This window comes from Pseudomonas sp. AOB-7 (assembly GCF_003696305.1).
Classification (GTDB): Bacteria; Pseudomonadota; Gammaproteobacteria; order Pseudomonadales; family Pseudomonadaceae; genus Aquipseudomonas.
In genome coordinates this window covers 1-56,536 of the sequence record NZ_RFFK01000007.1, presented here as the reverse complement: position 1 = coordinate 56,536, position 56,536 = coordinate 1, and the positions used below count along the sequence as shown (strand labels likewise).

Below are 56,536 nucleotides of genomic sequence, written 5' to 3'. Positions count from 1 at the left end.
GCAGCAGGCGATCCAGCGGCGGCGGTTCGGACAGCACGATATTGGGCGCAAGCCCCGCCAGCATCTGCGCCAGCAGGGTGGAGCCGCAGCGCGAGGCATGGAAGATAAAGGCACTGGGCGCCAGCCCCGGGCTGATCGCCTGCCACGCCAGCAAGTCGTCCAGGCCTGTTTCGCGGCGTAGCGCCTGGTTGAAGGGCAGCCGCAGGGCCTGCTCGACATCGTCGCGAAAGAACGGACGGCTCAGCCGTTGCTCGCCGAACCAGCACCAGTCCACGCGCCACTGGCCGGCACTCAGCCAGGTGCGGATCGGCAGCCAGCCGGCGAAGTCCACGGCGCGATTCATGCTCGCCATTGATCGTTCCATGTCTGTTTGCCCTGGCGCATGGCGCGGCGCACCTCGGCCTCGGAGAACGGCAGACCGAGTTGCTCGCCCAGGCGCAGGGTGGCGTCGATGAAGTCCCGGGTATCGCTCAGGCTGCGCAGGTGTGCGGCCAGCTCCGGCTGCTGCGCCAGCCTCTCGCGCAAATCGGCGAAGGCCTGCTCCCCGCGGCTCGGGCGCAGCGCCGGGGTCTGCCCCAGGCCGCGCCCGATCGTCTCCAGCAGCCAGTCGCAGGGAGCGCAGTCGAGCACCAGGTGGATACGCGGCTGACGGCTGGGGTTGTCCACCCGATGCGGCCGCGACAGGTCGAGGAACCAGCATTCGCCGGGCTGCATCGGCACCTGCAGGCCGTCGAGGAGAAATTCCACCCCGGGCGGGCTGAGCAGCGGCACGTGCAGGCGCAGGTCGGCGTCGGGCTGGCCCAGGTCGGGGTCGCAGTGTTCGTGGATGCGCGCACCGGGGCCCAGGCGCAACAGGCGCACGCTGCGCAGCGGGGCGCGGAAGGCGGCGAGTAGCTGGTGCCAGGCCGTGTTTTCCTGCCACCAGGCGCTGGCTTGCGCGGCGCCGCGGCCGGGGGCCAGCGGCAGCGGTGCGTCCGCGGCGCCGATCAGCGTCACACCGCTCCAGTCGCCCTGGTAGTAGTCGCGGTTGAAGTGCTGCTGCCAGGCGTCGGGCTGCACCCGCGCGAGGGCGGCGAGCAGCGCTGCCAGTTCGATCTGCAGGGGCAGGCGCGAGCAGGCGGGGAGTGCGTGGTGGGCCATGGTGCTGTTCTCTATCCCTTTGAACAGGTGCTTAAAAACCGCTTTCGCGCACCCCCAGGGCGGCGACCCGGCGCCAGACGGCGGCGAGGATGGATTCGCGGCGGCCGTCGAGTATGGCCACGCCCAGTTGCGGTTGCGCCGGCGCCGCTAGCGCCTGTTGCGCGGTCAGGCGCACGCCGTACTGGGCCTGCAGCGGCTGTGCGCGTTGCTGCTCGTCGCGGCGCACGGCAATCGGCCCGCCGTGGTCAGAGGCCAGCGCGGGCTGGTCGAGGTAGGCGGCACCGGTGGCATCCACCTCGCCGAGCGTCACCGCCAGCGCCGGGCGCAGCGGGTCGGCGCTGGCGATAAAGCGGCCGCTGCTGCCGGGTTCGAGGCGCCACAACGACTCTTCGGCCAGGTAGCCGCGCAGGCGCACCTGCTGTTCGACCACGCGCAGCAACGGCTGCTGCGGCGACAGCCAGAGCCCGGGCGCCAGGTCTGCCGGCAGGTCGCGTATCAGGCCGTCGTGCGGCGCGCGCAGCTGCAGGCGCTGGCGCTGGGCGGCCAGGCCGCGGTATTCGGCGACGGCGGCGGCCAGGTTCCGTTCGAGGATGGCGCTGTCGGCGGCCGTCTCGCTACGCCCGGCCTGGCGTTTGAGCTGCAACTGGAGAATCGCGATTTCGCTGCGGACTATGGCCTGGCGCGAGTCCAGGTCGGGGGACTCCAGCTCCAGCAGCAGCTCGCCGCTGCGCACCGCCTGGCCGTTGCCGGCGTGCAGCTGCTTGAGGCGCGCCGCCAGTGGCGCATGCAGCGCGCTGACCCGGCTGGCTTCGAGCAGCGCCGGTACTTCCACGGCGCTGCGCCAGGGCACCAGCAGCACCGCCAGCAGGCCGAGCAGGACGGCGCCGACGCGCAGCGTCTTGCCCGGCTGCGCCTGCCCGCGGCGTTGCCACCACTCCTGCCACTCGCGCCAGATCGGCAGGCCGATGAACCAGGCCAGTTCCACCAGCATCAGGAAGATGCCCAGCAGCTTGAAGAACATGTGGTACACCGCCAGGGCGATGCCGAGGAACAGCGCCGCGCGCCACAGCCAGGCGCCATAGCCCCAGAACAGCAGCCGGCGCTGCATGGCCGGCGACCAGGGTTCCGGTGCGGGCTCGCCGTAGCCGAACAGCGCCTCGCGCAGACGCCAGCGGCACAGGGCGAAGGCGCGCCCCTGCAGGTTGTCCACGCCCCACAGGTCGCTGAGCAGGAAGTAGCCGTCGAAGCGCATGAAGGGGTTGAGGTTGATGATCAGCGTGGTGATCCAGGTGGCGCTGGCGAGCATGAAGGCGGCAGTGCGCAGCGGCCCGTCCGGCAGCAGCGACCAGGCCAGCAGGGCGAGTGCCGCCAGCAGCAGTTCGGCGAGCACGCCGCCGGCGCCGATCAGCAGGCGCGAGCGCCGCTGGTTGACCCGCCAGGCATCGCTGACATCGGTGTAGAACATCGGCAGCAGCACCATGAACGCCAGGCCCATGCTCTGCACCCGGCAGCCGGCGCGCTTGGCCATGTAGGCGTGGCCGAATTCGTGGCACAGCTTGGCGAAGGTCAGGGCGACGCCGAAGGCCAGCGCCCCGCCCAGGCTGAACAGGTGCGGGAAGGTGGCGATGAAACGATCCCAGTCGCGTGCCACCAGAAACAGGCCGAGGCCCAGCAGCAGCGGCAGGCCGATGCGCAGCAGGTTCGGACCATGGCGCTTCAGCCAGGGCCAGGTGCGGTCGAGGAAGGCGTCCGGGCGCCACAGCGGGATGCGGAAGAACAGGTACTGGTGCAGCAGGCTCTGCCACCAGCCCTGGCGCTGCTGCGCCGCCTTCTGTGCGTAGCTGCCGCGCTGCTGCGCGTCGGCGGCGCTGAGCAGGTCGTGGCCGGCGAGAAAGCGCAGCATCTCCTGCAGCTCGGCCTCGTCGAGCGGTGGGCCGGGTTCGGCGTTGGCCGCCGCGAGCACCCGTTCGGGATCGCCCAGCGGCCAGTGACGCAGCAGGCGAATGGCCGCGGCGCCGAGCTTGAAGTAGCGGCCGCGCAGCGGGTCGGCCAGGGTCCATTGCGGCGCGCCGTCCAGCGCCGGGGCGGCGCTGGACAGCTGCAGGTCGGGGCGCAGCGCCGGCAGGGCCATCTACAGGCCCAGGGTCTGGCGCAGCGCGGCCAGCGGCCGGCGCAGCAGGTAGAACGCCAGCGGCGCGCGTGCGCCATAGAGCTTGGCGGTGCCGCGCAGGCCGATGCGCGGCGGCGCTGCGCTGAATTCGGCGTCCAGGCGGTAGGCCAGCTGGCCGCCGGGCAGCGGCTGCGCCTCGTAGGCCTGGCGTTGCAGGCGCGCCTGGTGACGGTGCAGCGGGTCGCTGTCGAGGAACAGGGCGATGGCTGCGCCGGGCTGGAAGTCCAGCGCGTCGGCCACCGCCAGGTCGATGCGCAGTTCGGCCCGGGTCGGGTCGGCGATCTGCATCAGCCGCTCGCCGGTCTGCACCGGCTTGCCGGTCCAGCGCTGGGCGTCGGCGAACACCGCGATGCCGTCGCGTTCGGCGCGTACCTCGGTGCGCGCCAGCAGCTCCCGGGCGTAGTCGCGCTCGGCGCGTTTCTGTTCGACGCGGGCGGCAAACAGGTCGATGCGCGCGCTCGATTCGGCGTCGCTGAAGGCGCGCTGGGCGTTGGCCTTGAGCTCGGCCTCGGCCACCTGCAGGCTGCGCTCGGCGACGTCGGCCTGGGCGCGAATGGCAGTGGCGTCGAAGCGCAGCAGCACCTCGCCCATGCTCACCGCCTGGTTGGGCTTGACCAGAAACTCCGCAATCACGCCGTCCAGCGGCGCGGTTACCACCTGGCCGCCGAGCGGCACCACCTCGGCCGGCGCCAGCACCGACTGGCGCACCGGCAGCAGCAAGAGCAGCAGCACGGCGGCGGCCACGCCGAGCACCTTGCGCCGCGGCCAGCGCAGGCGCCACGGCTGACGCGGTTGCAGGGCCAGCCAGGCGTGGCCGTAGCAGTCGCCGAGCTGGCCGAGCAGGGCCTGTTCGGCCTCGCTCCAGGGCTGCTCGCGGGCGATCCACAGGCCGCCGAAGACCTGGCCCTGGCGATCCAGCAGCGGCAGCCAGAACACCGCGGCGGCCGACAGGCTCTGCCAGTCGGCGCGCAGCGCGGCGCTCAGCGAGTCCGTCGCGACCGCCTGGGCCTGGGTCGCGCGCCCCTGCTTGTGCAGCTGCGCGGCGGCGTTCTCGACGAAGGCGACGAAGGGCGCGTTGGCCTCCACCACGCTGATGGCGGTCAGCGCGCGCACCTTGCCGGCGATCAGCAGGGCGGCGTGGCGGTAACCGAACAGCGGCTGGGCATCGTTGACCAGGGCGTAGGCCAGTTGGTCGAGGGTGGCGGCGCCGCGGGCCTGGCGCTCCAGGCTGAGCAACTGGGCGACGATTCGCTCGGCCAGGCCCGGCGCCTGCGCGGTCATGGTGCCTCCGCGAAGCGCGCGCTGCCGCTCATGCCGGCCAGCAGACCCTGGGCATCCGCCGGCAGGCTGCCGATCAGCAGCAGGGTCTGGCTGCCTTCGTCGATGCGCGCGCCGAGGCGTTTGACGGCGGCCTGCAGCGGCTCGCCGGTCTCGTCCGGGACGAATGCGAAGGGCTGGCCGGGGGCGAGCCGGCCGAGCCAGGCCGAGGGCACCAGCAGGTGCACCTCCAGGGTGCGGTTGTCGACTATCTCCAGCAGCGGCGTGCCGCTGGCCACGCTCTCGTGCGGCTGGGCGCGGCGCTGCACCACGCGGCCGTTGAACGGGGCGACGACGCTGCAGCGCTTGACCTGCACCTGGTACACCTGGGCCTCGGCCAGCGCCTGCGCCTGGCGCGCCTCGGCCAGCGCCACCTCGAAGCGGCCGACCGAGTTGAGCGCGGCCAGCTGCTTCTTGTGGCTCAGTTCCTCGCGGGCGGCGCGGGCGGCGGCCTGGGCGGCATTGAGCTGGGCCTGGTAGGCGCTGCAATCGAAGCGCACCAGCACGTCGCCCTTGGTGAAGTCCTGGCCGTCGGCGAACGGCATCTCGACGATGCGCCCGGGCAGCTCGCTGGACAGCACGGCCTGATCGCGCGCGCGCAGCACGCCGCGCACCTGGCGTTCGCCGGCGTCCGGCGCAGCCGCGACGAAGGACTCCAGCAGCGGGTCTTCGGCCCAGAGCGGCGGGCTGAGCAGCAGGGCGAGCAGGCCGAGCAGGGGCAGGCGGGGTGAGTGGTGGCGCATTGGGCACGTCCTTGCGAAGAAGTGCTGGGAGTCTAAGGCAGAAGTCGTTTGCGGCAAATTGGCCGTGGCGGCGCGCCATTGTGGTGCGCGATGTCGGCGCTGGTGCGCGGGCGGGCCTGTCGTTGGTGCGCGAGCCCTGCGACACGGCCCGCGCGGGCGCGCGCCCCGTTCCCTGGCATAAGTCTTGCGCGGCTTGGCAGGTCGTCCAGGCTTGCAGGAGGCCGCCGTGTCGATCCATGTCGCGCTGCACCATGTCACCCACTACCGCTACGACCGTGCGGTGAACCTCGGCCCGCAGCTGGTGCGCCTGCGCCCGGCGCCGCACAGCCGCACGCGCATCCTTTCCTACGGGCTGAAGGTCGAGCCGGGCGAGCACTTCGTCAACTGGCAGCAGGACCCGCAGGGCAACTACCTGGCGCGCCTGGTGTTCCCCGAGAAGACCCGCGAGCTCAGGGTGGAGGTGGATCTGGTCGCCGAGATGGCGGTGTTCAACCCCTTCGACTTCTTTCTCGAGCCTTATGCCGAGCGCATTCCCTTCGCCTACACCGAGGGCGAGCAGCGCGAGCTGGCGCCCTACCTGGTCAAGCTGGCGGCCACGCCGAAGTTCGCCGAGTACCTGGCCAGCATCGACCGCGCGCCCACGGCCAGCGTGGATTTTCTGGTGGCGCTGAACCAGCGGCTGTCCGGCGATATCCGCTACCTGATCCGTCTGGAACCGGGCGTGCAGACGCCCGAGCAGAGCCTGGAGAAGGCCTCCGGCTCCTGCCGCGACTCGGCCTGGCTGCTGGTGCAGCTGCTGCGCCACCTGGGCCTGGCGGCGCGCTTCGTCTCCGGCTACCTGATCCAGCTGACCGCCGACGTCAAAGCCCTCGACGGCCCCTCCGGCACCGACCAGGACTTCACCGACCTGCACGCCTGGTGCGAGGTGTACCTGCCCGGCGCCGGCTGGATCGGCCTCGATCCCACCAGCGGGCTGTTCGCCGGCGAGGGCCATATCCCGCTGGCCTGCAGCCCCGAGCCGTCCTCGGCGGCGCCGATTTCCGGCGCGCTGGACGAGTGCGAATGCGAGTTCGAGCACCAGATGCAGGTGGAGCGCATCTGGGAGGCGCCGCGGGTCAGCAAGCCCTACAGCGCGGCGCAGTGGCAGGCGATCGATGCCCTCGGCCGGCAGATCGACGAGGACCTGCAGCGCCACGACGTGCGCCTGACCATGGGCGGCGAGCCGACCTTCGTCGCCCTCGACTACCCCGACGACGAGGAGTGGAACACCGCCGCGCTGGGGCCGAACAAGCGGCGCCTGGCCGCCGAGCTGTTCCACCGCCTGCGCGCGCACTATGCGCCCAAGGCCCTGGTGCACTTCGGCCAGGGCAAGTGGTACCCGGGCGAGCAGCTGCCGCGCTGGTCGCTGAACTGTTTCTGGCGCCAGGACGGCGAGCCGATCTGGCACGAACCCAGGCTGCTGGCTGACGAAACGCGCGGCTACGGCGCCGACGCCGACACCGCCGCGCACTTTCTCGCGGCCCTGGCGGCGCGCCTGGATGTGGATGTCGAGTGCGTCTTCCCAGCCTACGAGGACTGGTTCTATTACCTGTGGCGCGAGCGCAAGCTGCCGGACAACGTCACCCCGGACGATTCGCGGCTGAGCGATGCGCTGGAGCGCGAGCGCCTGCGCAAGGTGTTCGACCAGGGCCTGGACCGCGTGGTCGGCCAGGTGCTGCCGCTGGCGCGGCGGGTGGACGGTGCCGGCTGGCAGAGCGGCCGCTGGTTCCTGCGCGACGAGCACTGCCGCCTGCTGCCGGGCGACTCGCCCTTAGGCTACCGCCTGCCGCTGGACTCGCTGCCCTGGGTCAGCCAGGCCGACTACCCCTATATCAACCCGGCCGATCCGGGCCAGCGCTTCGCCCCGCTGCCGAACCCGGCGCAGATCCAGCGCCAGCTGCGCGGCGTCTGGCGCGGCGCCGGCGGCAACGGCCAGGCGCCGCGCCCGGCGGTCGGCCAGTCGGCGCCCGGTATCGTGCGCACCGCGCTGTGCGCCGAGCCGCGCGAGGGGCGGCTGTATCTGTTTATGCCGCCGCTGGCGCACCTGGAGGAATACCTGGAGCTGGTCGCGGCGATCGAGGCGGTGGCCGCCGAACTCAACTGCCCGGTGCTGCTGGAGGGCTACGAGCCGCCGCAGGACCCGCGCCTGCAGTATTTCCGCGTCACCCCCGACCCCGGGGTGATCGAGGTCAATATCCACCCGGCGGCCAGCTGGAGCGAGCTGGTCGAGCGCGGCGAGTTTCTCTACGAGGCGGCACGGCAGTCACGCCTGAGTAGCGAGAAATTCATGCTCGACGGCCGCCACACCGGCACCGGCGGCGGCAACCACTTCGTCCTCGGCGGCGCCACGCCGGCGGACTCGCCCTTCCTGCGCCGCCCCGATCTGCTGCGCAGCCTGATCGGCTACTGGCACAACCACCCGTCGCTGTCCTACCTGTTTTCCGGCCTGTTTATCGGCCCGACCTCGCAGGCGCCGCGTGTGGATGAGGCGCGCAACGACGCTCTGTATGAGCTGGAGATCGCCTTCGCGCAGATGCCCGAGCCGGGTCGCGACTGTCCGCCCTGGCTGGTCGACCGGCTGCTGCGCAACCTGCTGGTGGACGTCACCGGCAATACTCACCGCGCCGAGTTCTGCATCGACAAGCTGTACTCGCCGGATTCGGCCAGCGGCCGCCTCGGTCTGCTCGAGCTGCGCGCCTTCGAGATGCCGCCGCACGCGCAGATGAGCCTGGCCCAGCAACTGCTGCTGCGCGCGCTGATCGCCCGCTTCTGGCAGGAGCCCTACCGCCCGGCCAGGCTGGTGCGCTGGGGCACCGAGCTGCACGACCGTTTCCTCCTGCCGCACTTCGTCGAGCAGGACTTCGCCGACGTGCTGCAGGAGCTGGGCGCTTTCGGCTATCGCCTGCGCGGCGAGTGGTTCGCCCCGCATTTCGAGTTCCGTTTCCCCAAGGCCGGCGACTTCGCCGTCAAGGGCATCGAGCTGGAGCTGCGCCAGGCGCTGGAGCCCTGGCACGTGCTGGGTGAGGAGGGCGCCAGCGGCGGCACCGTGCGCTACGTCGACTCGTCGCTGGAGCGCATGCAGGTCAAGCTCGGCGGCATGGCGCCGGATCGCTACGTGCTGACCTGCAACGGCGTGCCGGTGCCGCTGCGGCCCACCGGCAAGGTCGGCGAGTTCGTCGGCGGCGTGCGCTTTCGCGCCTGGCAGCCGGCCAGCTGCCTGCAGCCGACCATCGGCGTGCACGCGCCGCTGGTGTTCGACCTGATCGACACCTGGATGCAGCGCTCGCTGGGCGGTTGCCAGTACCATGTGGCCCATCCCGGCGGGCGCAACTACGACAGCCTGCCGGTCAACGCCTACGAGGCCGAGAGCCGGCGCCTGGCGCGCTTCTTCCGCCTCGGCCACAGCCCGGGCAAGCGCCCGGCCCTGCAGCCGATCGACAATAATGAACTGCCGATGACCCTGGATTTGCGCCGCGCCTGACGCCCCTCTCCCATTCATAGGAGAGGGGCCGGGGGAGAGGGCGGCCACGGCAAAGCCCCTCTCCCCAACCCTCTCCCGCAAGCGGGAGAGGGGGCGCAAAGCCTTACTGCCCTGCCACTGCCGAGCCTGCCATGCCCGACCTGCTAGCCGACTACCCGCCGCCCGCCGGCGCCTACCACGAACTGCTCGACGCCCAGGGCAAGGTGCGCCCGTACTGGCGCCGGCTGTTCGAGCAGCTCTCGCGCAGCCGCCCGGAACAGCTGGCGCAGCGCGAGGCCATGCTGGCGCGGCAGATCCAGGAAAACGGCGTGACCTACAACGTCTACGCCGACCCCGACGGCGCCGACCGCCCCTGGGAGCTGGACCTGCTGCCCAACCTGATCCCGGCCGAGGAGTGGCAGCAGATCGCCGCCGGCGTGGCCCAGCGCGCGACGCTGCTCAACCGCGTGCTGGCCGATATCTACGGCCCGCAGAAGCTGATCGCCGACGGCCTGCTGCCGGCCGAACTGGTGTTCGGCCACAACAACTTCCTCTGGCCCTGCCAGGGCCTGCAGGTGCCCGGCGGCACCTGGCTGCACCTCTATGCGGTGGACCTGGCGCGTGCGCCGGACGGACGCTGGTGGGTCACCGCCGACCGCACCCAGGCGCCGTCGGGCGCCGGCTACGCGCTGGAGAACCGGCAGATCGTCTCGCGCGCCTTCCCCGAGCTGTACCGCGATCTGCGCGTGCAGTACCTGGCCGGCTTCTTCCGCACCCTGCAGGACAGCCTGGCGCGCCAGGCGCCGAGCGCCGGCGAGACGCCGCTGGTGGTGCTGCTGACCCCCGGGCGCTTCAACGAGAGCTATTTCGAGCACCTGTACCTGGCGCGCCAGCTCGGCTACCCGCTGGTCGAGGGCAGCGACCTGACCGTGCGCGACGCCACCCTCTACCTCAAGACCCTGGCCGGCCTGCGCCGGGTGCACGCGGTGCTGCGCCGCCTCGACGACGATTACTGCGACCCGCTGGAGCTGCGCACCGACTCGGCCCTCGGCGTGCCCGGCCTGCTCGAGGCGGTGCGCCGCGGCCGGGTGCTGGTGGCCAATGCCCTGGGCAGCGGCGTGCTGGAGTCGCCCGGCCTGCCGGGCTTTCTGCCCGCCATCAGCGAGCAGCTGCTGGGCGAGGAACTGCTGTTGCCGTCCATCGCCAGCTGGTGGTGCGGCGAGCCGCCGGTGCTGGACGAGGCGCTGGAAAAACTCGAGCAGCTGCTGGTGCGCCCGGCCTTCCCCTCGCAGAGCTTCGCCCCGCTGTTCGGCCGCGATCTGGACGCCGCGCAGCGCGCCGCCCTGGCCGAACGGCTCAAGGCGCGCCCCTACGCCTACGTCGCCCAGGCGCGCGCCCAGCTGTCGCAGGCGCCGGTCTGGGACGGCCGCGGCCTGCAGCCGCGCGCCATCGGCATGCGTGTGTTCGCCGTGGCCAGCGCCGACGGCTACCGGGTGATGCCCGGCGGCCTGACCCGGGTGGCCGCCGACGCCGACGCCGAGGTGGTGTCGATGCAGCGCGGCGGCGCGAGTAAGGACACCTGGGTGCTCGGCGCGCGGCAGAGCGGCGGCGAACCCTGGCAGTGGCTGCGCCCGCTGGGCAGCGCCGACCTGGTGCGCAGCGACCCCTTCCTGCCCTCGCGGGTGGTGGAGAACCTGTTCTGGTTCGGCCGTTACGGCGAGCGTTGCGAGGGCAGCGCGCGCCTGCTGCGCATCCTGCTGGCGCGCTACGTCGACGATGACGACGACCCGCAGGCGCTGCACAGCGCCCTGGCCCTGGCGCAGCAGCTGGGCCTGCTGGCCGAGGCACAGACCGGCGAACTGGAGGCGCGCCTGCTGCAGGCGCTGCTCGGCGCCGACTGGCCGGCCAGCCTGCGCGCCAACCTGCAGCGCCTGCAGTGGGCCGCCGGCAGCGTGCGCGGCAAGCTGTCCCAGGCCAACTGGCAGGCGCTGGTCGAGCTGCAGCGCGAGGCGCAGGCGCTGGAAGGCCAGCCGGCCGACTTCGGCGAGCTGCTGGATTTCCTCAACCGCCTGCTGATGTCGCTGGCGGCGCTGTCCGGCTTCGCCCTCGACGACATGACCCGCGACGACGGCTGGCGCTTTCTCATGCTCGGCCGCTGCATCGAGCGCCTGCAGTTTCTCTGCGACGCCTTCGCCGGCTTCCTGCGCAGCGGCGCCGCCACCGACCAGTCGGCGCTGGAATGGCTGCTGGAGCTGGGCAACAGCAGCATCACCTACCGCACCCGCTACCTGGCATCGGCGCAGCTGATCCCGGTGCTCGACCTGCTGCTGCTGGACGAACAGAACCCGCATGCGGTGATCTTCCAGCTGCGCACGCTGCTGCGTTCGCTGCAGCGCCTCGACGAGCGCTTCGAACTGCCGGCGCAGCTGCCGCTGCAGGAACTGGAGGCGCAGCTGGCCGGCTTCGACCTGGCCAGCCTGGAGAACTCCTTGTTCGGTCCCGGCAGCATTCGCGCCGTGCTCGAAGGCCTGGCCGATCTGCTCGCCGCCATCAGCCAGGCCGCCGGCACGGTCTCCGATCAGCTCGGCCTGCGCTTCTTCGTCCATGTCGACGCCAGCCAGCGGACGCAATCCTCATGAGCAGCGCGCTGTACCAGATTCTCCACGACACCCATTACCGCTACTCGGCGCCGGTCTCGCTGGCCCAGCAGCTGGCGCACCTGTGGCCGCGCGACTGCCCCTGGCAGCGCTGCCACGAGCGCGAGCTGCGCATCGCGCCGCAGCCCTGCCAGCGCCGCGACGGCCTGGATGTGTTCGGCAATCCGCTGACCCGCCTGGTGTTCGAGCGCCCGCATCAGGCACTCAGCGTCGGCGCGCGGCTGCGCGTCGAGGTGCTGGCGCGCGCGCCGCTGGAGCTGCACGACTCGCCCGCCTGGGAGGCCGCCTGCGCGGCGCTCAGCTACAGCGGCCAGGCGCTGGCGCCGGCGCTGCTGGAGGCGGCGCGCTACCGTTTCGAGTCGCCCTACGTGCGCCTCAAGCAGGCCTTCGTCGACTACGCCGCCGACTGCTTCGTCGCCGGCCGGCCGCTGCTGCAGGCCGGCCAGGCGCTGATGGAGAAGATCTTCCGCGAGTTCAGCTTCGATGCCGGCGCCACCCAGGTGACCACCCCGCTGCTGCAGGTGCTGGAGGAGCGCCGCGGCGTGTGCCAGGACTTCGCCCACCTGATGCTCGCCTGCCTGCGCTCGCGCGGCCTGGCGGCGCGCTATGTCAGCGGCTACCTGCTGACCCAGCCGCCGCCCGGCCAGCCGCGACTGATCGGCGCCGACGCCTCGCACGCCTGGGTGTCGCTGTACTGCCCGCGCCAGGGCTGGGTGGATTTCGATCCGACCAACAACCTGCGTCCGGCGCTGGAGCACATCACCCTGGCCTGGGGCCGCGATTTCGCCGACGTCTCGCCGCTGCGCGGGGTGATCCTGGGCGGCGGCAGCCACGATCCGGAGGTGCAGGTGACGGTACTGCCGCTGGACGCCTGAGAACGACGCGGGCGGCTCTGCCACGGTGCCGGCGCGCCGTTGGTCGGCTGCCTGGCGGCCGGCCGGGGCGCTGCTAGCGTTGAGGGGGTTACCCCTCATCTTGGAGCACCGCCATGGACGAAACCTCGCAACTGGTTAGCGCCGGCACGGAAAAACTCACCGCCCTCTACGACCTGGTCGTGCAATACGGCGCGGCCTTCGCCATCAAGATCCTCTCCGCCATCGCCTTCTGGGTCATCGGCCGCTGGCTGATCGGCGTCGCCGTCGGCCTGGTGCAGAAGGCCCTGAGCCAGCAGAAGGTCGACCCGACCGTGCTGCGCTACGTCGGCAACTTCATCTCGGTGACCCTCAACATCATCCTGGTGATCGGCATCCTCGGTTACTTCGGCGTGCAGACCACCAGCCTGGCGGCGCTGATCGCCGCGGTCGGCCTGGCCATCGGCATGGCCTGGTCGGGGCTGCTGGCCAACCTCGCCGCCGGCGGCTTCATCATCGTCCTGCGGCCGTTCAAGGTCGGCGACTTCATCAGCGCCGGCGGGGTGGTCGGTACGGTCACCGAGATCGGCCTGTTCGTCACCGCGATCAACACCCCGGACAACGTGCTGACCCTGGTCGGCAACAACAAGATCTTCTCCGACAACATCCAGAACTTCACCCACAACCCCTTCCGCCGCGTCGAGCTCAAGGCGCAGTTGTCCGGTGCCGCCGACTGGAAGGCCGCCGCCGCCTTGCTCAAGGAGCGGGTCGGCGCGATCGCCAACGTGCTCGCCGAGCCGGCGGTGGACGTGGAAATCCTCGAGTTCAATCTGGTCGGGCCGGTGCTGGCGGTGCGCCCTTACTGCCACAACGACCATTACTGGCAGGTGTATTTCGACACCAACAAGACCATCAAGGACGCCCTCGGCGAGGGCGGTTTCCCGGCGCCGATGCCGGCGCAGACGGTGATCATGCAGCAGGCCGGCTAGCCCGCGGGGCGCGGCGAGTTGTGCACGGAATCTGTGGGTAAGTCTGTACACAAGTTCTGCAGCAAAGCCGCCGCGCCAGGCGCCATCGGCCCTGCGCGGGGCTGTTCAGCTTTTCGCCAGGGCCGCCCTTGGCGGCTTCGCTCGGGGTAAAACTTCAACGAATCCGAAGACTTGCAAGCAGTGCCGGGAGGCGTGGGCGGACTCCGCCAGGCGGCTCGCGGTTATCCCCGGAAAGCGTGGAGCAAGCTGTGGATAAGCTTGGGGGAAGTCGGGCCAGACGGCGCCGGGCAAGGGCTGCCGGCGCCTGCTCGGCAAATGATCGGTCAGGCCGTTTTGGTCGGCCGTACGGCTTGCCACAGACGCGCGCCAAGGCTCGCCAGCGGCAGGGCGAGGAGGCCGGCGAGGATGCCGAGCAGCGCATTGAGCAGGGTCGGGGTCAGCGCGGCGAGCAGCGGGCCGGCCGCGCCCAGCGTGGCGGCGCCCTGCGCCATCTGCTGCACCCAGGCCTCCACCGGCGGCAGGCCGTGGACCAGGATGCCGCCGCCGACCATGAACATGGCGGCGGTGCCCAGGACCGACAGGCTCTTCATCAGCCAGGGCGCCAGGCGCAGGATGCCGCGTCCCAGCGCCTGGGCGGCGCGGCTGGCGCGCTGGCTGAGGTAGAGGCCGGCGTCGTCCAGCTTGACGATGGCGGCGACCAGGCCGTAGACGCCGACGGTCATCAGCACGGCGATGCCGCTGAGTACCGCCACCTGCTTGGCGAAGCTGGCGGCGGCGACGGTGCCGAGGGTGATGGCGATGATCTCGGCGGAGAGGATGAAGTCGGTGCGCACCGCGCCACGGATCTTGTCGCGCTCGAAGGCGACCAGGTCGACCTGCGGGTCGGCCACCGCCTCCAGCAGTTCCTGCTGCTGGGCCTGCGCCTGCGGCTTGTGCAGCAGCTTGTGCGCCAGCTTCTCGCAGCCCTCGTAGCAGAGGAACAGGCCGCCGAACATCAGCAGCGGCACCACCGCCCAGGGCGCGAAGGCGCTGATCAGCAGGGCCGCCGGCACCAGGATCAGCTTGTTCTTGAACGAGCCCTTGGCCACCGCCCAGACCACCGGCAGCTCGCGCTCGGCGCGCACGCCCGTGACCTGCTGGGCATTCAGGGCGAGGTCGTCGCCGAGCACGCCGGCGGTCTTCTTCGCGGCGACCTTGGTCATCACCGCGACGTCGTCGAGTACCGCGGCGATATCGTCGAGCAGGGCGAGCAGGCTGGTTCCGGCCATGGGGCAATCCTTGAGGGGAGGGAATGAGCGGCGCCTATCATCGCGCCAGCGTCGGGTCTTGCCCAGTGCCCGGGCCGTGCCGGCCGTCTCCGACGGCGGTGCTCAGTCGAGACGGCTCCCGCCGGTGCTGCCGCTGGCGCCGCAGGCATAGGCGGCGAGGAGGCTGCGTAACAGGCTGTGCAGGGGCATGGCGTTTCTCCCGTGTGCTCCAGGGGTGGCTAGGCTGGAGTCTAGACGCGTTCGCCGGCGCCTCCGGTTGATTGTCTGGATGGGGGCGATAGCCGCGCTCTTGCCGTTGGGCCTCGCTGCGCTCAGCGCCAGCCCACGGCAGGGGAGGCCGCAGGTTGGGCTGAGGAGCCCGCGACGAAGCCCAACGAAGCCAGCCTTACAACAGCTCGGCCAGGGTCATGCCGGACAGCCCGAGCAGGGCCAGGCCGCAGGCCAGGTAGGTGAGGCGGTGCCAGAGCCGCGAGGCGGCGCGGCGGAACCAGTCCACCAGGCCGGCGCAGATAAAGCACCAGAGCAGCGAGGAGAGCATGAAGCCGGCGAAGAACAGCGCCAGGTGGGTGGGCGTCGGCTCGGCCACGCCGATGGCGGCCATGGCGCCGCCCATGGCCGCCCAGTACACCAGGTTCTGCGGATTGGTCAGCGACAGCGCGGCGCCGGCGGCGAAGGCGCTGCCGCCGCGGCCCTGGCCGTCGCCGCCGGGTTGCGGCGGCTGGTGCGCGTCGCGCAGCGACTGGTAGCCGAGCCAGGCCAGGTACAGGGCGCTGGCCAGGGTCAGCGGGTAGCGCACCTCGGCGCTGCCGAGCAGCAGGGCCAGGCCGGTGAGGCCGAGCGCGGCCCAGGTGGCGTCGCCCACCAGCGAGCCGATCTGCACCAGCAGGGCCGGGCGGTAGCCGTCGCGCAGGCCGCGCCGGAGGGTTTCGCTGAACACCGCGCCGGGCGCGGCGTTGAACACGAAGCCGAGGAGCATGGCGGCGAGAAAGAAGCTGAACATGACGAATCCTTGCGAAGGGAGGCTTGCTGGTGTTTAGCAGATGGCGTGCCAGGCCATCGCAAAAAAGTTTTCCACGGCTGCTGTGGGCATTTCTGTGGATAAGCTGAGGATGGTGGCCCGGCGCGCCGATTCTGCGCCCTCTACAGGCTGTCGGTGGAATTCTGAGCAGGAGGGTTTTTCCTTTGTACACAACCACTTGACAGTGATTGGGGAATATAGCGGGGTGGTCGCGCAGTTGTCCCCGGGTTCTGTGGGGCGATCTGTGGATAAGCTGAGAGCGCTTGTTTGCAGGCCACGGATAGCGCGGCTTGCAGGGCGTTGTACGGTTTTTGAGCGGCGCTGCCGGTTGCTTGCAAGCGCCCGGGTAACGCGGGTTTTGTCCAGTCCTTTCCACAGCGCTCGAGTGCATCGGCGCAGTTATCCCGGGAAACTGTGGAGGTTTCTGTGAATAAGCTGCGGGCGGCTGTCGCCAGCCCGCCAGGGCCGCGGGGTGGCATGGCCTGGCGAATAAATCGCCAGGCCGGCTGCGCCCTATGGGCGGCGCCTCAGTCGGGCAACGCGCCGAGCTGGGTGGAGCGGCCCAGCAGCTGCAGGGCGCGATCCGGGTAGTCGGTGATCAGGCCGCCGGCGCCCATCTCCAGCAGGCGACGCATGGCCGGCTGTTCGTTGATGGTCCACAGCTGCACGTGCAGGCCGCGGCTCTGGGCGTTGCGCAGCAGGCGCGGGGTGGCCAGGGTCAGGCCGCTGTGCCGCTGGGGAATCTGCAGGGCCTGGTAGGACGGCGACAGCAGGTCGCTCAGGCCCAGCCAGTTGAGCGCCAGCAGCAGGCGCACCGAGACCGGCCCGGCGGAGGTGGCCACCTCCGGGCAGACCTCGCGAAAGCGCTTGAGGCTGCGTTCGTGGAAGCTGCCGACTATCACCCGGTCGAGCTGGTCGTAGCTGGCCAGGGTCTCGCACAGCAGGGCTTCCATGCCGACGTCCGCCACCTTGATCTCGACCACCTTGGGCACCAGCGGGAAGCGTTCCAGCACCTCTGCGAAACTGGCGATGCGCGTGCCCTGGCCGCGGTAGGGATGGCTCTGGCCGCCGTCGGCGCTCCAGTGGTAGCCGGCGTCCAGGGCCTGCAGCTCGGCCAGGCTGTAGTGGGCGACCGGGCCCTGGCCATTGGTGGTGCGCTCCAGGGTGTCGTCGTGGATCACCACCAGTTCGGCGTCCTGGCTCAGGTGCAAGTCCATCTCCAGCATGTCGACGCCCAGGGCCACGGCGCGCTCGAAGGCGAACAGGGTGTTCTCCGGCCACAGCCCCTTGCCGCCGCGGTGGGCGATCACCAGCGGGCGCTGGCCGAGGTCGGCGAGCACCTCGGGCACGGCGGCCGGGCGGCTGGTCAGCGCCAGCACCAGCAGGGCCACGGCGAGCAGCAGCAGGGGGGCGAGCAGGAAGCGGGCGAAGCGCAACATGGGCTGGGGTCTCGAAACCGGTTCAGGGCTTTGTGCCCCAGCGGCGGGGGTGTTGGCAAGTGCAGCAGGGCGAAGCCGGCAGCGCCGTCCCCTCTTCCCGCGGGCAGAGGGGGCTCGCTAGCCCGGATGCAATCCGGGAGCTGTTTCGGGCGAGCTGTGCTCAGCTTGCCAGCAGCCACACCCCGGCCAGTGCCGAGACGGCGCCGGTCAGGCGCACCAGCGGCGCGGCAGCCTGCGGCAGCAGGCGCACCAGGGCGTAGCCGCAGCCGTGCAGGGCGGCGGTGGCGACGACGAAGCCGGCGGCATAGCCGAACGGGCTGGCCAGCGCCGGCAGCTCCAGGCCGTGGGCGACGCCGTGGGTCAGGGCGAACAGGGCGGTGAGGGCGATGGACAGGGCCATCGGCAGGCGCACGGCCACCGCCACCAGCAGGCCGAAGGCCAGTACCGAGCCGGCGATGCCGGTTTCCATCAGCGGGATGGCCACGCCGGCAAAACCGAGCAGACCGCCGAACAGCATGCTGGCGACGAAGGTGGCCGGCAGCGCCCAGCGCGCCGCACCGCTCTGCTGCGCGGCCCACAGGCCGACGGCGAGCATCGCCAGGAGGTGATCGAGGCCCAGCAGCGGGTGCGCCAGGCCGGCCAGCACGCCGGAGTGGTCGTGGCCGGCGTGGGCGAAGGCCAGGCCCGGGGTGCAGAACAGGGCGAGGGCATAGAGGGTTTTGCGCAGATTCATGTGGATCTCCTTGAGGTGGAATCAGGCCGCCGTGAGCATGCCCTGGCGTTCGATAAAGGCGATGATCTCGTCGAGGCCCTGGCCGATTTTCTGGTTGCTGAAGACGAAGGGCTTGTCGCCGCGCATCTTCAGGGTGTCGCGCTGCATCACCTCCAGCGAGGCGCCGACCAGCGGCGCCAGGTCGACCTTGTTGATCACCAAGAGGTCGGACTTGCAGATGCCCGGGCCGCCCTTGCGCGGCAGCTTGTCGCCGGCGGAGACGTCGATCACGTACAGGGTCAGGTCGGACAGCTCCGGGCTGAAGGTGGCCGAGAGGTTGTCGCCGCCGGATTCAACGATGATCAGGTCGAGGCCGGGGAAACGCCGGTTGAGCTGCTCCACCGCCTCCAGGTTGATCGAGGCGTCCTCGCGGATCGCTGTGTGCGGGCAGCCGCCGGTTTCCACGCCGATGATGCGCTCGGGCTCCAGGGCCTCGTTGCGCACCAGGAACTGGGCGTCTTCCTGGGTGTAGATGTCGTTGGTGACCACGGCGATGTTGTAGCGCTCGCGCAGGGCGCGGCACAGGGCCAGGGTCAGGGCGGTCTTGCCGGAACCGACCGGGCCGCCGATGCCGACGCGCAGGGGTTGGCTGTTCATCTGTTGTTCCTCGTCAGGAGCGGAAGAGACGCGAGTACTGGCGCTCGTGCGCCATGCTCGCCAGGGCCAGGCCGAAGGCGGCACTGCCCCAGTGTTCGGGGGTTAGGGTTTCGGCCTGGCGTTGCGCCGCCTCGAGCTGCGGCAGCAGGCTACTGGTCAGGCGCTGGGCGGCCTGCTGGCCCAGCGGCAGGGTCTTCATCAGCACCGCCAGCTGGTTTTCCAGCCAGCCCCAGAGCCAGGCGGCCAGGGCCTCGTCGGGGGCGATGCGCCAGGCACGCGCGGCCAGCGCCCAGGCCAGGGCCAGGCCCGGCTCGCGCTGCCCGGCGAGGAAGGCGCGCGCCGCGTCGTCCAGCTCCGGCAGGCCGTCGAGCAGTTGCCGCAGCGAATAGCCCATCTGCCGGCTTTCCAGCGCCAGTTCGCGGGTTTCGCGGCTGGCGCGGTGCCGCTCGGCCAATGCCTGCAGCTGCCCCCAGTCGCCGTCCTGCGCGGCTTGGCAGTGGGCCAGCAGCAGCGGCGCCTCGAAGCGGGCGAGGTTGAGCGCGAGCTGATCGGCCAGCCAGCGTTCGGCGCCATCGGCATCGGTGATCAGGCCACTGTCCACCGCCCATTCCAGGCCCTGGGAGTAGCTGTAGCCGCCGATCGGCAGCTGCGGGCTGGCCAGGCGCAGCAGGGCCCAGGCCGGGTTCATGGCGCAACCTTGGTGCGCACGGCGCACCCCAGGCGAAATGGCGCGTTCGGGGTCACGTGCGCCCCCCGAACTGGTGCAGGCGCGGGCCGTAGTTGAACTCGGCGTCGCCCTGGTGCGAATGATGGTGGCCGCCGCCATAGGCGCCCTGTTCCGGCTGGTAGGGCGCCTCCACGGCTTCGACCGTTGCGCCGAGCTGTTCGAGCATGGCCTTGAGCACGTAGTCGTCGGGCAGGCGCAGCCAGCCGTCGCCCAGTTGCAGGGCGACGTGGCGGTTGCCCAGGTGATAGGCGGCGCGCATCAGCTCGAAGGGGCTGGCGCAGGTCACGTGCAGCAGCGGCTCGGGCCTGGCCCGCACGCGCACCACGCGGCCGTCCTCGGCCTGCAGGCAGTCGCCGTCGGCCAGCGCCGGCTGGCCGCGTTCGAGAAACAGGCCGACCTCCTCGCCCGCGGTGGTGAAGCAGCGCAGGCGGCTCTTGCTGCGCGCCTCGAAGCTCAGCTGCAGTTCGGCGTCGGGGGCCTGCTGCGGCGCGATTCGGCGGTGGATCACCAGCATATGCATCGATTCCGGAAAGGGGATGCCCGGAAATAGTGCAAGGGCCTTGCCAAGGCGCCGCCAGGCCGCATTGCTGTGGGTTGTGGATAACTTGGCGAGGCAGTCAGGTTTTATTTGGTGCATGCCGGGCTGGGCGTGCACCTTGGTGGTGCGCTCAGCCGGCGGGTTTGCCCAGGCCCTGCCAGTGCTTGCCGCCGATCATCACGAAGCGCAGTTGCTGGATGATCTTGGCTTCGGCGCTGAGGTGCGCCGGCAGGTTGTCCGCCGGCGGGTCGATGAGTTCCGGCAGGGTGGCGAACACGGTTTTCACCACCAGGTCGGAGACCACCTCGCGCGCCGCGTCGTCGAGGTGCGGCATGCGGTTCATCAGCTTGAGGTCGGCGGCCAGGTCGCCGGTGATGCGCTCGCGCAGCGCGGCGATGGCCTGGCGCACCGGCTGCGAGCCGCCGTACTGCTCGCGGGCGAGGAACAGGAACTGGGCGCGGTTGGCCGCCACCTCGGCGAGGAAGATGCGCACCGAGGCGTCGATCATTCCGCGTACCTCGAACTCGTGGCGGCGCACGCGGCGAATGGCGGCGCGGAAGGTCTCACCGACCTCCGCCACCAGGGCCAGGCCGAGCTCATCCATGTCGGCGAAGTGGCGGTAGAAACCGGTGGGCACTATGCCGGCGACCCGGGTGACTTCGCGCAGGCTCAGGCTGCCGAAACCACGCCCGCTCTCCATCAGGCTCAGGGCGGCGTCCATCAGGGCCTGGCGGGTCTGCTGCTTCTGTTCGGCACGTGGCGTCATGCGGGGTCTGGGTCGGTGAGCGATGCCGCACTCTAGCAAATGCGCGCGGCGAGCGTCGAACCAGGATGGTGCGGGCGTTTAAGTGTACAAGTGTTGACTGAACTGGGCGGCGTCTGGCAGCCTTGTGCACAACTGTTCACTGGAACTGCATCGATGGCCCTGATTCCCCTGTCCCTGGCGCGCCGCCTGGCCCGCCCGCTGCAGCCGCTGTGCGCGCTGTGCGCCGGCGGCTGGCTGCGCGAGGCGGACGTCGACTGCTGGCTGCGCCTGCTGCACCCGGCGCTGCGCCTGAACCGGGTGTGCGCCCGGGTCGATGCGCGCCAGTGGGTCGCCGACGACATGCTCGCCCTGCGCCTGCGCTGCAACGGCAACGCCCGCGGCTGGCGCGCCGGCCAGCATGTGCAGCTGTACCTGGCGCAGGACGGCGTGCGCCATGGGCGCAGCTACAGCCTGACAGCGGTGGCGGCGGACGGGCGTGTCGAGCTGGCGATCAAGCGTCAGCCGGGCGGACGCCTGTCCAGCCTGCTGCTGGAGCGCGTCGAGGTCGGCCAGGTGCTGGAGCTGGGCGAGGCCTTTGGCGAGCTGCGCTGGCCGGCGGATGGCCGGCCGGTGCTGCTGCTGGCCGCCGGCAGTGGCATCACGCCGCTGCTCGGGCTGCTGCGCGAGGCGCTGGCGCGCGGCTACGCGGCGCCGGTGACGCTGCTGCACCAGGTGCGCCGCCGTGCCCAGCGCGCATTCGTCGACGAGCTGCAGACGCTGGCCGCCCGCCACCCGAATCTGCAGCTGCGCTGGGCGCTTAGCGGCGAGCCGGCGCTGCCGGGGGAGTTCGCCGGTCGACTGAGCGATGAGCGCCTGGCCGAGCTGCCCGGCGAGCATCTGCTGGTCTGCGGCCCGCGTGGCTTCGTCGAGCAGGCGCAGGCCGGGTGGCAGGCGGCGGGGCGCGGCGCCAGCCTGCAGTGGGAAAGCTTCAGTCCGCCGGCGCCGCTCGACGGCACCGGCACGGTGCGCCTGGGCTTTGCCCGCAGTCGTCAGCAGGCCGCCGGCAACACTGGCCAGAGCCTGCTGGAGCAGGCCGAGGCCAACGGCCTGCGGCCGGCCCATGGCTGTCGCCAGGGCATCTGCGCCAGTTGCACCTGCACCCTGCTCGCCGGCGAGGTGCGCGACCTGCGCAGCGGCGCGCTGTTCGCCGAGCCGGGGCAGCCCATTCGTCTATGCATCAGCGCCCCCCATGGGGATGTGGAGATCGACCTGTGAACAACCGCCCCGACCGCGAACTGAGTCCGGCCGAGCTGCAGGCCTTCGGCGCCGAACTGGACGCCCTGCGCCGGCGTACCCTGGGCGATCTGAGCGAGGCGGATGCGCGCTATATCCGCCGGGTGCGCGGCGCCGTGCGCCTGTGCTGCTGGAGCGGGCGCGCGCTGCTGATGTTCGGCTGGTTTCCGCCGACCTGGCTGCTTGGCAGCCTGCTGCTGGGCCTGGGCAAGATCCTCGAGAACATGGAGCTGGGCCACAACGTCATGCACGGCCAGTACGACTGGATGAACGACCCGGAATTCGCCGGTCGCCAGTACGAGTGGGACATAGTCGGCCCGGCCGATTTCTGGCGGCACACCCATAATCACGTCCATCACAGCTACACCAATGTGCTGGGCATGGACGACGACGTCGGTTACGGCGTGGTGCGGCTGTTTCCCGAGCAGCGCTGGAAGCCTTTCTACCGCTGGCAGCCGCTGTGGGTGACGATCCAGGCGCTGCTGTTCCAGTACGCTGTGGCCATCCAGCATCTGCGCCTGGACCAGCTGCTCAAGGGCCGTATCGGCCAGGACGAGGTGCGCCCGCTGGCGCGCCGCTTCGGCGCCAAGCTGGCGCGCCAGTGGGGCAAGGACTACCTGGCGTTTCCGCTGCTGGCCTTGCTGCTCGGCGCCAATGCCCTGGCCGTGCTGGCGGGCAATCTGCTGGCCAACCTGCTGCGCAACCTGTGGACCTTCCTGGTGATCTTCTGCGGCCACTTCACCGAGCAGGCGGCGGTGTTTGCGCCGGCGGTGCTGCAGGGCGAGACGCGTGGCCACTGGTACCTGCGCCAGCTGCGCGGCTCGAGCAACCTGAGCGGCGGGCCGCTGCTGCATATTCTCACCGGCAACCTCAGCCACCAGATCGAGCACCACCTGTTCCCCGACCTGCCGGCACGGCGCTATGCCGAACTGGCGCGCGAGGTGCGCCAGATCGCCGCGCGCTATGGCCAGCATTACAACTGCGGCAGCCTGTGGGCTCAGTTCGGGACCGTGCTGCGGCGCATCTGGATCTACCGTTTGCCCGCTGCAGGAAGGGCGTGACTCGCCATTTGCGCGCGTGGTTTGCGCGAAAGGGCATAAAAAAGCCCGGCATGCGCCGGGCTTGGGGGGTGTTGCGATAGGGCTCAGGCCGTGCGCCCGCGTTGCTCGATCAGACGATCGGCGCCGCCTTCGGCCAACTGCACGCGTTGGGCGCCCGGGGTGCGCTCGTAGCCGCCTTCTACCAGCTGGATGCGCTGGCTGCCGGGGGTGCGGTCAGAGCCGTCCTCGGCCAGTTGGATGCGCTGGCTGCCGGGGGTGCGGTCAGAGCCGTCCTCGGCCAGTTGGATGCGCTGGCTGCCGGGGGTGCGGTCGGAGCCGTCTTCGGCCAGTTGGATGCGTTGGGCGCCGGGGGTGCGGTCGGAGCCGTCTTCGGCCAGTTGGATGCGTTGGGCGCCGGGGGTGCGGTCGGAGCCGTCTTCGGCCAGTTGGATACGTTGGGCGCCCGGCGTGCGCTCGGCACCGTTCTCGGCCAGCGGCGCGATGGGTTGCTGTTGCACTTGGCTGTCCTTGGCTTCGCCCACCAGAGGGAAGGGCGCGCTGCTCGGCGCGGCGAAAACGCTGGTGGTCAGCAGGCTAAGGGCCAGGGCGGCGAGGGTCAGTTGGCTTTTCATGTCGATGTCTCCGTAGGGAGTGATAAGTGACTTCGGGGCCAATTGTTCGGGACATGCGCGCAGATAAGAACTTGACTGGCCTGATAGTGACCATCGACCCTGTTGATGCAGGCTGAAAAGGCTCTGCAACGCGGCTTTCAGCTCGTGTCCAAGGCCTTGCCAGGAGGTTTTGCAGGGGGGGGCGGCGCGCGCTCGTCGGGTCGCATCCTCGGCCTGCCGCGCGTATGCTTGGCGCCCCTTGCGCGGGCCGCTTCCGGTTGACGCGATTTTCTGGAGGCAGGTGCACCCATGCTCGCGGTACAGGCGATTCTGCCGATCTTCGCCCTGATCGTTCTCGGCTATCTGTTGGGCTGGCGCCAGTGGCTCACCAGCGAGTCGGCGGCCGGCCTGGCCAATATCACCTTCAAGCTGTTCATGCCGACGCTGCTGTTCGCCGGCATCGCCAAGGCGTCGCTGGCCGAGGGCCTGTCGCCGATGCTGCTGCTGGCCTACTACCTGCCGGTGCTGCTGGTGTTCGCCGCGGTCAACGCGCTGGCCCACTGGCGCCGCGGCACGGCGTCGCCGCTGGGGCTGGTGGCGGCCTTCTCCAACAACGTGCTGGTGGGCATTCCGCTGATCGCCAGCCTGATGGGCAACGACGGTCTGCTCTACGTCTTCGCCATCCTGGTGTTCCACAGCCTTACGCTGTTTTCCCTGCACAGCTTCTACGCCGCCTTCGGTAGTCAGGAGCGGGTCGACGGCCGCGCGCTGCTGAACAACCTGGCCAACCCGATGATCATCGGCCTGGCGCTCGGCGCCTTGCTCAACCTGTCCGGGCTGGTGGTGCCGGAGAGCCTGTGGCGGGCGGTGACCTGGCTGGGCCAGGCCGCCTTGCCCTGCGCGCTGATCGTGCTCGGCGCCAGCCTGTCGCGCTACCGCTTGCGCCCCACCGGCGAGGCCTGGGGCGTGGCGCTGGCCAAGCTGGCGCTGTTCCCGGCGCTGGTCTGGTGGCTCAGCGGCCAGCTGCCGGGGCTGAACGACACGGCGCGCACGGTGCTGGTGCTGCTCGCCGCCTGCCCCAGCGGGGTCAACGTGATGGCCTTTGCCCGCAACGCCGAGGACAGCCGCAGCGTCAGCGCGGCGATTTCGCTGTCGACCCTGCTGGCGGCGATCAGCTTGCCGCTGTGGATGCTGGCGGTGGGCTTCTGATAACCGGCGGCTGTGTGCCGATCATGGCCAGATGCCCCCGGAATAGGAACCGGCGCGCACCGCCTCGGTGCTCGCCGCCTTCCTGGCGCGCTGCGGCTCTAGCCCGGTAGTTTTCAAGCCGTTGATTTTGTTCGGGGAAGGGCGCGGCCAGGGTGGCTGGCGCGTTTCCTGCTATGGCCAGGCGGGGCGGTTGGCTTTGGCGAATCTTCGTCTAGGCTGACGAGATAACGAACAAAAAAGCAGGAAACTGCATGCGCAAGGGCATTCGAGCTTTCGTCCGGGTCGTGGACGCATTCAACCGGAGGGTCGGGCGTTTCGCCATGTACCTGATCTTCGCCATGCTGGCGGTGCTGCTGTATTCCTCGATCAGCAAGACCTTCTTCACCCCCTCGATCTGGACCCTGGAAAGCGCCCAGTTCCTCATGGTCGCCTACTTCCTGCTCGGCGGCGCCTACTCGATGCAGCTCGACGCCCACGTACGCATGGACCTGGCCTACAGCCACTGGTCGCCGCGCACCCGCGCCGTGGTCGATGCGATCACCGTGTTCATGCTGATCTTCTACCTGGTGCTGCTGCTGATCGGCGGCATCTCCTCCACCGAATACGCCCTGGAATACCAGGAAACCAGCTACTCGGCCTGGTCCCCCTATATGGCGCCGATCAAACTGGTGATGTGCTTCGGCATCTTGCTGATGTTGCTGCAGGCCATCGCCACCTTCTTCAAGGACCTCTACGCGGCCCGCGGGGAGACGCTGTGATGAGCTACGAGCTGATCGCACTGTTGATGTTCTCCTCGATGATGCTGCTGCTGCTCACCGGCAAGCGCGTGTTCGGCGCCATCGGCTTCGTCGCCGCCGCCGCGGCGCTGCTGCTGTGGGGCGACGGCGGCTCGGAGATGGCCTTCAGCGCGGCGATGAAACTGATGAAGTGGTACCCGCTGCTGACCCTGCCGATGTTCGTGTTCATGGGCTACATGCTCTCCGAGTCCGGCCTGGCCGAAGACCTGTACAAGATGTTCCACGTGTGGATGGGGCCGCTGCCGGGCGGGCTGGCCATCGGCACCATCGGCCTGATGGTGGTGATCTCGGCGATGAACGGGCTGAGCGTGGCCGGCATGGCCATCGGCGCCAGCATCGCCCTGCCCGAGCTGCTGCGCCGCGGCTACGACAAGATCATGGTCACCGGGGTGATCCAGGCCGGCAGCTCGCTGGGCATCCTCATTCCGCCCAGCGTGGTGCTGGTGCTGTACGGCATGATCGCCCGGCAGCCGGTCGGCCAGCTGTGGCTGGCCGGGGCCATTCCCGGCCTGCTGATGGCTTGCCTGTTCGTGCTCTATATCGTCGTGCGCTGCCGTCTGCAGCCACAGCTCGGCCCGCCCCTGGCCGAGGCCGAGCGGCTGCAGGTCAGCCGCCGGGAAAAGCTGTTGCTGCTGCGCGCCGGGCTGGCGCCACTGTTCATCTTCTTCGCCATGACCGGGCTGTTCCTGCTGGGCTACACCAGCCTGGTGGAAAGCTCCGCGGTGGGTGCCGCCGCGGCCATGCTGATGGCGCTGGTCAAGCGCCGGCTGAACCGCCAGGTGCTGGAGGAGACGCTGCGCAAGACCCTGGCCATCAGCTGCATGTTCATGTGGATCATCCTCGCTGCGCTGTGTTTCGGCGCGGTGTTCGACGGTCTCGGCGCGGTGCGGGCGATCGAGACCTTCTTCGTCGACAGCCTGCACCTGGGGCCCTGGCAGATCCTCATCATGATGCAGCTGTCGTTCATCATCATGGGCATGTTCCTCGACGACACTGCCATGCTGGTCATAGTCGCGCCGCTCTACATCCCGCTGGTCGGCGCGCTGGGCTTCGACCTGGTGTGGTACGGCGTGCTCTACACCATCACCTGCCAGATCGCCTACATGACCCCGCCGTTCGGCTACAACCTGTTCCTCATGCGCGCCATGGCCCCGCCCGAGGTGAGCCTGCGCGACATCTACGTTTCGGTCACCCCCTTCGTGCTGGTGATGGTCCTGACCCTGATCCTGGTGATGGTTTTCCCGCAGCTGGCGCTGTGGTTGCCGCAGCTGCACTACGGCGGCTGAGCTTCGGAAATCGGCGCGCCTGGCGCGCCAGCAGTCGAGCCGGCGCCTGCCGGTCACTGGCAAGGCCGCTGCGGCTGCGGCGGCAATGAGCGGTTGTATTGCATCTGCATCGACACTATTGGAGAGAACAGCATGAGTACGAGACGCGATTTCCTGAAAACCGCCGCGGTCGGCACCGCCGCCCTGGGTTCGGCGCACATCTACGCGCAGGAGCCGAAGAAGATCACCTGGCGCCTGCAGACCTACGCCGGCCCGGCGCTGGCCGAGCACGTGATCAAGCCGTCGATCGACGCCTTCAACAAGGCCGCCAACGGCCAGATGGAGATCCAGCTGTACTTCGCCGACCAGCTGGTACCCACCGGCGAGCTGTTCCGCGCCATGCAGCGCGGCACCATCGACGCGGTGCAGAGCGACGACGACTCCATCGCTGCGCCGGTGGACGTCTCGGTGTTCGGCGGCTACTTCCCCTTCGCCACCCGCTACAGCCTCGACGTGCCGGTGCTGTTCGAGCAGTACGGCCTCAACGACATCTGGGCCGAGGCCTACGGCGAGGTCAAGGGCGTCACCTGGCTCGGCGCTGGCGCCTGGGACCCCTGCCACTTCGCCACGGTGCAGCCGATCACCAAGCTCGACGACCTCAAGGGCAAGCGCATCTTCACCTTCCCCACCGCCGGCAAGTTCCTCGCCCGCTTCGGCGTGATCCCGGTGACCCTGCCCTGGGAAGACGTCGAGGTGGCGGTGCAGACCGGTGAGCTGGACGGCATCGCCTGGTCCGGCATCACCGAGGACTACACCGTCGGCTGGGCCAACGTCACCAAGTACTTCCTCACCAACAACATCTCCGGCGCCTGGATCGGTTCCTACTTCGCCAACTCGGACAAGTGGGCCGAGGTGCCCGAACACCTCAAGACCCTGTTCAAGCTGTGCATGGACAGCTCCAACTACTACCGTCAGCACTGGTACTGGGGCGGCGAGGCGCAGCTGCGCGTGGAGGGCGGCAAGCTGCAGCTGACCTCCATCCCGGCCGAGGAGTGGGCCACGGTGGAGGCCGAGGCGCTGAAGTTCTGGGACGAGATCGCCAAGACCAGCCCGCGCTGCGCCAAGGTGGTGGACATCTTCAAGAAGTACAATGCGCTGATGGCCAAGGCGGGAGCGCCTTATCGCGGTTGAATCCGGCGGCTGTCAGGTGAGGCCATGCGCCCGTACCGCGAGGTACGGGCGCGGTTTTTTATGGCGCCGCCCGCTGCCCTGTGTAGGTGTCGCGGGGTCGCCCACGAACCGCAGTCGCCGCAAGGTCATCGCCAGTCGTCCTGAGGCCCTTGCGCCGCCCCCGCAGATTTTTCCCGCCCCAGCCCTGCCAGCCCGGCAATCCTGTACCACACTCAATGGGCCTGAAACGGACGCTGTGAGAGGCGTCGCGCTGTGCCCATGCGCCGCCGGCCTAGGCGGTCATGGCTGCCCAGCCGCTCGCCCAGCCCGCCCGCCATAACAACAAGACACAGGGGTTAGCATGTTCAAACCACGGGATGTAAAGACCCTGGGCGATGCCCGGCGCATCGTCGAGGAGCGTGGCCTGAGCCACGTGAAAGTCGGCCTGTTCGACAACGATGGGGTGATGCGCGGCAAGTACATGAGCCGCAGCAAGTTCTTCTCCGCCCTGGAGCACGGCTTCGCCTTCTGCGACGTGGTGCTCGGCTGGGACGTCAAGGACCAGCTCTACGACAACGCCCAGTACACCGGCTGGCACACCGGCTACCCCGACGCGCCGGTGCGCATCCTGCCGCACACCTGCCGCGAGATTCCCTTCGAGAACGGCATGCTGCTGTTTCTCGCCGAATTCGACCAGCAGGCCGAGGCGGTGTGCCCGCGCGGCACCCTGCGGCGGGTGGTCGAGCGCTGCCAGGCCATGGGCTTCGAGCCCTATGCGGCGCTGGAGTACGAGTTCTTCATGTTCGACGAGACGCCGGAGTCGGCGCGGGCCAAGGGCTTTCGCGACCTCAAACCCTTCACCCCGGACTGGTTCGGCTACTCGATGATCCGTAACTCGGTGCATGCCGAGCTCTACCACCAGATCCTCGAGATGGGCGAGAGCATGGATTTTCCCATCGAGGGCCTGCACACCGAGACCGGGCCCGGCGTGCTGGAGGCGGCCATCGCCTATGACCGCGCCGAGGCGGCGGCGGACAAGGGCGCGCTGTTCAAGACCTTCATGAAGGTGCTGGCCCAGCGCAACGGCCTGATGGCTACGTTCATGGCCAAGTGGTCGGGCAAGTACCCGGGGCAGAGCGGGCATATCCACGTCTCGCTGCGCGACCGCGCGAGCGACAAGTCGGCCTTCTACGACCCCAGCCAGGCGCACAACATGAGCAAGCTGCAGCGGCATTTCCTCGCCGGCCAGCAGCGCCTGATGCCGGAATTCCTGTGCATGGTGGCGCCGACGCTGAACAGCTACCGGCGTCTGATTCCCGGGTTCTGGGCGCCCACCGACGCCACCTGGGGCGTGGAGAACCGCACCGCGGCGCTGCGGGTGATACCCGGCAGCGACAAGTCGCAGCGCCAGGAGTACCGCCTCGGCGCGGCCGACGGCAACCCCTTCCTGGCGCTGTCGGTGGCCATCGGCTCGGGGCTGTACGGGATCATGCAGGAGTGGGAGCCGACCGCGCCGGTCAGCGGCAACGCCTATGCGGTCAAGCATCCCGAGGAGCTGGCGCTGCCGCGCACCCTGTGGGATGCGGCGCAGCGCCTGAAGGCCTCGCAGGCCGCGCGCGAGCTGTTCGGCGACGCCTTCGTCGAGCACTTCGCCGCCAGCCGCGAATGGGAAGAGCGCGAGTACCGCCGCCATGTCAGCGACTGGGAGCTGGATCGCTACTTCGAAATCATCTGATTCCCCATTCCCCCAGCCTGGATGCAATCCGGGGCGCTGTTGCCGAGTGTCCCCGGCATGCATCCAGGCCATGCGGGCAGGTTTCTGGAGCACCTTATGAGCAAGCTGCAATGCATTTCTCCCATCGACGGCTCGGTCTACGTCGAGCGTCGTCTGGCCTCCAATCCCGAGATCCAGGCCGCGCTGGCCCGGGCCGAGCTGGCGCAGCAGACCTGGAAACGCACGCCGCTGCGTGAGCGCATCGCCATCGGCCGGCGCGCCATCGCCGCCTTCGCCGCACGCGAGGCGCAGCTGGCCGAGGAACTGTGCTGGATGATGGGGCGGCCGATCCGTTACGCCGCCGGCGAGATCCGCGGTTTCGTCGAGCGCGCCAGCCATATGGCCGATATCGCCGAGGGTTCGCTGGCCGACATTCGCCTGCCGGACAAGCCCGGCTTCACCCGCTTTATCCGCCGCGAGCCGCTGGGCGTGGCGCTGGTCATCGCACCCTGGAACTACCCCTACCTGACCGCGGTGAATGCGGTGCTGCCGGCGCTGCTGGCGGGCAACGCGGTGCTGCTCAAGCACTCGGCGCAGACCCCGCTGTGCGCCGAGCGCATGGTCGAGGCCTTCGCCGAGGCCGGCCTGCCCGAAGGCGTGTTCCAGTACCTGCACCTGAGCCACGGCGACACCGAGGCGCTGATCCAGGCGCCGAGCATCGCCCACGTCGCCTTCACCGGCTCGGTGCCGGGCGGGGCCATGGTCGAGCGGGCGGCGGCCGGGCGCTTTATCAGCGTCGGCCTGGAGCTGGGCGGCAAGGATCCGGCCTACGTGCGCGCCGACGCCGACCTGGCGCATGCGGTGGAAACCGCCATCGATGGCGCCTTCTTCAACTCCGGCCAGTCGTGCTGCGGCATCGAACGCATCTATGTGCACGAGTCGCTCTACGACGCCTTCGTCGAACGCGCCGTGGCGCTGGTGCGCCAGTACCGCCTGGGCCGTTCGGACGACCCGGAAACCACCCTCGGTCCGCTGGTGCGCAGCGACGCCGCCGACTTCGTCCGTGGCCAGATCGCCGAGGCGGTCGCCCAGGGCGCCAGGGCGCATATCGACCCGGCCGAGTTCCCCCTGGATGCCCCGGGCACGCCCTATCTGGCGCCGCAGGTGCTGACCGGGGTGCACCACGGCATGCGGGTGATGACCGAGGAATCCTTCGGCCCGGTGGTGGGTATCCAGAAGGTCGCCAGCGACGAGGAGGCGCTGGCGCTGATGAACGACAGCGAGTTCGGCCTGACCGCGGCGATCTTCAGCCGCGACGTCGACGCCGCCCTGGCCCTGGCCGAGCGGGTGGAGGCCGGCACGGTGTTTCTCAACCGCTGCGACTACCTCGACCCCGGCCTGGCCTGGACCGGGGTGAAGCACTCCGGGCGCGGCTGCACCCTGTCGCGGGTCGGCTACGAGCAGTTGACCCGGCCGAAATCCTTCCACTTCAAGACTCAGCTGTGAGGCGCGCCATGGACCTGAATCGATACCGCATGAACTGGAACTACCCGACCTCGATGCGCGTCGGCGTCGGCCGCATCAACGAGCTGGCCGAGGCCTGCCGCCAGCTCGGCATGCGCGCGCCGCTGCTGTGCACCGACCCCGGTCTGGCCGCGCTGCCGATGATCGACGCGGCGCTGCGTCAGTGTCGCGATGCCGGGCTGAAGGCAGGGCTGTTCTCGGCGATCAAGGGCAACCCCACCGGCGCCAACGTGATGGACGGTGTGGCCGCGTTCAAGGCCGGCGGGCACGACGGGGTGATCGCCTTCGGCGGCGGCTCGGCGCTGGATGCCGGCAAGGCCATCGCCCTGATGGTCGGCCAGGATCGGCCGCTCTGGGATTTCGAGGACGTCGGCGACAACGCCAGCCGGGTCAAGGTCGCCGGCATGGCGCCGGTGGTGGCGGTGCCGACCACCGCCGGCACCGGCTCGGAAGTCGGTCGCGCCTCGGTGATCACCGATGATGCGGCGCATATCAAGCGCATCATCTTCCACGTGCGGATGCTGCCGGCGCTGGTGATTCTCGACCCGGAACTGACGGTCGGCCTACCGGCCAAGATCACTGCCGCCACCGGCATGGACGCGCTGTCGCACAGCCTGGAGGCCTTCTGCTCGCCGCTGTTTCATCCCATGGCCGAGGGCATCGCCCTGGAGGGTATGCGCCTGGTGCAGCAGTACCTGCCGCGGGCGGTCAGTCAGGGCTCGGACGTCGAGGCGCGGCTGCAGATGCTGGTGGCCTCGAGCATGGGCGCCACCGCCTTCCAGCGTGGTCTCGGTGCCATGCACGCGCTGGCGCATCCGCTGGGCGCGCTGTACGACGCTCACCATGGCCTGCTCAATGCGGTGCTGATGCCCTATGTGCTGGTGGCCAACCGCGGCGCCATCGAGCCACAGATGGAGAAGATGGCGCGCTACCTGGCGCTGCCGGGCAGCGGCTTCGCCGCCGTGCTGGACTGGGTGCTGGCGCTGCGCAGCGAAGTGGGCATTGCCCACAGTCTGGGCGAGATCGGCATCGACGATACGCGCATCGAGCAGGTTGGGCGCATGGCCGAGGTCGATCCCTCGGCGGGCACCAACCCCATCGCCTTCAGCGCCGCGCAGTACAGTGCGTTGTTCGACAAGGCACTGCGCGGGCTGTTGTAGGCGATTACTGGTCGGCGGCGTCCAGTTGCTCTTGCAGGCGCTGCTGGGCCTGCTGATTGACCTGGTCGATCTGCTGCTTGAGTTGTTCCATCTGCTGCTGCTTCTGCGCCGCGTTCTGCGCCTGCAGGGTGGCGGTGGTGGCAGTCTCGGCACCGCCGCAAGCGGCGAGCAGTAGAGGGCTGAGCAATAGGGCGAGGCGGATCGGGCGCATGGTATCTCCGGAGAAAGAGTGGGCCGCGGGATAGGCGCGATTAGCGCCCTCTCCCATTTATGGGAGAGGGCTGGGGAGAGGGCAAGCCCTGTGGCTTATTCTCCCGCCTGTGCCGCCTTCAAGGCCTCCAGCGCCGGCGCGGCATAGATGCCCACTTCCACCGCCAGCTCCATCACCCGCGGCAGGTCGCTGGCGTACACCAGCACTGCCTGCAGCTCGTCGTCCAGCGGTTCGCTGAAGTCCACCAGCACATAGCCGCCGGTTTCCGGCGACAGCGCCGAGAGCTGCACCTGGATGCGATTGAGCGCGGTAAGCGGTTCGGTCTTGGCCAGTTGCTTGGCCTTGAGCACGAACGGCACCTGCGGGCCGAAGGACTCGGTGATCTGCTGGAACAGCTCCTGGTAGCTGTCGGCCTGGAACAGCACGGTATCCGGCAGGCTGCCGACCACCACCCATTCGCCCAGCGGGATGGGGAAGTCGTCGTCGTAGTTGACGTCGGGGTTGGCGGCGAGGAATGCGACCGGGTCGGCATAGGCCTGCGCCGCTTCGTCGGCGATGCGGGCGATCTCGTCCTCGGGCAGGCAGCCGGAGCTTATCTTGGCGATCAGTTCTTCCAGCTGGGCTTTCATCGGGGCATTCCTGTTGGGGGGCGAAGGCGCGCAGGATAAGGCAAAGCGCGCCGGGCTAGAAGTAAGCCAGGAGGCGGCCGAGGCTCATCACCAGTAGCCAGGCCAGCAGCGACAGCGCCGCCTGCAGTCGACCGAGCAACGGTGCGCGCCCGGCCCAGTCGCTCAGCCGGGCGCTCCACAGATGCCGAAACAACAGGGCGTTGCCGATACCCAGGGCGATCAGCAGCAGCTTGAACTGCAGCAGGCGGTTGCCGAGCAGTGGCCCGGCGTCGGCGGCGAACAGGCAGAAGCCGCTGCCCAGCAACAACAGTAGGCCGGCCACCGCCAGCGGCGTCAGCGCGCGCGACACCGCCGCCAGCGGGAAACCGCGACCGGCGCCGAGCAGGCGTGCATCGAGCAGCAGCAGGCTGCCGAGCAACAGCACCAGGCCGAGCAGATGCAGCAGGTTGAGCGCCGGGTAGAGCAGCGTCGAGCCGCGCATCTGCTCGCCCAGGGCCGAGGCCTCCAGCCAGGCGGCCCAGGCGGTCAGCACATCCATCTAGCGCAGTTCGATGGTGCGGCCGTCGACGATGATGCGCTCGGCGCGGATCTCCGCGGTGCCGTCCTTGCGCGGGTAGCCGACGATGGTCACGGTCTTGCCCACAGTCAGGTCGGCTTCCGGCAGGCCGCGGGCTTGCAGGCGGCTGAGCGGCGCGAGGATCACCAGCCAGCTGCGCCCCTCGTGCTCGATGCTCACGTCGGCGTGCGGGTTGCGGTAGTTGACCTGTTGCAGCGGCACTTCCAGGGTCAGGGTCCGATCGGCGTCGTAGGAGCTCCAGCCGTGGTGGGCCTGGGCGAGGGCGCCGGCCAGCAGCAGGCCGAGCGCGGTGGCGAGGAGCAGCAGTTTCTTCAGCATGGCGGTCACCCGGTGTGGCTGGTTGAACACCGGGTAAACCTAGACCCTGCAGCCCGCGCCGCGGCGGGTGGGCAGCATTTGGAAACAGAATCGGCCGGCCCCCGGTAGATTGGCGCTGCGCGCCGTGAAGCCCAACCGCGGGCCGGCGGACGACCTCGTTGGGCTTAGTCGCGGGCTCCTCAGCCCAACCTAGGGGCCGAGCCCAAGGGGGCGCAAGGCGCCTCAGCCGTAGCGCTTCTTCGCCTCGATGGCCAGGCCGCTGCCGATGCTGCCGAAGGTGTTGCCTTCCACGCTGCGCGCATTGGGCAGCATGGCCGCCACGCTCTGGCGCAGCGCCGGCACGCCGCTGGAGCCGCCGGTGAAGAACAGCGTGTCGACCTGCTCGGCGGCGATGCCGGCATCGGCGAGCAGCTGGCCGAGGCTGGCGCGGATACGTTCCAGCAGTGGCTCGATGGCCTCTTCGAACAGCGGCCGGCTCAGTTCGGCGACCAGCCCCGGCTCCACGCGCGACAGGTCGATGGCGCGCGCGTCCTGCTCGCTGAGGGCGATCTTGCTGTCTTCCACCTGCATCGCCAGCCAGTGCCCGGCGCGTTGTTCGATCAGGCCGAACAGGCGGTCGATGCCGGTGGCGTCGACTATGTCGTAGCGCATGTTCTGCAGGGCCAGCTGGGTCTTCTGCGCGTACAGCGCGTTGATGGTGTGCCAGGTGGCCAGGTTGAGGTGGTAGCTGGTGGGCATGAAGGCGTCGCTCTTCATCCGGCTGCCGTAGCCGAACAGCGGCATCACCCCGGCCAGCGACAGCTGCTTGTCGAAATCGGTACCGCCGATATGCACGCCGCCGGTGGCGAGGATGTCGTCCTGGCGCTCGGCCAGCTGGTGGCGCTCGGGTGCCAGGCGCACCAGGGAGAAGTCCGAGGTGCCGCCGCCGATGTCGACGATCAGCACCAGCTCCTCGCGGTCCAGGTTCGACTCGTAGTCGAAGGCTGCGGCGATCGGCTCGTACTGGAACGACACCTCCTTGAAGCCGAGCTGGTGCGCCACGGCGACCAGGGTGTTCTGCGCTTCCTGGTCGGCGGCGGCATCGTCGTCGACGAAGAACACCGGGCGGCCCAGCACCACCTCGTCGAAGCTGCGCTCGGCCAGGCGCTCGGCGCGGCTCTTCAGCTCGCCGATAAAGAAGCCGAGCAGCGCCTTGAAAGGCAGCGCGCTGCCCAGCACCGTGGTCTCGCTCTTCAGCAGCTTGGAGCCCAGTAGGCTCTTCAGCGAGCGCATCAGGCGGCCTTCGTAGCCCTCCAGGTACTCGTGCAGGGCTTGGCGGCCGTAGACCGGGCGGCGCTCCTCGGTGTTGAAGAAGATCACCGAGGGCAGGGTGATCTTGCCGTCTTCCAGCACCAGCAGGCTGTCCTGGTCGGGGCGCAGCCAGCCGACGGTGGAGTTGGAGGTGCCGAAGTCGATACCGCAGGCACGGGCGGGGGTGGAGAAGGGCATGGTGCGGACAGCCTGAGAAAACGGCCGCGCATTCTAGGGCAGGTCGTGCGGGCGTGCAGCACCGGGTATCAGTTTTCCGGGGATTTGCGATTACCGCACCGGGGTTCGATAATCGCCAGGCACTGCCGACCGCCCCGGAGGTTCCATGAGCGATACCCGTCCGCCCCTGTCCAGTCTGGCGCCGCCGCCCTACGTGTCGCCAGCCAAGCGCATCGAGGAATTTGCCGGCGATCCCAATTTCATGACCTCCCTGGCTCGCGGCCTGGCGGTGATCAACGCCTTTCAGGAGCGCAAGCGCCACCTGACCATCGCGCAGATCAGCCACCGCACCGAGATCCCCCGTGCCGCGGTGCGCCGCTGCCTCTACAGCCTGATGAAGCTGGGCTACGTCACCACCGACGGGCGTACCTATTCGCTGCTGCCCAAGGTGCTGACCCTGGGCCACGCTTACCTGTCGTCGACGCCGCTGGCGGTATCCGCCCAGCCCTATCTCGACCGTTTGAGCGAGCAGCTGCACGAGGCCTGCAACCTGGCCACCCTGGAAGGCGAGCAGGTGCTCTACATCGCTCGCTCGGCGATTCCGCAGCGGCTGATCTCGGTGGATCTCAGCGTCGGCAGCCGCTTGCCGGCCTACTGCACGTCCATGGGCCGCATCCTGCTGGCCGCGCTGGACGACGACCAGCTCCAGGACTACCTGGCTCACGCCGAGCTGCAACCCAAGACCAGCCGCACCTTGCACACTCCCGAGGCGCTATGGGAATGCCTGCAGCGCGTGCGTCACCAGGGCTGGTGCGTCGTCGATCAGGAACTGGAACAGGGCCTGCGTTCGTTGGCAGTGCCGGTGTATGACTCTGCCGGCCACGTGCTGGCGGCGATGAACGTCAGCACCCACGCCGGCCGCGTGCCGGTCAGCGAGTTGGAGAAGCGCTACCTGCCGCTGATGCTCAGCGCCAGCCGCGAGCTCAGTAGCCAGTTGTTCCGGCCGGCCTGAGCGGCCGTCTCGACGCTTGTTCGTAGGGCTGCGCTCCGGGGCGAAGGTGCATTGTCTGCTCGATCGCTTTCGCCCCGGGGGGCTCCTACAAAGACTGCGGGGGGCGGTCCTGCTACGCCACTTCACGAAACCGGGCGGTAATCGCCCGCAGCGATATTCGTCCAAGGTCCGATTGCCTAAGCTCGTCGAGCCGCTAACCTGCTGCGGTCAACCGTTGATCGGTTTGTGATCAGGTGTGGGCCATTTGCCTGTATCTATGGTTCGAGCGAGGAGGGCTGCCTTGGCCCGTCAGTACCCGCTACTCAAATAACAATGATAAGAGTGCCGTGAGTCATGGATTGTCGCCTGCTGAACGAGAAGAGTCGGCTGTTCGCCAATGCCGACCCCTATGCGGTATCCGACTACGTCAACCAGCATGTCGGCTCGCACTGCATCCGCCTGCCCAGCAGCGGCCGTCCGGCCGCCAGCCTCAGCCATCGCAGCTTCGCGAGTCTTGACCTGTGCCGTATCAGCTACGGCGGCAGCGTGCGCGTCACCTCGCCGGCGCTGGAGACCATCTACCACCTGCAGGTGCTGCTACAGGGCCACTGCCTGTGGCGTGGCTACAGCCAGGAACACTACTTCACCCCCGGCGAACTGCTGTTGATCAACCCGGATGATCCGGTCGACCTGACCTATTCCGACGATTGCGAGAAGTTCATCGTCAAGCTGCCGGCCCAGTTGATCGAGCGCGCCTGCAGCGACAACCACTGGCAGCGCCCGGCCGATGGCGTGCGCTTCGCCTCGCGCCACCAGCTGCAGCAGCTCGAAGGCTTCACCAATCTGCTCGGTCTGGTCTGCGACGAGGCCGAGAGCGAGCAGTCGCTGCCATCGGTGCAGGAGCACTACACGCGGATCATCGCCAGCAAGCTGCTCGGCCTGCTGGGCAACAATGTCAGTCGTGTGGAGTTGGCCGAGAGCAACCCTTCGTTCGAGCGCCTGGTGCAGTTCATCGACGACAACCTCAAACAGGACATCAGCCTCGAGCAGCTGGCTCAGCTGGCCCATATCAGCCCGCGCTCGCTCTACGGGCTGTTCGACAAGCATCTGGGCACCACGCCCAAGCACTACATCCGCCAGCGCAAGCTGGAGCGGGTGCATGCCTGCCTCAGCGATCCGTCGGCCAAGGTGCGCAATATCACCGAGGTGGCGCTGGACTACGGCTTCCTCCACCTTGGCCGCTTCTCCGAGAGCTACAAGAGCGCCTTCGGCGAACTGCCCTCCGATACCCTGCGTCGCCGCGAGTCCTGATCCCGCGCGTTTCCGGTGCGCACGGCGCACCCTACGTACCAGCGCCCTCGCAAGCGGCGTAGGGTGTGCCGTGCGCACCAGGGTATAGGTCGTAGGCCCCGTCATTCGCACCCTGCAGAAAACGGATAAAGGTCCTGCACGAACTGGATATTGTCGGACAATCAGGCGGCATAGCCTTGGAACCGTTGAAACAATAACAACGGAGCCATGGCCATGAACCTGGGACTCGACTACCTCAATAGCCTGCTTGAAGAAGACAAGGACAAGGGCATTTTCCGCTGCAAGCGCGAGATGTTCACCGACCCCCGGTTGTTCGACCTGGAGATGCAGCACATCTTCGAGGGCAACTGGCTGTACCTGGCCCACGAGAGCCAGATCCCCAACGTCAACGACTACTACACCACCCACATGGGGCGCCAGCCGATCTTCATCGCGCGCAACAAGGACGGTGAACTCAACGCCTTCATCAACGCCTGCAGCCACCGCGGCGCCATGTTGTGCCGCTTCAAGAGCGGCAACAAGGCCAGCTACACCTGCCCGTTCCACGGCTGGACCTTCAACAACAGCGGCAAGCTGCTCAAGGTCAAGGATCCCAAGGAAGCCGGCTACCCGGACAGCTTCAACTGCGACGGCTCGCACGACCTGAAGAAGATCGCCCGCTTCGAGTCCTACCGCGGCTTCCTGTTCGGCAGCCTGCGCGAGGACGTGGCGCCGCTCGAAGAGTTCCTCGGCGAGTCGAAGACGATCATCGACATGATCTGCGACCAGTCCAGCGAAGGCCTGGAAGTGCTGCGCGGCTCCAGCACCTACGTCTATGAGGGCAACTGGAAGCTGCAGGCGGAAAACGGCGCCGACGGCTACCACGTCACCGCCGTGCACTGGAACTACGCCGCCACCCAGCAGCAGCGCAAGCTGAAAGAGGCCGGCGACGACATCCGCGCCATGAGCGCCGGCGGCTGGGGCAAGAAGGGCGGCGGTTTCTACTCCTTCGAGAACGGCCACCTGCTGCTCTGGACCCGTTGGGACAACCCCGAGGACCGCCCGCTGTTCGCCGACCGCGAGCGACTCGCCGCCGAGTTCGGCGAAGCCCGCGCCGACTGGATGATCGGCCACTCGCGCAACCTCTGCCTGTACCCCAACCTGTACCTGATGGATCAGTTCGGCTCGCAGCTGCGCATCGCCCGCCCGCTATCGGTGGACAAGACCGAAGTGACCATCTACTGCATCGCGCCCAAGGGCGAGAGTGCCGAGGCCCGCGCCCGTCGTATCCGCCAGTACGAGGATTTCTTCAACGTCTCCGGCATGGCCACCCCCGACGACCTGGAAGAGTTTCGCGCCTGCCAGCAGGGCTTCGCCGGCCGCGCGATGGAGTGGAACGACATGTCCCGCGGCGCCAAGCACTGGATCGAAGGCGTCGACGACTCTGCCCGGGAGATCGGCCTGCACCCCCTGATGAGTGGCGCGCGTACCGAGGACGAGGGCCTGTTCGTGCTGCAGCACCACTACTGGCAGCAGCAGATGATCCAGGCAGTGAAGAAAGAACAGGACCAACTGATCCACGTGGAGGGTGCGTAAATGAGCCTTTCCTATGACGCCGTGCGCGACTTTCTCTACCGCGAGGCGCGTTACCTGGACGACAAGCAGTGGGATCAGTGGCTGGAGCTGTACGCCCCGGATGCCGAGTTCTGGATGCCGGCCTGGGACGATGCCGACCAGTTGGTGGAAAACCCGCAGACCGAGATCTCGCTGATCTGGTACGGCAACCGCGGCGGCCTGGAGGACCGGGTGTTCCGCATCCGCACCGAGCGCTCCAGCGCCACCATCCCGGATACCCGCACCTCGCACAACATCAACAACATCGAGATCGTCGAGCAGGAAGAGGGCCTCACCAAGGTGCGCTTCAACTGGCACACCCTGAGCTTTCGCTACAAGACCGTCGATCACTTCTACGGCAGCAGCTTCTACACCCTGGATACCCGCGGCGAGAACCCGCTGATCAAGGCCAAGAAGGTGGTGCTGAAGAACGATTACGTCAGACAGATCATCGACGTCTACCACATCTAAAAACACGCCCTGAAGCTATTGCGCTTGCTCATGCTGCGTTGCAAGGCGGTTCGAAATGCTCATTCACAGTCGTGAACTGCGCTTTCTCACCCCCTCGCGCCTTGCCTGAGCTGCGCTCATGACGCTTCAGACCGCGTTTTGCCATTTGTTCAGAACCGCATAGCGAGGTGCGCCATGAGCCACAAGATCGCACTGAATTTCGAAGACGGGGTTACCCGCTTTATCGACGCCAACCTGGGTGAGACGGTGGCCGACGCCGCCTATCGCCAGGGCATCAATATCCCGCTGGACTGCCGCGATGGCGCCTGCGGCGCCTGCAAGTGCTTCGCCGAAGCCGGCCAATACGACCTCGGCGAGGAATACATCGAGGACGCCCTGAGCCAGACCGAGGCCGAGCAGGGCTACGTGCTGACCTGCCAGATGCGCGCCGAGAGCGACTGCGTGATCCGCGTGCCAGCGTCCTCGCAAGTGTGCAAGACCCAGCAGGCCAGCTTCGAGGCGGCCATCAGCGCGGTGCGCAAACTGAGCGACAGCACCATCGCCCTGTCGGTCAAGGGCGAGGCCCTGAGCCAATTGGCCTTCCTGCCGGGGCAGTACGTCAACCTACAGGTGCCGGGCAGTGAGCAGAGCCGTGCCTACTCCTTCAGCAGCCTGCAGAAGGACGGCGAGGTCAGCTTCCTGATCCGCAATGTACCGGGCGGGCTGATGAGCAGCTTTCTGAGCAACCTGGCCAAGGCCGGTGATCGCATCAGCCTGGCCGGCCCGCTGGGCAGCTTCTACCTGCGCGAGATCAAGCGGCCGTTGCTGCTGCTGGCTGGCGGTACGGGCCTGGCGCCCTTCACCGCGATGCTGGAGAAGATCGCTGCCGAGGGCAGCGCGCACCCGCTGCACCTGATCTACGGCGTGACCCACGACCATGATCTGGTCGAGTTGGACAAGCTGGAAGCCTTCGCCGCGCGGATCCCCGGCTTCAGCTTCAGCGCCTGCGTGGCCAGCCCCGAGAGCAGCTATCTGCACAAGGGCTATGTCACCCAGCACATCGAACCCAGGCACCTCAACGACGGTGAGGTGGACATCTACCTGTGCGGCCCGCCGCCGATGGTCGAGGCGGTCAGCGCCTACATCCGCGAACAGGGCATCGCTCCGGCCAATTTCTATTACGAGAAATTTGCTGCCAGCGCCTGAGAAGTTGGCTCCCCTCTCCCGCAAGCGGGAGAGGGGGTAGATAGCGGATACCCCGGATTGAGGTGGGCAAGATGAACAAGCGTTTCCAAGACAAAGTCGCCGTGGTCACCGGCGCCGCCCAGGGCATTGGCCGACGGGTCGCCGAGCGGCTGCTGGAGGAGGGTGCGCAGGTGGTGGCGGTGGACCGCTCCGAGCTGATCAATGAACTGGCCGAGCAGGTCGGTGTGCTGTGCCTGACCGCCGACCTGGAGCAGGCCGGCGACTGCCAGGGCGTGATGCAGGCGGCGGTCGAGCGTTTCGGCCGCCTGGACATCCTGATCAACAACGTCGGCGGCACCATCTGGGTCAAGCCGTTCGAGCACTACGAAACCGCGCAGATCGAAGCCGAAGTGCGTCGCTCGCTGTTCCCCACGCTGTGGTGCTGCCACGCCGCCTTGCCGCAGATGCTGGAGCAGGGCAGTGGTGCCATCGTCAACGTCTCCTCCATCGCCACTCGTGGGGTCAACCGTGTGCCCTACGGCGCGGCCAAGGGCGGCGTCAACGCGCTGACCGCCTGCCTGGCGTTCGAGACTGCCGAGCGCGGCATTCGCGTCAACGCCACCGCCCCTGGCGGCACTGAGGCGCCGCCGCGACGCATTCCGCGCAACACCGCCGAGCCGAGCGACCAGGAGAAGGCCTGGTACCAGCAGATCGTCGATCAGACCGTCGAGAGCAGCCTGATGAAGCGCTACGGAACCCTCGACGAGCAGGTCGGCGCGATCCTCTTTCTCGCCTCCGACGAGGCCTCCTATATCACCGGCGTGACCCTGCCGGTGGGCGGCGGCGATCTGGGCTGAGCACGACCCCGTAGGAGCTGCTTTAGCCGCGAATCGCGGCTAAAGCGGAACACCGGCCGAGCGCTCCTACACAAGCAACCGAGCAGTTCACAACAAAAACAAAACCGAGAACCGATGCCATGCGACAGATAGACGTTCACCCCGTTATCGACAACGCGCGTTTTTCCCGCTTTCACTGGATGGTCATGGCGCTCTGCGCGCTGCTGCTGATCTTCGACGGCTACGACCTGTTCATCTTCGGCGTGGTGCTGCCGTCGATCATGCAGGAGTGGAACCTGACCCCGCTGGAGGCCGGCGCTCTGGGCAGCTACGCGCTGTTCGGCATGATGTTCGGCGCCCTCGGCTTCGGCACCCTGGCCGACCGGATCGGGCGCAAGAAGGGCATCGCCATCTGCTTCGTGCTGTTCTCCACGGCGACCATCCTCAACGGTTTTGCCTCCAGCCCCACCGAGTTCGGCATCTTCCGCTTTATTGCCGGGCTAGGCTGCGGCGGGCTGATGCCCAACGCCGTGGCGCTGATGAACGAGTACGCGCCCAAGCGCCTGCGCAGCACTCTGGTGGCGGTGATGTTCAGCGGCTACTCGCTGGGCGGTATGCTCGCTGCCGGCGTCGGTATCTACATGCTGCCGCGCTTCGGCTGGGAATCGATGTTCTTCGCCGCCGCCGTGCCGCTGCTGCTGTTGCCGCTGATCCTGTGGAAGCTGCCGGAGTCGGTGGGTTTCCTGGTGCGCCAGGGCCGCCATGAGCAGGCCCGTGCGGTGCTGGCCAAGGTCGAGCCGGGCCTGCGGATCGATGCCGCCGACCACCTGCAAATGAGCGATGGCAAGGGTCAGGGCGTTGGCGTATTCGAGCTGTTTCGCGACGGTCGTGCGCTGCGCACCCTGTGCCTGTGGTTGGCATTCTTCTGCTGCCTGCTGATGGTCTACGCGCTGAGCTCCTGGCTACCTAAACTGATGGCCAACTCCGGCTACAGCCTGGGTTCGAGCCTGTCGTTCCTGCTGGCGCTGAACTTCGGCGGCATGGCCGGAGCGATCCTCGGCGGCTGGCTGGGCGACCGCTTCAACCTGGGCAAGGTGATGGTGGCCTTCTTCGTCGCCGCCGCCGCCTCGATCAGCCTGCTGGGCTTCAACAGCCCCACGCCGGTGCTGTACGGCCTGATCTTCATTGCTGGCGCCACCACCATCGGTACGCAGATTCTGCTGTACGCCGGTGCCGCGCAGTTCTACGGCCTGTCGATCCGCTCCACTGGCCTCGGCTGGGCCTCGGGCATTGGCCGCAACGGCGCCATCGTCGGCCCACTGCTCGGTGGTGCGCTGATGGCGATCAACCTGCCGCTGCAACTGAATTTCATCGCCTTCGCTGTACCCGGGGCCATCGCCGCCCTGGCCATGGCGGTGTTCACCCTTAGCGGCCAGCGGCGCCAGGCGGCGTCCGCAGCGCTGGCGGCGGCCAAGGCCTGAGCCTTTAGCCCTTACCCTGAACCTGGAAAAGTGAAATGAGCCACGTCCTGATCGAAAGCCTGACGGTGACCATAGTCGACCTGCCGACCATCCGCCCGCACAAGCTGGCCATGCACACCATGCAGAACCAGACGCTGGCGATCATCCGCCTGCGCTGCAGCGACGGCGTCGAAGGCATAGGCGAAGCCACCACTATCGGTGGCCTGGCCTACGGCAACGAGAGCCCGGAGAGCATCAAGCAGAACATCGACAGCCACCTGGCGCCGGCGCTACGCGGTCAGGACGCGGCCAACATCAATGCCGCCATGCAGCGCCTGGACAAGCTGGCCAAGGGCAACACCTTCGCCAAGTCGGGCATCGAGAGCGCGCTGCTCGACGCCCAGGGCAAGCGCCTGGGCCTGGCGGTCAGCGAGCTGCTCGGCGGCCGCGTGCGCGACAGCCTGGAGGTGGCCTGGACCCTGGCCTCGGGCGACACCGCCCGCGATATCGACGAGGCGCAGCAGATGCTCGCCATCCGCCGCCACCGCATCTTCAAGCTGAAGATCGGCGCCGGCGAACTGCAGCGCGACCTCAACCACGTCATCGCCATCAAGCAGGCGCTGGGCGACTGCGCCAGCGTGCGGGTCGACGTCAACCAGGGCTGGGACGAGTCCCAGGCCATCCGCGCCTGCCGGGTGCTGGGCGACAACGGCATCGACCTGATCGAGCAGCCCATCGCGCGCATCAATCGCGCCGGCCAGGTGCGCCTAAATCAGCGCAGCCCGGCACCGATCATGGCCGACGAATCCATCGAGAGCGTCGAGGACGCCTTCAGCCTGGCCGCCGACGGCGCCGCCAGCGTGTTCGCCCTGAAGATCGCCAAGAACGGCGGCCCGCGCGCCGTGCTGCGCACCGCGGCCATCGCCGAAGCGGCCGGCATCGCCCTGTACGGCGGGACCATGCTCGAAGGCGCCATCGGCACCCTGGCCTCGGCCCACGCCTTCGTCACCCTCAAGCAGCTGACCTGGGGCACCGAGCTGTTCGGCCCGCTGCTGCTGACCGAGGAGATCGTCACTGAAGCGCCGCTGTACCGCGATTTCGCCCTGCAGGTGCCGCGTACCCCCGGCCTGGGCCTGACCCTGGACGAAGAACGCCTGGCGTTCTTCGCCCGCAAGTGAAACGGAGGAAATCCTGATGCTGTTCCACGTGAAGATGACCGTAAGGCTGCCGGCCGACATGGACCCGGCAGTGGCCGCGCAGATCAAGGCCGAGGAGAAGGAACTGGCCCAGCGCCTGATGCGCGAGGGCACCTGGCGCCACCTGTGGCGCATCGCCGGGCACTACGCCAACTACAGCGTATTCGACGTGGCCAGCGTCGAGGCCCTGCACGACACCCTGCTGCAACTGCCGCTGTTCCCCTACATGGACATCGAGGTTACGCCGCTGTGCCGGCATCCCTCGTCGATCCATGCCGACGACCGCTGATCTCCCAGAACAACAACGAGGTACGCCACCATGACCGTGAAAATCTCCCACACCCAAGACGTGCAGAACCTGTTCCGCGAGGCCTGCGGCCTCAACAACGAGCAGGGCAGCCCGCGCCTCAAGCAGCTGATGCTGCGCATCGTCGGCGACGCGGCGAAGATCATCGAAGACCTGCAAGTGAGCGACGACGAATTCTGGCAGGCGGTGGACTACCTCAACCGCCTCGGCGCGCGCAGCGAGTTCGGCCTGCTGGTGCCGGGCCTGGGCCTGGAACACTTCCTCGACCTGCTGCAGGACGCCAAGGACGCCGAGGCCGGCCTCAGCGGCGGCACCCCGCGCACCATCGAAGGCCCGCTGTACGTAGCCGGCGCGCCCCTGGCCGAGGGCCAGGTGCGGATGGACGACGGCACGGAAGACGGCGTGGCCACGGTGATGTTCCTCGAAGGCGTGGTGCGCGACACCCAGGGCAAACCTGTGGCCGATGCGGTGGTCGACCTGTGGCACGCCAACACCAAGGGCAACTACTCCTACTTCGACCAGAGCCAGAGCGACTACAACCTACGTCGGCGCATCGTCACCGACGCCGAGGGCCGCTATCGCGCGCGCAGCATCGTGCCCAGCGGCTACGGCTGCGACCCGCAGGGCCCGACCCAGGAATGCCTCGATCTGCTCGGCCGCCACGGCCAGCGTCCGGCGCATATCCACTTCTTCATCTCCGCGCCGGGCCATCGCCACTTGACCACCCAGATCAACCTGGCCGGCGACCAGTACCTGTGGGACGACTTCGCCTACGCCACCCGCGAGGGCCTGGTCGGCGATATCCAGTTCGTCGAGGATGAGGCCGCCGCCCGCGACCGCGGTATCTCGGCCAAGCGCTTCGCCGAGCTGACGTTCGACTTCCAACTGCAGAAGGCCCCGCAGGCCAAGGCTGAACGCCGCAGCGCGCGGCCGCGTGCATTGCAGGGCGTCTGAGCCCCCGAGCCCTCGCCCGCTCGCGGGTGAGGGCGGCACCCAGGGCCGTGCCGGCACGGCCCCCGGGCGTAAACAACAAGAGCGTTTCCCAAGAAGCGCCAGCCTGACCTTGCGAGGGACCATGAAAGCCCTGCTCAAAGACTTCAGCCTGCCCGCCCTGGTGGCCGGGCTGCTCGCCACCACCATCTCCTACGCCGGGCCGCTGGTGCTGATCTTCCATGCCGCGGAAAGCGCCGGCCTGTCGCAGGCGCTGCTGTCGTCCTGGGTCTGGGCGATTTCCATCGGCAGTGGCGCGCTGGGCCTCTTGCTCAGCCTGCGCTACCGCACGCCGGTGGTGATCGCCTGGTCGATCCCCGGCAGCGCGCTGCTGGTCGGCGCCTTGCCCGAGCTGGGCCTGAACCAGGCCATCGGCGCCTACCTGGTGGCCAACCTGATCCTGCTGCTGATCGCCCTGAGCGGCAGCTTCGACCGGCTGATCGCCCGACTGCCCGGCTCCATCGCCGCCGGCCTGCAGGCCGGCATCCTGTTCGCCTTCGGCATCGAGGTGTTCAAGGCGCTGCCCGAGCAGCCGCTGCTGATCGTCAGCATGTTCGTCACCTACCTGCTGCTGCGCCGAAGCGCGCCGCGCTATGCGGTGGCCGGCGTATTGGCCGTGGGCGCGGCGCTGACCCTGTTCGGCGGCCAGCTGCGCAGCGAGGCGCTGGTGCTGCAGCTGGCCACGCCGCAGTGGATCACCCCCGAATTCAGCCTCACCGCCACCCTCAACCTGGCGCTGCCGCTGGTGCTGGTGGCACTCACCGGGCAGTTCATGCCGGGCATGGCGGTGCTGCGCAATGCCGGCTACGCCACCCCGGCCAGCCCGCTGATCGGCGCCAGCGCCATCGGCGGTGCGCTGCTGGCGCCGTTCGGCTGCCACGGCCTGAACCTGGCGGCGGTCACCGCCAGCCTGTGCACCGGCCGCGAGGCTCATGAAGATCCGCACCGGCGCTATGTCGCCGCGGTGGTCGGCAGCCTGGCCTACCTGGGGCTGGGCATCGCCGGCGCCACCCTGGTGTCGCTGTTCGCCGCCTTTCCCGCGGCGCTGATCGCCGCCCTGGCCGGGCTGGCGCTGTACGGCGCGTTCAGCGAGGCGCTGGCGCGCAGCCTGAGCGAGCCGGCGGAGCGCGACGCGGGGCTGTTCACCTTCCTGGTGACGGCCTCCGGGGTAAGTTTCCTCGGCCTGTCGGCGGCCTTCTGGGGCCTGCTGTTCGGTCTCGCCGCGCACCTGCTGCTGCGCCTGCGCAAGCCGGCCGCCATTGCCAGTCCCGCCGGCGAGCCGGCCAGGGAATAACCCCCAATCCATTCCCCCGAACCGGCAACCCCTGGGCTGCCGGGCGGGTTTCTGCAACCTCGATAACAACAAGAGCACGCTACCGATGAAACACAGCCCACGCCTTTGCCTGCTGTCCACCGCCATTGCCGCCTGCCTGCCGAGCCTGAGCCAGGCCGGCGAGGGCGGGTTTATCGACGACGCCAGCGCCACGCTGACGGCGCGCAACTACTACTTCAGCCGCGACTTTTCCGACATCGTCGGGCCGAACCGGCAGTCCAAGGCCGAGGAGTGGGCGCAGGGCTTCATCCTCAACGTCAAATCCGGCTACACCCCGGGGCCGGTGGGGTTCGGCGTGGATGCCATCGGCCTGCTCGGCCTCAAGCTCGACAGCAGCCCGGATCGAGTCAACACCGGCCTGTTGCCGGCCCGCGAGAGCGGCAAGGCCGCCGACGACTACAGCCGCCTGGGCCTGGCGGCGAAGCTGCGCTTGTCCAAGACCGAGCTGAAAGTCGGCGAGCTGCAGCCCAACCTGCCGGTGCTGACCTACTCGGACATTCGCCTGTTGCCGCCCAGCTACCAGGGAGTCAGCCTGGTTTCCAACGAGCTGGCCGGGCTGACCCTGCAGGCCGGGCACCTCAATTCCACCAGCCTGCGCAACGAGGCTGGCGACGACCAGATGCTGGCCATGCTCGGCCACCTGCCGCAGCGCGCGGCCACCAGCGACGCCTTCAACTATGCCGGCGGCGACTACGCCTTCAACGCCGGGCGCACCTCGCTCGGCGCCTGGTACGGCGAGTTGGAGGACATCTACAACCAGCGCTTCCTCGGCCTCAAGCACAGCGAGCCGGTCGGTGCCTGGACCCTCGGCGCCAACCTCGGTTTCTACGATTCGGCCGACGACGGCCAGAGCCTGCTCGGCGACATCGACAATCAGGCGGCCTTCGCCCTGCTGTCGGCCAAGCACGGCGGCCACACCTTCTATGTCGGCTACCAGGCGATGTTCGGCGATGACGCCTTCCCGCGGGTGTTCGCCAACGTCAGCCCGCTGGGCAACGAGGTGCCCACATTCGAGTTCGCCTCGGCCGACGAGCGCTCCTGGCAGCTGCGTTACGACTACGACTTCGCCGCCATGGGCGTGCCGGGCCTGGTGGCCGGGGTGCGCTATATCCGCGGCGACAACGTCGATGCCCAGGCCACCAACCGCGGCGGTGCGCGCTACGAGGGCAAGGACTGGGAGCGCGACCTGGACATCGGCTACGTGGTGCAGAGCGGCGCGCTCAAGGGCCTCGGCGTGCGCGTGCGCAACGTCACCGCGCGCTCCAACTACCGCAGCGATATCGACGAGAACCGGCTGATTTTCAGCTACACCTGGAACCTGCTGTAAGAGCCGATCACAGCATGTGCAGGAATGGTTCGATAATCGCACCATAAGGCGATTATCGGATTGTTCCGCTGCATGGCGCGCCCTAATCTGAACTCACCGCCACCCCAGCCCGGTGGCACCTGCAACCCAAGCGAGAACACCACGATGGCCGACATCATCACCCTGGGCGAAGCCATTTCGCGCCACGTCAACGACGGCGACTGCGTCGCCCTCGAAGGCTTCACCCACCTGATTCCCACTGCCGCCTCCCACGAGCTGATCCGCCAGGGCAAGAAAGACCTGCACCTGGTGCGCATGACCCCGGACCTGGTCTACGACCTGCTGATCGGCGCCGGTTGCGCGCGCAAGCTGACCTTCTCCTGGGGCGGCAACCCCGGCGTCGGCTCGCTGCACCGCCTGCGCGACGCGGTCGAGAAGCAGTGGCCGAACGCCCTGGAAATCGACGAGCACAGCCACGCCGACCTGGCCAACTCCTATGTTGCCGGCGCCTCCGGTCTGCCGTTCGCCCTGCTGCGCGCCTATGCCGGCTCGGACCTGCCGAAGGTCAACCCGAACATCAAGTTCATCGACTGCCCCTTCACCGGCGAGAAGCTGGCCGCCACCCCGGCGGTGCGCCCGGACGTCACCGTGATCCACGCGCAGAAGGCCGACCGCAAGGGCAACGTGCTGCTGTGGGGCATCCTCGGCGTGCAGAAGGAAGCGGCCCTGGCGGCCAAACGCTGCATCGTCACGGTCGAGGAGATCGTCGACGACCTCAAGGCGCCGATGAATGCCTGCGTGCTGCCGAGCTGGGCGTTGACCGCCGTCTGCCATGTGCCCGGTGGCGCCCACCCGTCCTACGCCCTCGGCTACTACGAGCGTGACAACCGCTTCTACCAGGCCTGGGACCCGATTGCCCGCGACCGCGAATCCTTTACCGCCTGGATCGATACCTATATCCGCGGCACTACCGATTTCGCCGAATTCCAGAACAAGATTGCGGAGGTCAAGTGATGAGCGACTACAGCACCAACGAAATGATGACCGTCGCCGCCGCCCGCCGCCTGAAGAACGGCGCGGTCTGCTTCGTCGGCATCGGCCTGCCGTCCAAGGCCGCCAACCTGGCGCGCCTGACCTCCTCGCCGGACGTGGTGCTGATCTACGAATCCGGCCCGATTGGTGCCAAGCCCAGCGTGCTGCCGCTGTCGATCGGCGACGGCGAACTGGCCGAAACCGCCGACACCGTGGTGCCCACCGGCGAGATTTTTCGCTACTGGCTGCAGGGCGGGCGCATCGACGTCGGCTTCCTCGGCGCGGCCCAGGTCGACAAGTTCGGCAATATCAACACCACCGTGATCGGCGACTACCACAACCCCAAGGTGCGCCTGCCCGGCGCCGGTGGCGCGCCGGAGATCGCCGGCAGCGCCAAGGAAGTGCTGATCATCCTCAAGCAGTCGCACCGCACCTTCGTCGACAAGCTGGCCTTCATCACCTCGGTCGGTTTCGGTGAGGGCGGCGACCACCGTCAGCAGCTCGGCCTGCCTGGCAAGGGCCCGGTGGGCATCATCACCGACCTGTGCATCATGGAACCGGAAGCCGGTAGCAACGAGTTCGTGGTCACCTCGCTGCACCCGGGCGTGACCCGCGAGCAGGTGATCGAGAACACCGGCTGGGCCATCCGCTTTGCCGACAATCTGGCCGTGACCGAGGCGCCGAACGACACCGAGTTGGAAGCGCTGCGCGCCCTGGAAGCGCGTACCGCCGCCGCCCACGGCCAGGCCGGGGGTGAGGAATGAGCCGCGACGTCTTTATCTGCGACGCCATCCGCACGCCCATCGGCCGCTTCGGCGGCGGCCTGGCGCCGGTGCGCGCCGACGACCTGGCGGCGGTGCCGCTCAAAGCCCTGATCGAGCGCAACCCGCAGCTGGATCTGGCCGCCATCGACGAAGTGTTCATGGGCTGCGCCAACCAGGCCGGCGAGGACAACCGCAACGTCGCGCGCATGGCGCTGCTGCTGGCCGGTATTCCCGACAGCGTGCCGGGGGTGACCCTTAACCGCCTGTGCGCGTCCGGCCTGGATGCGGTGGGCAGCGCTTTCCGCGCCATCGCAGCCGGTGAAATGGAACTGGCTATCGCCGGCGGCGTGGAATCCATGTCGCGCGCGCCCTATGTGATGGGCAAGGCCGACAGTGCCTTTGGCCGCAACCAGAAGATCGAGGACACCACCATCGGCTGGCGCTTCGTCAACCCGCTGATGAAGACGCAGTACGGCGTCGACGCCATGCCGCAGACCGCCGACAACGTCGCCGACGACTATCAGGTGTCGCGTGCCGACCAGGATCTGTTCGCCCTGCGCAGCCAGCAGCGTGCCGCGCGTGCCCAGGCCCAAGGCTTCTTCGCCGAGGAGATCGTGCCGGTGGTGATCAAGGGCAAGAAGGGCGACACCGTAGTGGATACCGACGAGCACCCGCGCGCCGACACCAGCCTGGAGGCACTGACCAAACTCAAGCCGGTCAACGGCGAGGGCAAGACGGTCACCGCCGGCAATGCCTCGGGCGTCAACGACGGCGCCGTGGCATTGATCCTGGCGTCTGCCGAAGCGGTGAAAAAACACGGCCTGACCCCGCGTGCCAAAGTGCTGGGTATGGCCAGCGCTGGCGTGGCGCCACGGGTCATGGGCATCGGCCCGGTGCCGGCGGTGCGCAAGCTGCTGGAGCGGCTGAACCTGAGCATCGACCAGTTCGACGTGATCGAGCTCAACGAAGCCTTCGCCGCCCAGGGCCTGGCGGTGATGCGCGAGCTGGGCCTGGCCGACGATAGCGCCAAGGTCAACCCCAACGGCGGCGCTATCGCCCTCGGCCACCCGCTGGGCGCCAGCGGCGCGCGCCTGGTGCAGACCGCTTTGCACCAGCTGGAGAAATCCGGCGGCAAGCTGGGTTTGGCGACCATGTGCGTGGGCGTGGGGCAGGGGTTGGCGCTGGCGATCGAGCGGGTGTGAATGACATCTGTAGGGTGGGCTTTAGCCCACCATGTCCACAGTGCGTGAAGGGATAGTGATTCGCTTCAGTCCACCATGACGCCCCCGGTGGGCTGAAGCCCACCCTACGCACTGTGCGTTGTCATCATGGTGGGCTAAAGCGGATCGCCGCCCGGCCCACCCTACGCGCTGGATTCGCCCACATCGGCCTGCCAACCTAGGCTTACCCCAAACAGCTGGAACGAGACCGCCTTGAGCAACCAACTCTTCGATGCCTACTTCACCGCCCCGGCCATGCGCGCGGTGTTCTGCGACGCCGGCCGGGTGCAGGGCATGCTCGATTTCGAGGCCGCGCTGGCGCGGGCCGAGGCGCGTGTGGGGCTGATCCCGCCTGAGGCGGTGGCGCCCATCGCCGCCGCCTGCCGGGCCGAGCTCTACGACTTCGCCGCCCTGGCTCAGGCCATCGCCATCGCCGGCAATTCCGCCATCCCGCTGGTCAAGGCCCTCGGCAAGCGTATCGCTGCGACAAGCCCCGAGGCCGAACGCTATGTACACCTCGGCGCCACCAGTCAGGACGCCATGGACAGCGGCCTGGTGCTGCAGCTGCGCGCCGCCATCGAGCTGATCGAAAGCGATCTCGCCACCCTGGCCGATGCCCTGGCGGCGCAGGCCGAGCGCCATGCCGACACGCCGCTGGCTGGACGCACCTGGCTGCAGCAGGCCACCCCGGTGACCCTGGGCATGAAGCTGGCCGGCGTGCTCGGCGCCGTCACCCGTCATCGCCAGCGCCTCGCCGAACTCAAGCCGCGCCTGCTGTGCCTGCAGTTCGGCGGCGCCTCCGGCAGCCTGGCGGCGCTCGGCGAGCAGGCCTGGCCGGTGGCCGAAGCGCTGGCCGCCGAGCTGCAACTGCACCTGCCCGAGCAGCCCTGGCACACCCAGCGCGACCGCCTGGTGGAGTTCGCCAGCCTGCTCGGGCTGATCGCCGGCAGCCTGGGCAAGCTGGGCCGCGACCTCAGCCTGCTGATGCAGACCGAGGCCGGCGAAGTCTTTGAGCCGGCGGCGCCGGGCAAGGGCGGCTCGTCGACCATGCCGCACAAGCGCAACCCGGTGGGGGCCGCCGTGCTGATCGGCGCCGCCACCCGCGCGCCGGGCCTGGTGGCGACGATGCTGGCCGCCATGCCGCAGGAGCACGAGCGCAGCCTCGGCCTGTGGCACGCCGAGTGGGAAACCCTGCCGGAGCTGTGCTGCCTGGTCTCCGGTGCGCTGCAGCAGGCGCTGCTGGCGGTGCCGGGGCTGGAAGTGGACGCGGCGCGCATGCGCAGCAACCTCGAACTGACCCAGGGCCTGGTGCTGGCCGAGGCGGTGAGCATCGCCCTGGCCCAGCGCATCGGCCGCGACGCCGCCCACCATCTGGTCGAGCAGTGCTGCCGCCAAGCGGTGCAGCAGGGCGTGCACCTGCGCGCGGTGCTCGGTGCCAATGCCGAGGTCGGCGCAGAGCTGTCCGCCGCCGAACTCGAGCGCCTGCTCGATCCGGCCCATTACCTGGGACAGGCCCGCCGCTGGGTGCAGCGGGCCGTCGCCGAACACCAGCAATTTTCGCGTTAGGAGTTATCCATGCCTGCCGTACGTCTCGCCGATGGCGACCTCAACTACCTGCTCGAAGGCCCGGCCGGTGCGCCGGTGCTGGTGCTGTCCAACTCCCTGGGTACCGACCTGCATATGTGGGACGTGCAGCTGCCGGCGTTGACCCGTCATTTCCGGGTGCTGCGCTACGACACCCGCGGCCATGGCCAGTCGCTGGTGACTGACGGGCCCTACAGCATCGAGCAACTGGGCCGCGACGTGCTGGCCCTGCTCGACGCCCTGGATATCGCCAAGGCGCATTTCTGCGGGCTGTCCATGGGTGGGCTGATCGGCCAGTGGCTGGCGCTCAACGCGCCCGAGCGCATCGCGCGCCTGGTGCTGTGCAACACCGCCGCCAAGATCGGCGCACCGGAGGTGTGGAACCCGCGTATCGACACCGTGCTGGCCGGCGGCGCGCAGGCCATGCGCGATCTGCGCGACGCCTCGATCTCGCGCTGGTTCACCGCCGGCTTCGCCGCGGCGCAGCCGCAGCAGGTCGAGCCCATAGTCGGCATGCTGGCGCAGACTTCGCCCGAAGGTTATGCGGCCAACTGCGCGGCGGTGCGCGATGCCGATTTCCGCGAGCAGCTTGCAGATATCCAGTCGCCAACGCTGATCGTCTGCGGCAGCCTCGACCCGGTGACCACCGTCGAGCACGGCCGCTTGATGCAGCAGCGGATCGAGGGGGCGAAGCTGGTGGAGTTCCACGCCGCGCACCTGTCCAACGTCGAGGCCGGCGTGGCCTTTACCCAGGCGCTGCTGGATTTCCTCAAGGCTTGAGACCGTTATGGTGCGCACGGCGCACCCTACGGCCCGTATCTGTGGGGTGCGCCGCGCGCACCATCTCTTTCGGAGTTTGAAATGGACGAAAAACAACGCTACGAAGCTGGCATGCAGGTGCGCCGCGCGGTGCTGGGCGACGCCCATGTCGACCGCAGCCTGGACAAGCTCACGCCGTTCAACAGTGAGTTCCAGGAGATGATCACCCGCCACGCCTGGGGCGATATCTGGACCCGCCCCGGTCTGCCGCGGCACACCCGCAGCCTGATCACCATCGCCATGCTGATCGGCATGAACCGCGAGGGCGAGCTGCGCCTGCACCTGCGCGCGGCGAAGAACAACGGCGTGACCCGCGACGAGATCAAGGAGGTGCTGATGCACAGCGCGATCTACTGCGGCATCCCGGCGGCCAACGCCACCTTCCACCTGGCCGAGGAAGTCTGGGACGAGCTGGGCGTCGAATCCCAGCAGGACTGACCCGCGTTTCCCCTCGACCGCCGCCGGTCCACGCGCCGCGCGGCGGTTTTTTATTACGGGCTCCGCTGCGCCCGCAGGGTTGGGCGTCAGGGCTGCGCCCTGCAAGCCAACCTACCTCTGGCCCCCCGTTGCACTCAGTCCAGCGTCGTTTCGTACTCTTCGACATCAGCCGCATGCCGTGCGGCGATATAGCCGAAGGTCATGGCCGGGCCGAGGTTGATGCCGCCGGACGGGTAGTGGCCGCCCATCACGCTGGCCATGTCGCTGCCGGCGGCGTACAGCCCGGGGATGGGCTGGTCCTGCGCGTCCAGCACCTGGGCTTGGCCGTTGGTCTTCAGGCCGGCGAAGGTGGCGAAGCTGCCCGGCTCGACCTTCACCGCATAGAAGGGCCCGCGCTCGATGGGCGCCACGCAGGGGTTCGGCCCCTCATGGCTGGCGTCGCCGCTGCGCCGGTTGAAGGGCGTACTGCCGCGACCGAAGGCCGGGTCTTCGCCCTGCGCGGCATGGCGGTTGTACTCGGCCAGGGTCTGCGCCAGGCCCTGCGGGTCGATGCCGCAGGCCTGGGCCAATTGTTCGACGCTGTGGCCGCGCTTGAGGTAGCCGCTGCGCAGCACCGACCACAGCGGCAGCGGCGCCGGACGGGCGATGCCCAGGCCGTAGCGGCGGATAAAGCGGTGGTCGCAGATCAGCCAGGAGCAGACCTCCTCGCCCTGCGGCACCGCCTCGAGCATGGCGGCGACATAGTCGTAGTAGCCCTCGGCCTCGTTGACGAAGCGCCGGCCGCTGCGCAGCACGGCAATCACTCCCGGTTTGCCGCGGTCGATGATATGCGGGAAGTGACCGATGCGGCCGCCTGCGTAGGGTACCCGCGACACCGGCGCCCAGGCCACCGGCGACTTGAGATCGGTGTTGAGCGTGGCGCCCGCCGCCTCGCCCAGGCGCAGGCCGTCGCCGTTGCAGGCGCGCGGCGGCAGGGCCAGGTGCTCGTGGCCGGTGGGCGTGCGCGGGAACAGCTGACGGCGGCGCTCGATATCGTGGGCGAAACCGCCGGCGGCCAGCAGCACGCCGCGGCGCGCGCGTATGCGCTGTTCGGCCCCGTCGCGTTGCACCACGGCGCCGCAGACCCGGCCGTTGTCGCGCAGCAGGCCGGTGGCCGGCGCCGACTCGAGCAACTGCACGCCGAGGTCCTCGGCGGACTTGGCCAGTCGCGCCACCAGCGCCACGCCGTTGACCAGGTGCATGGCGCGGCCATATCGGGCCAGGTGCCAGAGGTGGGCGCTGAAGCGCTTGGTCACGTGCAGCGCGGCCCTGGCCGAGCGGGTCATCGAGAGAAAGGCGGCCAGATCGGCGCCGGCCATGATCGGCATGCCGAGGAAGGAGGTCTCGGGCATGGTCTTGCGCAGGCGCGGCAGCAAGGCGCCGACCTCGCGTGCGTCATAGGGTGCGGCGATCACCTGATGGCCGCCGGTGGCGGCGCCCGGCGCCTCGCCGCGCATGTCGGGGATGGCGTTGCCGTCGGCGAACTGCAGGCGGCTGTGCTGCTCGAAGAAGCCGACCATCTGCGGACAGGCTTGGAGAAAGGCGTCCACCAGCTCGGCATTGAAATGCTCGCCGAGGCAGTGGCGCAGGTAGCGGCGCGGCTGCTCGAGGTCCTCGACTATGCCGGCGCGGCGCGCCAGCGGGTTGCGCGGCACCCACATCCAGCCGCCGGACCAGGCCGTGGCGCCGCCGAACACCGCATCCTTCTCCACCAGGATGACCTTTTGCCCATGCCAGGCGGCGGTCACCGCCGCGGCCAGGCCGGCGGCGCCGGAGCCGACGATCAGCAGGTCGCAGTCGAGTTCGGCGTGGGCCATGGCGGGTGTCTCCTGGGGCAAAATGGATTTAATGGAACCTGGTTCCGGATTCTATGATTGCCTTGAGCGAGGGCCAAGGGCGAATGGAACAATTACCCGGCTAGCGCGGCCGATACTGTGCGTTTAGCGCACGGTTGCCGGAGCGGCGCAAGATCGGCGCGGGTTTCGCCCCTGCCACAAGCCTCAAGCGCTGATCGACCACCTGATAGGTCGGGCCTGGCATTTTTCCTCGGCGAAAAAAAGCCCGTCGCGGGGACGGGCCGAGGGTGCCGTAACACACTTGGAGTCAATCGGGTGGAGGCAAGCGCCCGGTACTACAGCAGCGACAGCGGGTAGTTGATGATCAGGCGGTTCTCGTGGATGTCCTGGCCGACGTCGCGACGCACGTCGGAGTTGCGCCAGCGCACGCT

52 protein-coding genes (1 of these 52 cut by a window edge) are annotated in these 56,536 nt (G+C 68.7%); 31 read left to right on the top strand and 21 right to left on the bottom strand.

Going from position 1 to position 56,536, the window contains the following annotated elements; translation table 11 throughout:
- The 5 genes in view from EA796_RS14760 to EA796_RS14740 are tightly spaced (at most 31 nt apart) and all read right to left on the bottom strand, a layout consistent with a single transcriptional unit that may run on beyond the window.
- Positions 1-352, bottom strand: the 5' portion of a protein-coding gene (locus tag EA796_RS14760; protein ID WP_122109144.1) for a sulfotransferase family protein. The gene continues 626 nt to the left of window position 1, outside the view; 352 of the gene's 978 nt are visible here — the first part of the coding sequence; its start codon is at positions 350-352; its stop codon lies off the left edge, out of view.
- Positions 340-1,140: an aspartyl/asparaginyl beta-hydroxylase domain-containing protein gene (locus tag EA796_RS14755; RefSeq protein ID WP_122109143.1), complete on the bottom strand. Its 801-nt coding sequence runs from the start codon at positions 1,138-1,140 to the stop codon at positions 340-342. The genes EA796_RS14760 and EA796_RS14755 overlap by 13 nt, the downstream gene beginning before the upstream one ends.
- A 31-nt stretch (positions 1,141-1,171) precedes the next feature.
- The gene (locus EA796_RS14750) at positions 1,172-3,271 is read right to left on the bottom strand and encodes an HlyD family efflux transporter periplasmic adaptor subunit (protein WP_122109142.1); all 2,100 of its coding nucleotides are present in this window, start codon (positions 3,269-3,271) and stop codon (positions 1,172-1,174) included.
- Positions 3,272-4,591, bottom strand: a complete 1,320-nt coding sequence (locus EA796_RS14745; protein WP_122109141.1) for an efflux RND transporter periplasmic adaptor subunit — start codon at positions 4,589-4,591, stop codon at positions 3,272-3,274.
- On the bottom strand, positions 4,588-5,370 hold the full coding sequence (locus EA796_RS14740; protein ID WP_122109140.1) for an efflux RND transporter periplasmic adaptor subunit: 783 nt from the start codon (positions 5,368-5,370) through the stop codon (positions 4,588-4,590). Before EA796_RS14740 ends, EA796_RS14745 begins: the two co-directional genes overlap by 4 nt.
- A gap of 226 nt (positions 5,371-5,596) precedes the next feature.
- On the opposite strand from EA796_RS14740, the gene EA796_RS14735 reads away from it, so the two are divergent.
- The 4 genes from EA796_RS14735 (at position 5,597) to EA796_RS14720 (ending at position 13,366) form a co-directional block, all read left to right on the top strand.
- Complete coding sequence (locus tag EA796_RS14735; protein WP_122109139.1) at positions 5,597-8,890, top strand: DUF2126 domain-containing protein; 3,294 nt, start codon at positions 5,597-5,599, stop codon at positions 8,888-8,890.
- Positions 8,891-9,021: 131 nt separating this feature from the next.
- Positions 9,022-11,508 (top strand): circularly permuted type 2 ATP-grasp protein, encoded by a 2,487-nt coding sequence (locus EA796_RS14730; RefSeq protein WP_122109138.1) that lies wholly within the window; start codon positions 9,022-9,024, stop codon positions 11,506-11,508.
- Complete coding sequence (locus EA796_RS14725; RefSeq protein WP_122109137.1) at positions 11,505-12,401, top strand: transglutaminase family protein; 897 nt, start codon at positions 11,505-11,507, stop codon at positions 12,399-12,401. Before EA796_RS14730 ends, EA796_RS14725 begins: the two co-directional genes overlap by 4 nt.
- A gap of 113 nt (positions 12,402-12,514) precedes the next feature.
- A complete protein-coding gene (locus EA796_RS14720) occupies positions 12,515-13,366 on the top strand; it encodes a mechanosensitive ion channel family protein (RefSeq protein WP_021445282.1) in 852 nt (283 codons plus the stop codon).
- Positions 13,367-13,689: 323 nt separating this feature from the next.
- Here EA796_RS14720 and EA796_RS14715 read toward each other — a convergent pair whose 3' ends face one another.
- From EA796_RS14715 to EA796_RS14680, 8 genes are all read right to left on the bottom strand, one after another.
- Positions 13,690-14,634, bottom strand: coding sequence for a DUF808 domain-containing protein (locus tag EA796_RS14715; protein ID WP_122109136.1), 945 nt, complete (start codon positions 14,632-14,634; stop codon positions 13,690-13,692).
- A 385-nt stretch (positions 14,635-15,019) separates the two neighbouring features.
- Entirely contained in the window at positions 15,020-15,634 is a 615-nt protein-coding gene (locus EA796_RS14710) for a LysE family transporter (RefSeq protein WP_122109135.1), read from the bottom strand.
- 545 nt (positions 15,635-16,179) lie between these two features.
- Complete coding sequence (locus EA796_RS14705; protein WP_122109134.1) at positions 16,180-17,091, bottom strand: glycerophosphodiester phosphodiesterase; 912 nt, start codon at positions 17,089-17,091, stop codon at positions 16,180-16,182.
- Positions 17,092-17,251: 160 nt separating this feature from the next.
- Positions 17,252-17,824: a HupE/UreJ family protein gene (locus tag EA796_RS14700; protein ID WP_122109133.1), complete on the bottom strand. Its 573-nt coding sequence runs from the start codon at positions 17,822-17,824 to the stop codon at positions 17,252-17,254.
- Positions 17,825-17,845: 21 nt separating this feature from the next.
- Positions 17,846-18,460 (bottom strand): urease accessory protein UreG, encoded by a 615-nt coding sequence (gene ureG / locus EA796_RS14695; RefSeq protein ID WP_021445446.1) that lies wholly within the window; start codon positions 18,458-18,460, stop codon positions 17,846-17,848.
- Positions 18,461-18,473: 13 nt separating this feature from the next.
- Positions 18,474-19,148, bottom strand: coding sequence for an urease accessory protein UreF (locus tag EA796_RS14690; protein WP_122109132.1), 675 nt, complete (start codon positions 19,146-19,148; stop codon positions 18,474-18,476).
- A gap of 52 nt (positions 19,149-19,200) precedes the next feature.
- Positions 19,201-19,701 carry an urease accessory protein UreE gene (ureE, locus tag EA796_RS14685; RefSeq protein WP_122109131.1) on the bottom strand — a complete coding sequence of 167 codons (501 nt, stop codon included), beginning with the start codon at positions 19,699-19,701 and terminating at the stop codon, positions 19,201-19,203.
- Positions 19,702-19,855: 154 nt separating this feature from the next.
- Positions 19,856-20,491 (bottom strand): TetR family transcriptional regulator, encoded by a 636-nt coding sequence (locus EA796_RS14680; protein ID WP_021445183.1) that lies wholly within the window; start codon positions 20,489-20,491, stop codon positions 19,856-19,858.
- A 153-nt stretch (positions 20,492-20,644) separates the two neighbouring features.
- Between EA796_RS14680 and EA796_RS14675 the strand changes: the two genes are divergently transcribed.
- The gene (locus tag EA796_RS14675) at positions 20,645-21,745 is read left to right on the top strand and encodes a ferredoxin reductase (protein ID WP_122109130.1); all 1,101 of its coding nucleotides are present in this window, start codon (positions 20,645-20,647) and stop codon (positions 21,743-21,745) included.
- On the top strand, positions 21,742-22,824 hold the full coding sequence (locus tag EA796_RS14670) for a fatty acid desaturase (protein WP_122109129.1): 1,083 nt from the start codon (positions 21,742-21,744) through the stop codon (positions 22,822-22,824). Before EA796_RS14675 ends, EA796_RS14670 begins: the two co-directional genes overlap by 4 nt.
- An 83-nt stretch (positions 22,825-22,907) precedes the next feature.
- Here EA796_RS14670 and EA796_RS14665 read toward each other — a convergent pair whose 3' ends face one another.
- A complete protein-coding gene (locus EA796_RS14665) occupies positions 22,908-23,435 on the bottom strand; it encodes a hypothetical protein (protein ID WP_122109128.1) in 528 nt (175 codons plus the stop codon).
- Between the two features lie 288 nt (positions 23,436-23,723).
- On the opposite strand from EA796_RS14665, the gene EA796_RS14660 reads away from it, so the two are divergent.
- The 7 genes from EA796_RS14660 to EA796_RS14630 all read left to right on the top strand — a co-directional run bounded on the left by EA796_RS14660 (position 23,724) and on the right by EA796_RS14630 (position 32,253).
- On the top strand, positions 23,724-24,623 hold the full coding sequence (locus EA796_RS14660; RefSeq protein ID WP_122109127.1) for an AEC family transporter: 900 nt from the start codon (positions 23,724-23,726) through the stop codon (positions 24,621-24,623).
- Between the two features lie 251 nt (positions 24,624-24,874).
- Positions 24,875-25,381 (top strand): TRAP transporter small permease subunit, encoded by a 507-nt coding sequence (locus EA796_RS14655; RefSeq protein ID WP_122109126.1) that lies wholly within the window; start codon positions 24,875-24,877, stop codon positions 25,379-25,381.
- Positions 25,381-26,706 carry a TRAP transporter large permease subunit gene (locus EA796_RS14650; RefSeq protein WP_021441905.1) on the top strand — a complete coding sequence of 442 codons (1,326 nt, stop codon included), beginning with the start codon at positions 25,381-25,383 and terminating at the stop codon, positions 26,704-26,706. The genes EA796_RS14655 and EA796_RS14650 overlap by 1 nt, the downstream gene beginning before the upstream one ends.
- Positions 26,707-26,838: 132 nt before the next feature.
- A complete protein-coding gene (locus EA796_RS14645) occupies positions 26,839-27,876 on the top strand; it encodes a TRAP transporter substrate-binding protein (protein WP_021441904.1) in 1,038 nt (345 codons plus the stop codon).
- Between the two features lie 340 nt (positions 27,877-28,216).
- Entirely contained in the window at positions 28,217-29,590 is a 1,374-nt protein-coding gene (locus EA796_RS14640; RefSeq protein WP_122109125.1) for a glutamine synthetase family protein, read from the top strand.
- A 96-nt stretch (positions 29,591-29,686) separates the two neighbouring features.
- Complete coding sequence (locus tag EA796_RS14635) at positions 29,687-31,075, top strand: aldehyde dehydrogenase family protein (RefSeq protein ID WP_122109124.1); 1,389 nt, start codon at positions 29,687-29,689, stop codon at positions 31,073-31,075.
- 8 nt (positions 31,076-31,083) lie between these two features.
- A complete protein-coding gene (locus EA796_RS14630; protein WP_122109123.1) occupies positions 31,084-32,253 on the top strand; it encodes an iron-containing alcohol dehydrogenase in 1,170 nt (389 codons plus the stop codon).
- 4 nt (positions 32,254-32,257) lie between these two features.
- Here the strand turns inward: EA796_RS14630 and EA796_RS14625 are convergent, their stop codons facing one another.
- The 5 genes from EA796_RS14625 to EA796_RS14605 form a co-directional block, all read right to left on the bottom strand.
- Positions 32,258-32,464, bottom strand: coding sequence for a hypothetical protein (locus tag EA796_RS14625; RefSeq protein ID WP_122109122.1), 207 nt, complete (start codon positions 32,462-32,464; stop codon positions 32,258-32,260).
- A 95-nt stretch (positions 32,465-32,559) separates the two neighbouring features.
- Positions 32,560-33,093 carry a hypothetical protein gene (locus EA796_RS14620; RefSeq protein WP_122109121.1) on the bottom strand — a complete coding sequence of 178 codons (534 nt, stop codon included), beginning with the start codon at positions 33,091-33,093 and terminating at the stop codon, positions 32,560-32,562.
- A gap of 55 nt (positions 33,094-33,148) precedes the next feature.
- Positions 33,149-33,631, bottom strand: a complete 483-nt coding sequence (locus EA796_RS14615; protein WP_122109120.1) for a hypothetical protein — start codon at positions 33,629-33,631, stop codon at positions 33,149-33,151.
- On the bottom strand, positions 33,632-34,018 hold the full coding sequence (locus EA796_RS14610; protein ID WP_256679216.1) for a DUF6152 family protein: 387 nt from the start codon (positions 34,016-34,018) through the stop codon (positions 33,632-33,634). It abuts the gene before it with no gap.
- A gap of 192 nt (positions 34,019-34,210) precedes the next feature.
- Positions 34,211-35,476 carry an Hsp70 family protein gene (locus EA796_RS14605; RefSeq protein ID WP_122109119.1) on the bottom strand — a complete coding sequence of 422 codons (1,266 nt, stop codon included), beginning with the start codon at positions 35,474-35,476 and terminating at the stop codon, positions 34,211-34,213.
- A gap of 145 nt (positions 35,477-35,621) precedes the next feature.
- Between EA796_RS14605 and EA796_RS14600 the strand changes: the two genes are divergently transcribed.
- The 18 genes from EA796_RS14600 to pcaC all read left to right on the top strand — a co-directional run bounded on the left by EA796_RS14600 (position 35,622) and on the right by pcaC (position 54,270).
- Positions 35,622-36,467, top strand: a complete 846-nt coding sequence (locus EA796_RS14600) for an IclR family transcriptional regulator (RefSeq protein WP_045736169.1) — start codon at positions 35,622-35,624, stop codon at positions 36,465-36,467.
- A 333-nt stretch (positions 36,468-36,800) separates the two neighbouring features.
- A complete protein-coding gene (locus EA796_RS14595) occupies positions 36,801-37,757 on the top strand; it encodes an AraC family transcriptional regulator (protein WP_055987372.1) in 957 nt (318 codons plus the stop codon).
- A gap of 213 nt (positions 37,758-37,970) precedes the next feature.
- A complete protein-coding gene (gene benA, locus EA796_RS14590; RefSeq protein ID WP_122109118.1) occupies positions 37,971-39,332 on the top strand; it encodes a benzoate 1,2-dioxygenase large subunit in 1,362 nt (453 codons plus the stop codon).
- Complete coding sequence (gene benB / locus EA796_RS14585) at positions 39,333-39,821, top strand: benzoate 1,2-dioxygenase small subunit (protein WP_122109117.1); 489 nt, start codon at positions 39,333-39,335, stop codon at positions 39,819-39,821.
- Positions 39,822-39,995: 174 nt separating this feature from the next.
- Positions 39,996-41,006 (top strand): benzoate 1,2-dioxygenase electron transfer component BenC, encoded by a 1,011-nt coding sequence (benC, locus tag EA796_RS14580; RefSeq protein WP_122109116.1) that lies wholly within the window; start codon positions 39,996-39,998, stop codon positions 41,004-41,006.
- Between the two features lie 71 nt (positions 41,007-41,077).
- The gene (locus EA796_RS14575; protein WP_122109115.1) at positions 41,078-41,842 is read left to right on the top strand and encodes a 1,6-dihydroxycyclohexa-2,4-diene-1-carboxylate dehydrogenase; all 765 of its coding nucleotides are present in this window, start codon (positions 41,078-41,080) and stop codon (positions 41,840-41,842) included.
- 119 nt (positions 41,843-41,961) lie between these two features.
- Positions 41,962-43,302: an MFS transporter gene (locus tag EA796_RS14570; RefSeq protein ID WP_122109114.1), complete on the top strand. Its 1,341-nt coding sequence runs from the start codon at positions 41,962-41,964 to the stop codon at positions 43,300-43,302.
- A 35-nt stretch (positions 43,303-43,337) separates the two neighbouring features.
- Positions 43,338-44,459 (top strand): muconate cycloisomerase family protein, encoded by a 1,122-nt coding sequence (locus EA796_RS14565; protein WP_122109113.1) that lies wholly within the window; start codon positions 43,338-43,340, stop codon positions 44,457-44,459.
- A gap of 16 nt (positions 44,460-44,475) precedes the next feature.
- Positions 44,476-44,766 carry a muconolactone Delta-isomerase gene (catC, locus tag EA796_RS14560; protein ID WP_021489556.1) on the top strand — a complete coding sequence of 97 codons (291 nt, stop codon included), beginning with the start codon at positions 44,476-44,478 and terminating at the stop codon, positions 44,764-44,766.
- Positions 44,767-44,796: 30 nt separating this feature from the next.
- Positions 44,797-45,738 (top strand): catechol 1,2-dioxygenase, encoded by a 942-nt coding sequence (gene catA, locus EA796_RS14555; protein WP_122109112.1) that lies wholly within the window; start codon positions 44,797-44,799, stop codon positions 45,736-45,738.
- A 121-nt stretch (positions 45,739-45,859) separates the two neighbouring features.
- Positions 45,860-47,068 (top strand): benzoate/H(+) symporter BenE family transporter, encoded by a 1,209-nt coding sequence (locus EA796_RS14550; protein ID WP_122109111.1) that lies wholly within the window; start codon positions 45,860-45,862, stop codon positions 47,066-47,068.
- Positions 47,069-47,153: 85 nt separating this feature from the next.
- On the top strand, positions 47,154-48,434 hold the full coding sequence (locus tag EA796_RS14545; protein ID WP_122109110.1) for an OprD family porin: 1,281 nt from the start codon (positions 47,154-47,156) through the stop codon (positions 48,432-48,434).
- A gap of 144 nt (positions 48,435-48,578) precedes the next feature.
- Entirely contained in the window at positions 48,579-49,427 is an 849-nt protein-coding gene (locus EA796_RS14540) for a CoA transferase subunit A (protein WP_122109109.1), read from the top strand.
- On the top strand, positions 49,427-50,209 hold the full coding sequence (locus EA796_RS14535) for a CoA-transferase subunit beta (RefSeq protein ID WP_045736180.1): 783 nt from the start codon (positions 49,427-49,429) through the stop codon (positions 50,207-50,209). The genes EA796_RS14540 and EA796_RS14535 overlap by 1 nt, the downstream gene beginning before the upstream one ends.
- Positions 50,206-51,411 carry a 3-oxoadipyl-CoA thiolase gene (gene pcaF / locus EA796_RS14530; RefSeq protein WP_122109108.1) on the top strand — a complete coding sequence of 402 codons (1,206 nt, stop codon included), beginning with the start codon at positions 50,206-50,208 and terminating at the stop codon, positions 51,409-51,411. Before EA796_RS14535 ends, pcaF begins: the two co-directional genes overlap by 4 nt.
- Before the next feature lie 231 nt (positions 51,412-51,642).
- Positions 51,643-52,995, top strand: a complete 1,353-nt coding sequence (locus tag EA796_RS14525) for a 3-carboxy-cis,cis-muconate cycloisomerase (protein ID WP_122109107.1) — start codon at positions 51,643-51,645, stop codon at positions 52,993-52,995.
- A gap of 9 nt (positions 52,996-53,004) precedes the next feature.
- The gene (gene pcaD, locus EA796_RS14520; RefSeq protein ID WP_122109106.1) at positions 53,005-53,793 is read left to right on the top strand and encodes a 3-oxoadipate enol-lactonase; all 789 of its coding nucleotides are present in this window, start codon (positions 53,005-53,007) and stop codon (positions 53,791-53,793) included.
- Between the two features lie 81 nt (positions 53,794-53,874).
- The gene (gene pcaC, locus EA796_RS14515; RefSeq protein ID WP_122109105.1) at positions 53,875-54,270 is read left to right on the top strand and encodes a 4-carboxymuconolactone decarboxylase; all 396 of its coding nucleotides are present in this window, start codon (positions 53,875-53,877) and stop codon (positions 54,268-54,270) included.
- A gap of 134 nt (positions 54,271-54,404) precedes the next feature.
- Here pcaC and EA796_RS14510 read toward each other — a convergent pair whose 3' ends face one another.
- On the bottom strand, positions 54,405-56,126 hold the full coding sequence (locus EA796_RS14510) for an FAD-dependent oxidoreductase (protein WP_122109104.1): 1,722 nt from the start codon (positions 56,124-56,126) through the stop codon (positions 54,405-54,407).
- Between the two features lie 314 nt (positions 56,127-56,440).
- Positions 56,441-56,536 (bottom strand): OprD family porin (locus EA796_RS23735; RefSeq protein ID WP_147459048.1); only part of this gene is annotated, 96 nt, incomplete at its 5' end.

Bases quoted from the DNA above. Each gene is read 5' to 3' on its own strand.
- EA796_RS14755 (WP_122109143.1), bottom strand. From the start codon at position 1,140: ATGGCCCACCACGCACTCCCCGCCTGCTCGCGCCTGCCCCTGCAGATC.
- EA796_RS14750 (WP_122109142.1), bottom strand. From the start codon at position 3,271: ATGGCCCTGCCGGCGCTGCGCCCCGACCTGCAGCTGTCCAGCGCCGCC.
- EA796_RS14745 (WP_122109141.1), bottom strand. From the start codon at position 4,591: ATGACCGCGCAGGCGCCGGGCCTGGCCGAGCGAATCGTCGCCCAGTTG.
- EA796_RS14740 (WP_122109140.1), bottom strand. From the start codon at position 5,370: ATGCGCCACCACTCACCCCGCCTGCCCCTGCTCGGCCTGCTCGCCCTG.
- EA796_RS14730 (WP_122109138.1), top strand. From the start codon at position 9,022: ATGCCCGACCTGCTAGCCGACTACCCGCCGCCCGCCGGCGCCTACCAC.
- EA796_RS14725 (WP_122109137.1), top strand. From the start codon at position 11,505: ATGAGCAGCGCGCTGTACCAGATTCTCCACGACACCCATTACCGCTAC.
- EA796_RS14720 (WP_021445282.1), top strand. From the start codon at position 12,515: ATGGACGAAACCTCGCAACTGGTTAGCGCCGGCACGGAAAAACTCACC.
- EA796_RS14715 (WP_122109136.1), bottom strand. From the start codon at position 14,634: ATGGCCGGAACCAGCCTGCTCGCCCTGCTCGACGATATCGCCGCGGTA.
- EA796_RS14710 (WP_122109135.1), bottom strand. From the start codon at position 15,634: ATGTTCAGCTTCTTTCTCGCCGCCATGCTCCTCGGCTTCGTGTTCAAC.
- EA796_RS14705 (WP_122109134.1), bottom strand. From the start codon at position 17,091: ATGTTGCGCTTCGCCCGCTTCCTGCTCGCCCCCCTGCTGCTGCTCGCC.
- EA796_RS14700 (WP_122109133.1), bottom strand. From the start codon at position 17,824: ATGAATCTGCGCAAAACCCTCTATGCCCTCGCCCTGTTCTGCACCCCG.
- ureG (WP_021445446.1), bottom strand. From the start codon at position 18,460: ATGAACAGCCAACCCCTGCGCGTCGGCATCGGCGGCCCGGTCGGTTCC.
- EA796_RS14690 (WP_122109132.1), bottom strand. From the start codon at position 19,148: ATGAACCCGGCCTGGGCCCTGCTGCGCCTGGCCAGCCCGCAGCTGCCG.
- ureE (WP_122109131.1), bottom strand. From the start codon at position 19,701: ATGCTGGTGATCCACCGCCGAATCGCGCCGCAGCAGGCCCCCGACGCC.
- EA796_RS14680 (WP_021445183.1), bottom strand. From the start codon at position 20,491: ATGACGCCACGTGCCGAACAGAAGCAGCAGACCCGCCAGGCCCTGATG.
- EA796_RS14675 (WP_122109130.1), top strand. From the start codon at position 20,645: ATGGCCCTGATTCCCCTGTCCCTGGCGCGCCGCCTGGCCCGCCCGCTG.
- EA796_RS14665 (WP_122109128.1), bottom strand. From the start codon at position 23,435: ATGAAAAGCCAACTGACCCTCGCCGCCCTGGCCCTTAGCCTGCTGACC.
- EA796_RS14660 (WP_122109127.1), top strand. From the start codon at position 23,724: ATGCTCGCGGTACAGGCGATTCTGCCGATCTTCGCCCTGATCGTTCTC.
- EA796_RS14655 (WP_122109126.1), top strand. From the start codon at position 24,875: ATGCGCAAGGGCATTCGAGCTTTCGTCCGGGTCGTGGACGCATTCAAC.
- EA796_RS14650 (WP_021441905.1), top strand. From the start codon at position 25,381: ATGAGCTACGAGCTGATCGCACTGTTGATGTTCTCCTCGATGATGCTG.
- EA796_RS14645 (WP_021441904.1), top strand. From the start codon at position 26,839: ATGAGTACGAGACGCGATTTCCTGAAAACCGCCGCGGTCGGCACCGCC.
- EA796_RS14640 (WP_122109125.1), top strand. From the start codon at position 28,217: ATGTTCAAACCACGGGATGTAAAGACCCTGGGCGATGCCCGGCGCATC.
- EA796_RS14635 (WP_122109124.1), top strand. From the start codon at position 29,687: ATGAGCAAGCTGCAATGCATTTCTCCCATCGACGGCTCGGTCTACGTC.
- EA796_RS14630 (WP_122109123.1), top strand. From the start codon at position 31,084: ATGGACCTGAATCGATACCGCATGAACTGGAACTACCCGACCTCGATG.
- EA796_RS14625 (WP_122109122.1), bottom strand. From the start codon at position 32,464: ATGCGCCCGATCCGCCTCGCCCTATTGCTCAGCCCTCTACTGCTCGCC.
- EA796_RS14620 (WP_122109121.1), bottom strand. From the start codon at position 33,093: ATGAAAGCCCAGCTGGAAGAACTGATCGCCAAGATAAGCTCCGGCTGC.
- EA796_RS14615 (WP_122109120.1), bottom strand. From the start codon at position 33,631: ATGGATGTGCTGACCGCCTGGGCCGCCTGGCTGGAGGCCTCGGCCCTG.
- EA796_RS14605 (WP_122109119.1), bottom strand. From the start codon at position 35,476: ATGCCCTTCTCCACCCCCGCCCGTGCCTGCGGTATCGACTTCGGCACC.
- EA796_RS14600 (WP_045736169.1), top strand. From the start codon at position 35,622: ATGAGCGATACCCGTCCGCCCCTGTCCAGTCTGGCGCCGCCGCCCTAC.
- EA796_RS14595 (WP_055987372.1), top strand. From the start codon at position 36,801: ATGGATTGTCGCCTGCTGAACGAGAAGAGTCGGCTGTTCGCCAATGCC.
- benA (WP_122109118.1), top strand. From the start codon at position 37,971: ATGAACCTGGGACTCGACTACCTCAATAGCCTGCTTGAAGAAGACAAG.
- benB (WP_122109117.1), top strand. From the start codon at position 39,333: ATGAGCCTTTCCTATGACGCCGTGCGCGACTTTCTCTACCGCGAGGCG.
- benC (WP_122109116.1), top strand. From the start codon at position 39,996: ATGAGCCACAAGATCGCACTGAATTTCGAAGACGGGGTTACCCGCTTT.
- EA796_RS14575 (WP_122109115.1), top strand. From the start codon at position 41,078: ATGAACAAGCGTTTCCAAGACAAAGTCGCCGTGGTCACCGGCGCCGCC.
- EA796_RS14570 (WP_122109114.1), top strand. From the start codon at position 41,962: ATGCGACAGATAGACGTTCACCCCGTTATCGACAACGCGCGTTTTTCC.
- EA796_RS14565 (WP_122109113.1), top strand. From the start codon at position 43,338: ATGAGCCACGTCCTGATCGAAAGCCTGACGGTGACCATAGTCGACCTG.
- catC (WP_021489556.1), top strand. From the start codon at position 44,476: ATGCTGTTCCACGTGAAGATGACCGTAAGGCTGCCGGCCGACATGGAC.
- catA (WP_122109112.1), top strand. From the start codon at position 44,797: ATGACCGTGAAAATCTCCCACACCCAAGACGTGCAGAACCTGTTCCGC.
- EA796_RS14550 (WP_122109111.1), top strand. From the start codon at position 45,860: ATGAAAGCCCTGCTCAAAGACTTCAGCCTGCCCGCCCTGGTGGCCGGG.
- EA796_RS14545 (WP_122109110.1), top strand. From the start codon at position 47,154: ATGAAACACAGCCCACGCCTTTGCCTGCTGTCCACCGCCATTGCCGCC.
- EA796_RS14540 (WP_122109109.1), top strand. From the start codon at position 48,579: ATGGCCGACATCATCACCCTGGGCGAAGCCATTTCGCGCCACGTCAAC.
- EA796_RS14535 (WP_045736180.1), top strand. From the start codon at position 49,427: ATGAGCGACTACAGCACCAACGAAATGATGACCGTCGCCGCCGCCCGC.
- pcaF (WP_122109108.1), top strand. From the start codon at position 50,206: ATGAGCCGCGACGTCTTTATCTGCGACGCCATCCGCACGCCCATCGGC.
- pcaD (WP_122109106.1), top strand. From the start codon at position 53,005: ATGCCTGCCGTACGTCTCGCCGATGGCGACCTCAACTACCTGCTCGAA.
- pcaC (WP_122109105.1), top strand. From the start codon at position 53,875: ATGGACGAAAAACAACGCTACGAAGCTGGCATGCAGGTGCGCCGCGCG.
- EA796_RS14510 (WP_122109104.1), bottom strand. From the start codon at position 56,126: ATGGCCCACGCCGAACTCGACTGCGACCTGCTGATCGTCGGCTCCGGC.